Origin of the sequence: Enterobacter sp. MALB-1, assembly GCF_041021625.1 — a bacterium.
Taxonomy (GTDB): Bacteria; Pseudomonadota; Gammaproteobacteria; order Enterobacterales; family Enterobacteriaceae; genus Enterobacter; species Enterobacter oligotrophicus.
In genome coordinates, this window is sequence record NZ_JBDPJL010000001.1 from 2633535 (window position 1) to 2691205 (window position 57671).

General features: G+C 53.5%; 58 protein-coding genes (2 of these 58 cut by a window edge). 23 read left to right on the forward strand and 35 right to left on the reverse strand.

Going from position 1 to position 57671, the window contains the following annotated elements; genetic code table 11:
- Both ABGB15_RS12605 and ABGB15_RS12610 read right to left on the reverse strand, forming a co-directional pair.
- On the reverse strand, positions 1-194 hold the 5' portion of the coding sequence (locus ABGB15_RS12605; protein ID WP_152084251.1) for a hypothetical protein. It extends 112 nt beyond the left edge of the window; 194 of the gene's 306 nt are visible here — the first part of the coding sequence; its start codon is at positions 192-194; its stop codon lies beyond the left edge, outside the window.
- 80 nt (positions 195-274) lie between these two features.
- On the reverse strand, positions 275-526 hold the full coding sequence (locus ABGB15_RS12610; protein WP_152084250.1) for a DUF333 domain-containing protein: 252 nt from the start codon (positions 524-526) through the stop codon (positions 275-277).
- 310 nt (positions 527-836) lie between these two features.
- Between ABGB15_RS12610 and ABGB15_RS12615 the strand changes: the two genes are divergently transcribed.
- A complete protein-coding gene (locus tag ABGB15_RS12615) occupies positions 837-935 on the forward strand; it encodes a YoaK family small membrane protein (protein WP_152084249.1) in 99 nt (32 codons plus the stop codon).
- Positions 936-1010 carry a protein YoaJ gene (yoaJ, locus tag ABGB15_RS12620; protein WP_071785224.1) on the forward strand — a complete coding sequence of 25 codons (75 nt, stop codon included), beginning with the start codon at positions 936-938 and terminating at the stop codon, positions 1008-1010.
- 54 nt (positions 1011-1064) lie between these two features.
- Here yoaJ and ABGB15_RS12625 read toward each other — a convergent pair whose 3' ends face one another.
- Positions 1065-1313 (reverse strand): GlsB/YeaQ/YmgE family stress response membrane protein, encoded by a 249-nt coding sequence (locus ABGB15_RS12625; protein ID WP_028012758.1) that lies wholly within the window; start codon positions 1311-1313, stop codon positions 1065-1067.
- A 371-nt stretch (positions 1314-1684) separates the two neighbouring features.
- Here ABGB15_RS12625 and ABGB15_RS12630 point away from each other — a divergent pair, with 371 nt between their 5' ends.
- Positions 1685-3184 (forward strand): cyclic diguanylate phosphodiesterase, encoded by a 1500-nt coding sequence (locus ABGB15_RS12630; RefSeq protein ID WP_215722893.1) that lies wholly within the window; start codon positions 1685-1687, stop codon positions 3182-3184.
- Between the two features lie 89 nt (positions 3185-3273).
- Here ABGB15_RS12630 and icd read toward each other — a convergent pair whose 3' ends face one another.
- On the reverse strand, positions 3274-4524 hold the full coding sequence (icd, locus tag ABGB15_RS12635; protein ID WP_152084247.1) for an NADP-dependent isocitrate dehydrogenase: 1251 nt from the start codon (positions 4522-4524) through the stop codon (positions 3274-3276).
- Between the two features lie 117 nt (positions 4525-4641).
- Here icd and rluE point away from each other — a divergent pair, with 117 nt between their 5' ends.
- From rluE to ABGB15_RS12675, 8 genes are all read left to right on the forward strand, one after another.
- Complete coding sequence (gene rluE / locus ABGB15_RS12640) at positions 4642-5295, forward strand: 23S rRNA pseudouridine(2457) synthase RluE (RefSeq protein WP_215722894.1); 654 nt, start codon at positions 4642-4644, stop codon at positions 5293-5295.
- 9 nt (positions 5296-5304) lie between these two features.
- Positions 5305-5778, forward strand: a complete 474-nt coding sequence (locus tag ABGB15_RS12645) for an NUDIX hydrolase (protein ID WP_215722895.1) — start codon at positions 5305-5307, stop codon at positions 5776-5778.
- A gap of 40 nt (positions 5779-5818) precedes the next feature.
- Positions 5819-6931: a tRNA 2-thiouridine(34) synthase MnmA gene (mnmA, locus tag ABGB15_RS12650; protein ID WP_215722896.1), complete on the forward strand. Its 1113-nt coding sequence runs from the start codon at positions 5819-5821 to the stop codon at positions 6929-6931.
- A 27-nt stretch (positions 6932-6958) separates the two neighbouring features.
- Positions 6959-7588, forward strand: coding sequence for a high frequency lysogenization protein HflD (gene hflD, locus ABGB15_RS12655; protein WP_112009388.1), 630 nt, complete (start codon positions 6959-6961; stop codon positions 7586-7588).
- Positions 7589-7607: 19 nt separating this feature from the next.
- Positions 7608-8978 (forward strand): adenylosuccinate lyase, encoded by a 1371-nt coding sequence (gene purB / locus ABGB15_RS12660; RefSeq protein ID WP_215722897.1) that lies wholly within the window; start codon positions 7608-7610, stop codon positions 8976-8978.
- A 122-nt stretch (positions 8979-9100) separates the two neighbouring features.
- On the forward strand, positions 9101-9772 hold the full coding sequence (phoP, locus tag ABGB15_RS12665; RefSeq protein WP_152084494.1) for a two-component system response regulator PhoP: 672 nt from the start codon (positions 9101-9103) through the stop codon (positions 9770-9772).
- Positions 9773-11236, forward strand: a complete 1464-nt coding sequence (gene phoQ / locus ABGB15_RS12670) for a two-component system sensor histidine kinase PhoQ (RefSeq protein WP_369064189.1) — start codon at positions 9773-9775, stop codon at positions 11234-11236.
- Positions 11237-11327: 91 nt separating this feature from the next.
- Positions 11328-12449 carry a cupin domain-containing protein gene (locus tag ABGB15_RS12675; RefSeq protein ID WP_152084242.1) on the forward strand — a complete coding sequence of 374 codons (1122 nt, stop codon included), beginning with the start codon at positions 11328-11330 and terminating at the stop codon, positions 12447-12449.
- 89 nt (positions 12450-12538) lie between these two features.
- Here the strand turns inward: ABGB15_RS12675 and ABGB15_RS12680 are convergent, their stop codons facing one another.
- The gene (locus ABGB15_RS12680; protein ID WP_215722955.1) at positions 12539-13030 is read right to left on the reverse strand and encodes a transposase; all 492 of its coding nucleotides are present in this window, start codon (positions 13028-13030) and stop codon (positions 12539-12541) included.
- Positions 13031-13126: 96 nt separating this feature from the next.
- A complete protein-coding gene (gene pepT / locus ABGB15_RS12685) occupies positions 13127-14350 on the reverse strand; it encodes a peptidase T (RefSeq protein ID WP_152084240.1) in 1224 nt (407 codons plus the stop codon).
- 258 nt (positions 14351-14608) lie between these two features.
- Between pepT and potA the strand changes: the two genes are divergently transcribed.
- Genes potA through potD form a run of 4 tightly spaced genes read left to right on the forward strand, consistent with a single transcriptional unit; the run spans position 14609 to position 18396 of the window.
- On the forward strand, positions 14609-15736 hold the full coding sequence (gene potA / locus ABGB15_RS12690) for a spermidine/putrescine ABC transporter ATP-binding protein PotA (RefSeq protein WP_152084239.1): 1128 nt from the start codon (positions 14609-14611) through the stop codon (positions 15734-15736).
- On the forward strand, positions 15720-16577 hold the full coding sequence (potB, locus tag ABGB15_RS12695; RefSeq protein ID WP_152084238.1) for a spermidine/putrescine ABC transporter permease PotB: 858 nt from the start codon (positions 15720-15722) through the stop codon (positions 16575-16577). The genes potA and potB overlap by 17 nt, the downstream gene beginning before the upstream one ends.
- Positions 16574-17365: a spermidine/putrescine ABC transporter permease PotC gene (gene potC / locus ABGB15_RS12700; protein WP_152084237.1), complete on the forward strand. Its 792-nt coding sequence runs from the start codon at positions 16574-16576 to the stop codon at positions 17363-17365. The genes potB and potC overlap by 4 nt, the downstream gene beginning before the upstream one ends.
- The gene (gene potD, locus ABGB15_RS12705) at positions 17362-18396 is read left to right on the forward strand and encodes a spermidine/putrescine ABC transporter substrate-binding protein PotD (protein ID WP_152084236.1); all 1035 of its coding nucleotides are present in this window, start codon (positions 17362-17364) and stop codon (positions 18394-18396) included. The genes potC and potD overlap by 4 nt, the downstream gene beginning before the upstream one ends.
- Positions 18397-18434: 38 nt before the next feature.
- On the opposite strand, the gene cobB is transcribed toward potD, so the two are convergent.
- The 5 genes from cobB to lolC are packed head-to-tail and all read right to left on the reverse strand — an operon-like array spanning position 18435 to position 23374.
- The gene (gene cobB, locus ABGB15_RS12710) at positions 18435-19256 is read right to left on the reverse strand and encodes a Sir2 family NAD+-dependent deacetylase (protein ID WP_152084235.1); all 822 of its coding nucleotides are present in this window, start codon (positions 19254-19256) and stop codon (positions 18435-18437) included.
- A 14-nt stretch (positions 19257-19270) separates the two neighbouring features.
- Positions 19271-20182 carry an N-acetylglucosamine kinase gene (nagK, locus tag ABGB15_RS12715; protein WP_152084234.1) on the reverse strand — a complete coding sequence of 304 codons (912 nt, stop codon included), beginning with the start codon at positions 20180-20182 and terminating at the stop codon, positions 19271-19273.
- A 54-nt stretch (positions 20183-20236) separates the two neighbouring features.
- Positions 20237-21481, reverse strand: coding sequence for a lipoprotein-releasing ABC transporter permease subunit LolE (lolE, locus tag ABGB15_RS12720; RefSeq protein WP_215722956.1), 1245 nt, complete (start codon positions 21479-21481; stop codon positions 20237-20239).
- A complete protein-coding gene (lolD, locus tag ABGB15_RS12725; protein WP_215722957.1) occupies positions 21481-22182 on the reverse strand; it encodes a lipoprotein-releasing ABC transporter ATP-binding protein LolD in 702 nt (233 codons plus the stop codon). Before lolD ends, lolE begins: the two co-directional genes overlap by 1 nt.
- Positions 22175-23374, reverse strand: coding sequence for a lipoprotein-releasing ABC transporter permease subunit LolC (lolC, locus tag ABGB15_RS12730; protein WP_152084231.1), 1200 nt, complete (start codon positions 23372-23374; stop codon positions 22175-22177). The genes lolD and lolC overlap by 8 nt, the downstream gene beginning before the upstream one ends.
- 256 nt (positions 23375-23630) lie before the next feature.
- Between lolC and ABGB15_RS12735 the strand changes: the two genes are divergently transcribed.
- From ABGB15_RS12735 to ABGB15_RS12745, 3 genes are all read left to right on the forward strand, one after another.
- Positions 23631-24704, forward strand: a complete 1074-nt coding sequence (locus ABGB15_RS12735; RefSeq protein ID WP_152084230.1) for an acyltransferase family protein — start codon at positions 23631-23633, stop codon at positions 24702-24704.
- A 148-nt stretch (positions 24705-24852) separates the two neighbouring features.
- Entirely contained in the window at positions 24853-28299 is a 3447-nt protein-coding gene (gene mfd / locus ABGB15_RS12740) for a transcription-repair coupling factor (protein WP_215722958.1), read from the forward strand.
- Between the two features lie 144 nt (positions 28300-28443).
- On the forward strand, positions 28444-29409 hold the full coding sequence (locus ABGB15_RS12745) for a L,D-transpeptidase family protein (RefSeq protein WP_215722959.1): 966 nt from the start codon (positions 28444-28446) through the stop codon (positions 29407-29409).
- 72 nt (positions 29410-29481) lie between these two features.
- On the opposite strand, the gene bhsA is transcribed toward ABGB15_RS12745, so the two are convergent.
- Positions 29482-29739 carry a multiple stress resistance protein BhsA gene (bhsA, locus tag ABGB15_RS12750; RefSeq protein ID WP_215722960.1) on the reverse strand — a complete coding sequence of 86 codons (258 nt, stop codon included), beginning with the start codon at positions 29737-29739 and terminating at the stop codon, positions 29482-29484.
- Between the two features lie 244 nt (positions 29740-29983).
- Here bhsA and ABGB15_RS12755 point away from each other — a divergent pair, with 244 nt between their 5' ends.
- Positions 29984-30619, forward strand: a complete 636-nt coding sequence (locus ABGB15_RS12755; protein ID WP_215722961.1) for a TetR/AcrR family transcriptional regulator — start codon at positions 29984-29986, stop codon at positions 30617-30619.
- Positions 30620-30796: 177 nt separating this feature from the next.
- Positions 30797-32992 carry a TonB-dependent siderophore receptor gene (locus ABGB15_RS12760; protein ID WP_215722962.1) on the forward strand — a complete coding sequence of 732 codons (2196 nt, stop codon included), beginning with the start codon at positions 30797-30799 and terminating at the stop codon, positions 32990-32992.
- 59 nt (positions 32993-33051) lie between these two features.
- Here the strand turns inward: ABGB15_RS12760 and ABGB15_RS12765 are convergent, their stop codons facing one another.
- From ABGB15_RS12765 to hinT, 8 genes are all read right to left on the reverse strand, one after another.
- Positions 33052-33591, reverse strand: coding sequence for a glycine zipper 2TM domain-containing protein (locus ABGB15_RS12765; RefSeq protein WP_152084224.1), 540 nt, complete (start codon positions 33589-33591; stop codon positions 33052-33054).
- A gap of 194 nt (positions 33592-33785) precedes the next feature.
- Complete coding sequence (locus ABGB15_RS12770) at positions 33786-35090, reverse strand: NAD(P)/FAD-dependent oxidoreductase (protein WP_152084223.1); 1305 nt, start codon at positions 35088-35090, stop codon at positions 33786-33788.
- 238 nt (positions 35091-35328) lie between these two features.
- Positions 35329-35871 carry an alpha/beta hydrolase YcfP gene (ycfP, locus tag ABGB15_RS12775; RefSeq protein ID WP_152084222.1) on the reverse strand — a complete coding sequence of 181 codons (543 nt, stop codon included), beginning with the start codon at positions 35869-35871 and terminating at the stop codon, positions 35329-35331.
- Between the two features lie 34 nt (positions 35872-35905).
- Positions 35906-36931 carry a beta-N-acetylhexosaminidase gene (gene nagZ / locus ABGB15_RS12780; protein ID WP_152084221.1) on the reverse strand — a complete coding sequence of 342 codons (1026 nt, stop codon included), beginning with the start codon at positions 36929-36931 and terminating at the stop codon, positions 35906-35908.
- Positions 36932-36942: 11 nt separating this feature from the next.
- Entirely contained in the window at positions 36943-37767 is an 825-nt protein-coding gene (thiK, locus tag ABGB15_RS12785; RefSeq protein WP_215722963.1) for a thiamine kinase, read from the reverse strand.
- Positions 37748-38395, reverse strand: coding sequence for a penicillin-binding protein activator LpoB (lpoB, locus tag ABGB15_RS12790; RefSeq protein WP_215722964.1), 648 nt, complete (start codon positions 38393-38395; stop codon positions 37748-37750). The genes thiK and lpoB overlap by 20 nt, the downstream gene beginning before the upstream one ends.
- A gap of 10 nt (positions 38396-38405) precedes the next feature.
- The gene (locus ABGB15_RS12795) at positions 38406-38780 is read right to left on the reverse strand and encodes a YcfL family protein (protein WP_215722965.1); all 375 of its coding nucleotides are present in this window, start codon (positions 38778-38780) and stop codon (positions 38406-38408) included.
- A gap of 1 nt (position 38781) precedes the next feature.
- Positions 38782-39141, reverse strand: coding sequence for a purine nucleoside phosphoramidase (gene hinT / locus ABGB15_RS12800; RefSeq protein ID WP_006809243.1), 360 nt, complete (start codon positions 39139-39141; stop codon positions 38782-38784).
- Positions 39142-39494: 353 nt separating this feature from the next.
- Between hinT and fhuE the strand changes: the two genes are divergently transcribed.
- Entirely contained in the window at positions 39495-41711 is a 2217-nt protein-coding gene (fhuE, locus tag ABGB15_RS12805; protein ID WP_152084217.1) for a ferric-rhodotorulic acid/ferric-coprogen receptor FhuE, read from the forward strand.
- Positions 41712-41818: 107 nt separating this feature from the next.
- On the opposite strand, the gene ptsG is transcribed toward fhuE, so the two are convergent.
- From ptsG to yceD, 14 genes are all read right to left on the reverse strand, one after another.
- On the reverse strand, positions 41819-43252 hold the full coding sequence (gene ptsG / locus ABGB15_RS12810) for a PTS glucose transporter subunit IIBC (RefSeq protein WP_152084216.1): 1434 nt from the start codon (positions 43250-43252) through the stop codon (positions 41819-41821).
- 299 nt (positions 43253-43551) lie between these two features.
- Positions 43552-44346, reverse strand: a complete 795-nt coding sequence (locus ABGB15_RS12815; RefSeq protein WP_369064190.1) for a metal-dependent hydrolase — start codon at positions 44344-44346, stop codon at positions 43552-43554.
- Positions 44347-44356: 10 nt separating this feature from the next.
- Positions 44357-45361, reverse strand: a complete 1005-nt coding sequence (gene holB / locus ABGB15_RS12820; RefSeq protein ID WP_215722966.1) for a DNA polymerase III subunit delta' — start codon at positions 45359-45361, stop codon at positions 44357-44359.
- On the reverse strand, positions 45358-45999 hold the full coding sequence (gene tmk, locus ABGB15_RS12825) for a dTMP kinase (protein ID WP_152084213.1): 642 nt from the start codon (positions 45997-45999) through the stop codon (positions 45358-45360). Before tmk ends, holB begins: the two co-directional genes overlap by 4 nt.
- Positions 45989-47011, reverse strand: coding sequence for a cell division protein YceG (gene yceG / locus ABGB15_RS12830; protein ID WP_152084212.1), 1023 nt, complete (start codon positions 47009-47011; stop codon positions 45989-45991). Before yceG ends, tmk begins: the two co-directional genes overlap by 11 nt.
- 2 nt (positions 47012-47013) lie before the next feature.
- Positions 47014-47823 (reverse strand): aminodeoxychorismate lyase, encoded by an 810-nt coding sequence (gene pabC, locus ABGB15_RS12835; protein WP_215722967.1) that lies wholly within the window; start codon positions 47821-47823, stop codon positions 47014-47016.
- Between the two features lie 120 nt (positions 47824-47943).
- Positions 47944-49185, reverse strand: a complete 1242-nt coding sequence (gene fabF, locus ABGB15_RS12840; protein ID WP_152084210.1) for a beta-ketoacyl-ACP synthase II — start codon at positions 49183-49185, stop codon at positions 47944-47946.
- 91 nt (positions 49186-49276) lie between these two features.
- Entirely contained in the window at positions 49277-49513 is a 237-nt protein-coding gene (gene acpP / locus ABGB15_RS12845) for an acyl carrier protein (RefSeq protein WP_003857954.1), read from the reverse strand.
- A 154-nt stretch (positions 49514-49667) separates the two neighbouring features.
- Positions 49668-50402 carry a 3-oxoacyl-ACP reductase FabG gene (gene fabG / locus ABGB15_RS12850; protein ID WP_152084209.1) on the reverse strand — a complete coding sequence of 245 codons (735 nt, stop codon included), beginning with the start codon at positions 50400-50402 and terminating at the stop codon, positions 49668-49670.
- Positions 50403-50414: 12 nt separating this feature from the next.
- Positions 50415-51344, reverse strand: coding sequence for an ACP S-malonyltransferase (gene fabD, locus ABGB15_RS12855; protein ID WP_152084208.1), 930 nt, complete (start codon positions 51342-51344; stop codon positions 50415-50417).
- 15 nt (positions 51345-51359) lie between these two features.
- Positions 51360-52313 (reverse strand): beta-ketoacyl-ACP synthase III, encoded by a 954-nt coding sequence (locus tag ABGB15_RS12860; RefSeq protein ID WP_152084207.1) that lies wholly within the window; start codon positions 52311-52313, stop codon positions 51360-51362.
- A gap of 6 nt (positions 52314-52319) precedes the next feature.
- Positions 52320-53354: a phosphate acyltransferase PlsX gene (plsX, locus tag ABGB15_RS12865; RefSeq protein WP_152084206.1), complete on the reverse strand. Its 1035-nt coding sequence runs from the start codon at positions 53352-53354 to the stop codon at positions 52320-52322.
- Positions 53355-53434: 80 nt separating this feature from the next.
- Positions 53435-53608: a 50S ribosomal protein L32 gene (gene rpmF / locus ABGB15_RS12870; protein WP_003857964.1), complete on the reverse strand. Its 174-nt coding sequence runs from the start codon at positions 53606-53608 to the stop codon at positions 53435-53437.
- 16 nt (positions 53609-53624) lie between these two features.
- Positions 53625-54146 (reverse strand): 23S rRNA accumulation protein YceD, encoded by a 522-nt coding sequence (yceD, locus tag ABGB15_RS12875; RefSeq protein WP_014883375.1) that lies wholly within the window; start codon positions 54144-54146, stop codon positions 53625-53627.
- A 140-nt stretch (positions 54147-54286) separates the two neighbouring features.
- On the opposite strand from yceD, the gene ABGB15_RS12880 reads away from it, so the two are divergent.
- Complete coding sequence (locus tag ABGB15_RS12880; RefSeq protein WP_215722968.1) at positions 54287-54871, forward strand: nucleoside triphosphate pyrophosphatase; 585 nt, start codon at positions 54287-54289, stop codon at positions 54869-54871.
- A 76-nt stretch (positions 54872-54947) separates the two neighbouring features.
- Here ABGB15_RS12880 and rluC read toward each other — a convergent pair whose 3' ends face one another.
- A complete protein-coding gene (gene rluC, locus ABGB15_RS12885) occupies positions 54948-55895 on the reverse strand; it encodes a 23S rRNA pseudouridine(955/2504/2580) synthase RluC (RefSeq protein WP_369064191.1) in 948 nt (315 codons plus the stop codon).
- Positions 55896-56466: 571 nt separating this feature from the next.
- Here rluC and rne point away from each other — a divergent pair.
- Positions 56467-57671: the start of a ribonuclease E gene (rne, locus tag ABGB15_RS12890; protein ID WP_215722970.1), read on the forward strand. Its footprint extends 1888 nt past the window's final position; the window shows 1205 of its 3093 coding nt (coding positions 1-1205); the start codon lies at positions 56467-56469; its stop codon lies off the right edge, out of view.

Here is a 57671-nt window from a genome sequence, read left to right on the forward strand (position 1 = left end):
TCCCCTGTTACCAGCCACAGCGCACGATCTGCCGTGACGGGCAACTGAGTCATTACGCCATTCACCGGGTTAACAAAACGCAGGCCAGGCTGGCAAAGACCAAACAACTCTACAGATTTACCGATGTTACGACGGCCTGCCGTCGTGCGGGCACCAATGATCATTGCCAGGCTGCCCGGTTTTAACTGAAACATACTTCTCTCGCGGTAAGTAACGCCAGAAACTGGCTAAGAATAATCCTAAAGAGAAGTGTATCGCAGTCTCTGTATCGCTGTCACCTGGCAGGTTGTGGATGATCGCGGCGATAGAGATCCCATTCATCAATCACTTCACCACCGGGCAATTTGCACTCAGTGCGAACACCCTGCGGGCTTTGAATGGGGATTTGCTCTCCCCCTTTCTCAAGGCAATAGACCGATGCAGGGTTTGCCATACCGAGCTGTGGGGGCGCTGGCGCATCGGGTGGTGTTTTCGTTGTTGTGCATGCGGCAAGCGGTAGTGCCAGCACGAGTAACAGATATCTCATTGCGTTGCTCCTTTAAAAATCCTGTAACCCTTAGGGTAACGGCTCATCAGTGCTTTCTCCATGTTTTCTCCATTAATCCTGCACTTTTCAACACTATAGTGTGCTTGTTCTCGATTTGACCAGAGAACATCATTCCGTAATCAAGATGTTTTTGCCCCGTCTCAACAACGGGGCTTTTTTTGCTTCTCTGCCAGCCCCCTGCAGGCAGCGCTATATAGCGGGCAAAAAAGGAAAAATCAAAACACGCTTTCTCACGGCGGATTAACCCCGTACACTTTACGACATTACGTAAACCGAAACAGGTGATGGCATGAGAACAGGAATCCTCTTCCCGGTCGTTATTTTTATAACGGCACTGGTTTTTTTGGCATGGTTTTTCATTGGCGGTTACGCCGCGCCAGGGGCATAAATGAGAAAAACAACCCTCATTATGTTGATAGTGGCTATCGTGGCTGTTGCCGGTACACAGCTGGGCTGGTGGTAATACCCCAATGTAAAAAGGCTGCCTTCAGGCAGCCTTTTTCAATGCATATCAGGTTTAGCTTTTGATTTTTCTGTAGATAAACAGAACGACCAGGGCACCGATCACTGCGACAGCAAAGCTGCCAAAGTTGAAGCCATCGACTTTGCCAAATCCGAACAAGGTACTGATCCAACCGCCGACAACGGCACCGACAATCCCCAGAATGATGGTTACGATAAATCCGCCACCGTCTTTACCTGGCATAATCCACTTCGCCAGAATCCCCGCAATCAGCCCAAAGATAATCCAGGATAAAATTCCCATAGCTTTCCTCTCCGTATGGTTTTTGTCATTAAATCAACGACACAGAAAAGGATAGCACAGGATCACAGAAAGGAAATTCGTGATGAAGATCACGTCACTGACTTGCTCACTTTTAAAACAAAAAAAATCACGTTCCACAATAAATGTAGGGTTGCATCTTTTATTGAGAAAGATTATCTTTCTCAATACTGAATAGTTGAGCAAAATACTCAGGTATTCAGTACGACATTGCTCACATTGCTTCCAGTATTTCTTGCCCACTTTTTAGTGGGCTTTTTTTTGGAGGTTACTCCCCCATTATGGTCAGGGTTGTACCTTCAACAGCCTGTGGTAAGATCCGTGAGGTTCAAGGAGCAGACAGGAACCAGGAAATGAAAAAGAATGTTGCTGTTGCAGTTATTTCATCCTTCCTTGTTATCCTTTCTCTTTATGCGGTTAATGCCATCATTATTGAGCAACAAAAGAATAAGCAGCTCGAGATATCCACCACACTTTTGCATTATTCAGAAAACTTATCGCTCAGTTTGGCGACAGCCCTCAAAGAGATGACTGCTCAGGGATGTAGTAACACCAGCCTGAATCACTACAGAACGTTAAAGCGCGACAATCTCTATTTTGATGACATCGGCTTCATTGAAAACGGGAAAATAGCCTGTACGGCCTTTTGGGGCAAACTGGCAACACCCGTCGCCCTTCCTTCTGAATTACATAAAACGCCACAGGGATTTATTTTAGCGCAGTTCCCCCCATACGGTTTTTTCACCGGCAATGCGGCTATATATAATAATGTCATAATCTTCACGTCCCGCTATGCATATGACAAATTTACACCAGTCACGGAAAACTACTCACTCAGTTCAACAACGAAAGATCATGGCAGAACGTTTTTTTCTGTCTCCCCTGCTCCGGATAAACACAACTGGCGGCATTCAACCTTATTTACGTTAACTATCACGCAGTGCAGCTCAAGATGGGATTTATGCGTTATAGTGAAACACTATGGCGCGGGTCTCGCATCCTTATCCTCTGTGGTCTTTATTGTGCTGTCAGCCATTCTGGCTCTCATCGGAACAGCGCTCGCGCTTTTTTCCATCAGACTCTACGAAGACCGTTTTTCGCTGGAGCGAACGTTGGTCAGGGCGGTCAAAAGCAATACGATCGGCATAAATTATCAGCCCGTTATTCGCATTGCTGATAAAAAAATTGTCGGTGTTGAAGTCCTGTCGAGATGGCGTGATGCGAACCATATGAATGTCTCCCCTGAACTTTTCATCCCTCTCATTAAGAAAATTGGGCTCTATAAAACGTATTACGTTAACGTCATTAAAAAATCCCTTGCTGAAATAGCCCCGCTGACAATTAAGCATCAATTGATGGTGTCGTTAAATGTTGGCAGAACAGAGATTGAGGACGGGCAATTTATCAATCTTTTACGCCGGGAATGTTTACTGAACAATATTCCTCTGTCACTGATAAAAATTGAATTATCTGAAAACGCTGTCGCCAGCGCAGGTATCCTCGAAGAGTTTTGTCAGGAGTTAACGCTCATTGGCGTTAAGGTGTCGATAGATGATTTTGGTGTACAAAATTCAAACCTGGCGAGGCTAACCAACCTCGAATACGATGAAATTAAAATAGACAAATCTCTGGTTGATGGCATCAGCGAGCACTATAAACAGGATATCTTTGTCATCTTTTGTGATGCCCTGGCGAAGATGAACAAAACGCTTGTTTTTGAGGGTGTCGAGAATGAAACGCAGTATAACTTTATCGCCGAAAGGTATCCTGACGCCCTGATTCAGGGTTGGTATTTCTCAAAATCACTGAGCCGCAGCGACCTCGCTAAAATGCTTGCGGGTTTAGTGCATTGACTCCCGTTAGTATCATCACGTTTCCCCGGTTCATCTCATAAAAAACGGGAGCCTTCTGGCTCCCGTTGTCACTTAACCCGTAATCTGGATTACATGTTCGCGATAATCGCGTCGCCAAACTCTGAGCATTTCAGCAGCTTAGCGCCTTCCATCAGACGTTCAAAGTCATAGGTCACGGTCTTGTTGTTGATCGCGCCTTCCATCCCTTTCACGATCAGGTCTGCGGCTTCGAACCATTCCATATGACGGAGCATCATCTCTGCGGAGAGGATGATAGAGCCAGGGTTCACTTTGTCCTGACCTGCGTATTTCGGTGCAGTACCGTGGGTCGCTTCGAACAGCGCGCACTCATCACCGATGTTCGCACCAGGGGCGATACCAATACCACCAACCTGTGCTGCCAGGGCATCAGAAATGTAGTCACCGTTCAGGTTCATACAGGCAATGACGTCGTATTCAGCAGGACGCAGCAGGATCTGCTGCAGGAACGCATCGGCGATCACATCTTTAATGATGATCTCTTTACCGGTGTTCGGGTTCTTAATCTTCTGCCATGGGCCACCGTCGATCAGCTCACCACCGAACTCTTCCGCCGCCAGCTGGTAGCCCCAGTCCTTGAACGCGCCTTCGGTGAACTTCATGATGTTGCCTTTATGAACCAGCGTCACAGAGTCACGGTCGTTGGTGATCGCGTACTCGATGGCCGCACGCACCAGACGCTTGGTGCCTTCTTCGGAGCATGGCTTAATGCCGATACCGCAATGTTCCGGGAAGCGAATTTTCTTCACGCCCATCTCTTCGCGAAGGAATTTAATCACTTTTTCTGCGTCAGCAGAGTCCGCTTTCCATTCGATACCTGCATAGATGTCTTCTGAGTTTTCGCGGAAGATAACCATGTCAGTCAGTTCAGGGTGCTTAACCGGGCTTGGGGTGCCCTGGTAGTAACGAACCGGACGCAGACACACGTACAGGTCCAGCTCCTGACGCAGTGCCACGTTCAGGGAACGGATACCGCCGCCAACTGGCGTCGTCAGTGGGCCTTTAATAGCAACGCGGTAGTCGCGGATCAGGTCCAGCGTTTCAGCTGGCAGCCAGACGTCCTGGCCATAAACTTGCGTAGATTTTTCACCGGTGTAAATTTCCATCCAGGAAATTTTACGCTCGCCTTTGTAGGCTTTCTCAACAGCGGCATCAACCACTTTCAGCATTGCCGGGGTAACGTCTACACCGATACCGTCGCCTTCGATGAACGGAATAATCGGGTTGTGAGGAACGTTAATCTTGCCGTTTTGCAGGGTGATCTTTTTACCTTCCGCCGGAACAACTACTTTGCTTTCCATTAACCTCTCCTTCGAGCGCTTCTGGTTGTTACTGATCTTATGTTAATAAATTGTAATGAGCCTCCCGATAGTACCTGATTGTCCGGCACCATGAAAGGTCTTCGTTATTGGGCTATAATGCGGCAATTGATAAAGTCTGAAAATACCATGAAGAAAACTTCTTTTAGAAATCACCGGGTTGAGCGATTCAGCTCGCGACAAGCCGCCAGAAAACCGCAAGAAACCCAGCCAAAGCGGGTCATATTGTTCAATAAACCCTACGATGTATTGCCGCAGTTTACCGACGAGGCCGGGCGCAGCACGCTGAAGGATTACATTCCCGTTCAGGGCGTCTATGCCGCCGGGCGGCTGGACCGGGACAGCGAAGGCCTTCTGGTGTTAACCAATGATGGCGCGCTACAGGCGAAACTCACTCAGCCGGGCAAACGCACCGGTAAAATTTACTTCGTCCAGGTTGAAGGTGAGCCGGATGAAGCAGCGCTGGCGACATTACGCAACGGCGTCACGTTGAACGATGGCACGACCTTGCCTGCAGGCATTGAGCGGGTTAGCGAGCCTGAATGGCTGTGGCCGCGTAATCCCCCCATTCGCGAGCGCAAATCCATTCCGACAAGCTGGCTCAAAATTACCCTATATGAAGGCCGCAACCGTCAGGTGCGCCGGATGACTGCGCATGTCGGTTTCCCTACCCTGCGCCTGATTCGCTACGCCATGGGCAATTACACGCTGGAAACACTGGCAAACGGTGAGTGGCGCGACGTTGCCCCTTAAGGAGACACTATGTTCAAACCGCATGTCACCGTTGCCTGCGTCGTTCACGCGCAGGGGAAATTTTTGGTCGTGGAAGAGAGCATCAACGGTAAAGCACTGTGGAACCAGCCTGCCGGACATCTCGAAGCGAACGAAACGCTATTGCAGGCCGCCAGGCGCGAGCTGTGGGAAGAGACCGGTATCCGCGCCGAACCTCAGTATTTTATTCGCATGCATCAGTGGATCGCGCCTGACCATACGCCTTTCCTGCGCTTTTTATTCGCCATTGAGCTTAGCGAAACGTGCGCCACTGAACCGCACGATGACGATATCGATCGCTGCCTGTGGGTGACCGCAGACGAGATCCTGAGCGCATCAAACCTGCGTTCACCGCTGGTTGCCGAAAGTATCCGCTGCTGGCAGTCAGGCGCACGCTTGCCGCTGGATGTCATCGGAGAATTTAACTGGCCGTTTACAGAGGGTGTCAATGGTGGGGGGGCGTGATAGAATACGCCGCCTTGAAGTTCAATGTCGTGAGTATTCCATGTCAGATAACAGCCAGAAAAAAGTGATCGTCGGCATGTCCGGCGGTGTCGATTCCTCCGTTTCCGCCTACCTGTTACAGCAACAGGGCTATAAGGTGGAGGGCCTGTTCATGAAGAACTGGGAGGAAGACGATGGCGAGGAATACTGCACTGCCGCTGCGGATCTCGCCGATGCGCAGGCCGTGTGCGACAAGCTCGGCATTGAACTGCACACCGTTAACTTTGCCGCAGAATACTGGGACAACGTCTTCGAACTCTTCCTTGAAGAGTACAAAGCGGGCCGTACCCCGAACCCGGACATTCTGTGCAACAAAGAGATCAAATTTAAAGCCTTCCTGGAATTCGCCGCAGAAGATCTGGGCGCAGACTACATTGCGACCGGTCACTACGTGCGTCGCGCAGACGTGAATGGCAAAAGCCAACTGCTGCGCGGTCTGGACGGCAATAAAGATCAGAGCTATTTCCTCTATACGCTGAGCCACGAACAGATTGCCCAAAGCCTGTTCCCGGTCGGCGAACTGGAAAAGCCGGAAGTGCGTAAAATCGCCGAAGCGCTGGACCTGATCACCGCGAAGAAAAAAGACTCCACCGGTATCTGCTTTATCGGCGAGCGTAAATTCCGCGACTTCCTGGGACGTTACCTGCCAGCACAGCCGGGCAAAATTATCACCGTTGATGGCGATGAAATTGGTCAGCATCAGGGGCTGATGTATCACACGCTCGGCCAGCGTAAAGGGCTGGGCATCGGCGGTACCAAAGACGGTAGCGAAGATCCGTGGTATGTGGTCGACAAAGATGTCGAAAACAATATTCTGATTGTGGCCCAGGGCCATGACCATCCGCGTCTGATGTCCGTTGGCCTGATTGCGCAGCAATTGCACTGGGTTGATCGCGAGCCGCTTAAAGGCACACTGCGCTGCACGGTGAAAACGCGCTACCGTCAGACCGATATTCCATGCACCGTTACCGCGCTGGACGACGATCGTATTGAAGTCCGTTTCGACGAACCGGTTTCCGCCGTTACCCCTGGTCAGTCTGCCGTCTTCTACAGCGGCGAAATTTGCCTGGGCGGTGGGATCATTGAACAGCGCCTGCCGCTGCCTGCTGTTTAACACGATTGCACACATAAAGGAGAGCGTGTGGCGAAGAACTATTACGACATCACCCTGGCGCTGGCGGGAATTTGCCAGTCTGCCCGTCTGGTGCAACAGCTGGCGCATCAGGGTCATTGCGACGCTGACGCCCTGCACGTTTCACTCAACAGCGTTATCGATCTTAACCCCGGCTCCACGCTGGGTGTGTTCGGTGGCAGTGAAACCAATCTTCGTCTCGGTCTTGAAACGTTGCTCGGCGTGCTCAACGCCAGCAACCGTCAGGGATTAAACGCAGAACTGACCCGCTACACGTTAAGCCTGATGGTGCTGGAGCGTAAGCTGAGCGCAGCGAAAGGTGCGCTGGATACGCTTGGCGATCGCATCGCCGGCCTTCAGCGTCAGCTTGACCATTTTGACCTGCAGTCCGAAACGCTGCTGAGTGCGATGGCCGGTATTTATGTCGACGTGATAAGCCCGCTGGGTCCGCGTATCCAGGTCACCGGCTCCCCTGCCGTGCTGCAAAGTCCACAGGTTCAGGCGAAGGTTCGCGCCTCGCTGCTGGCAGGCATTCGCGCCGCCGTGCTGTGGCACCAGGTTGGCGGTGGCCGCCTGCAGTTAATGTTTTCTCGTAATCGCCTGACGACTCAGGCAAAACAAATTCTTGCTCATTGTTAACCTCCCGGAGTTGCGAATTATGGAATTATCCTCACTGACCGCCGTATCCCCTGTCGACGGACGCTACGGCGATAAAGTCAGCGCGCTGCGCGGGATCTTCAGCGAATATGGCCTGCTGAAGTTCCGTGTTCAGGTTGAAGTACGCTGGCTGCAAAAGCTGGCCGCCCAGGCAGCAATCAAGGAAGTTCCTGCTTTTGACGAAAAGGCAAACGATTACCTTGATAAAATCGTTGCTGAGTTTAGCGAAGACGATGCAGCGCGCATTAAGACCATCGAACGCACCACTAACCACGACGTGAAAGCGGTTGAGTATTTCCTGAAAGAGAAAGTCGAAAGCGTCCCTGCCCTGCACGCGGTCTCTGAATTTATTCACTTCGCCTGTACCTCTGAAGACATTAACAACCTGTCTCACGCGCTGATGCTCTCCACCGCGCGTAAAGAAGTGGTGCTGCCTTACTGGCGTAAAATTATCGATGCGGTTAAAGCCCTGTCTGTGGAATACCGCGACATTCCGCTGCTTTCCCGTACTCACGGCCAACCTGCTACGCCATCCACGATGGGTAAAGAGATGGCGAACGTGGCGTACCGCATGGAGCGTCAGTATCGTCAACTGGAGCAGGTTGAGATCCTCGGTAAAATCAATGGTGCAGTCGGTAACTACAACGCCCACATCGCCGCTTACCCGGAAGTGGACTGGCACCAGTTCAGCGAAGAGTTTGTGACCTCGCTGGGCATTCAGTGGAACCCGTACACCACCCAGATTGAGCCGCACGACTATATTGCCGAGCTGTTTGACTGCATCGCGCGCTTCAACACCATTCTGATCGACTTCGACCGTGACGTGTGGGGCTATATCGCCCTGAACCACTTCAAGCAGAAAACCATCGCCGGTGAAATCGGTTCTTCCACCATGCCGCATAAAGTGAACCCGATCGACTTCGAAAACTCCGAAGGCAACCTGGGCCTGGCAAACGCCGTACTGCAGCATATGGCGAGCAAACTGCCGGTTTCCCGCTGGCAGCGTGACCTGACCGACTCCACCGTTCTGCGTAACCTGGGCGTGGGCATTGGCTACGCGCTGATCGCGTATCAGTCCACCCTGAAAGGCGTGAGCAAGCTGGAAGTGAACCGTGACCGTCTGCTGGACGAGCTGGATCACAACTGGGAAGTGCTGGCAGAGCCGATCCAGACCGTAATGCGTCGCTACGGCATCGAAAAACCGTACGAAAAACTGAAAGAGCTGACCCGCGGCAAACGCGTTGACGCCGAAGGTATGAAACAGTTTATCGACGGTCTGGAACTGCCAGAAGAAGAGAAAACGCGCCTGAAAGCGATGACCCCGGCAAACTATATTGGCCGCGCCATCACTATGGTTGACGAGCTAAAGTAATCGCCCTCTCCCCCTTTCCGCCCGGAAAGGGGTTGCTTTCCCCTAGTTTACTCAATGTTTATACCCACAACAACATAATCAGCGTTAAACTATTCATACCATTTATTTAGGGAGAAGAGATGATGCGCGTATTGGTTGTTGAGGATAACGCATTGCTACGCCATCACCTGAAGGTGCAGCTTCAGGAGATGGGACATCAGGTGGACGATGCCGAAGATGCAAAAGAAGCCGATTATTATCTCAATGAACACTTACCGGATATCGCCATCGTCGATTTAGGATTGCCGGATGAAGACGGGTTGTCGCTGATCCGTCGCTGGCGCAGTCATGACGTTTCCCTGCCCGTTCTGGTCCTCACCGCCCGCGAAGGCTGGCAGGACAAAGTTGAAGTGCTGAGCGCAGGTGCAGATGACTATGTCACCAAGCCGTTTCATATTGAAGAGGTCGCCGCCCGTATGCAGGCGCTATTGCGCCGTAACAGCGGGCTGGCCTCACAGGTCATCTCCATTCCGCCTTTCCAGGTAGATCTCTCGCGTCGTGAATTTTCCATTAACGATGAAGTGATCAAGCTGACCGCGTTCGAATATACCATTATGGAAACGCTGATCCGCAACAGCGGTAAAGTCGTGAGTAAAGATTCCCTTATGCTCCAGCTTTATCCGGATGCTGAGCTGCGCGAAAGTCACACCATTGATGTGTTGATGGGACGCCTGCGCAAAAAAATCCAGGCGCAGTATCCGCAGGACGTGATCACGACCGTGCGTGGCCAGGGCTACCTGTTTGAATTACGCTAGATGAAACGGATTTTGCGCCACATTCTGCCGCTCTCGTTACGGGTCCGCTTCCTGCAGGCAACCGCTGCCGTGGTGCTGGTGCTGTCGCTCTCCTACGGGATGGTAGCACTGGTCGGGTATAGCGTGAGCTTTGATAAAACCACCTTCCGCCTGTTACGCGGCGAAAGTAACCTGTTTTATACCCTGGCGAAGTGGGAAGATAATCGCATCAGCGTGGAAATGCCGGAAAACCTGAACCAGCAAAGCCCAACTCTGGCGCTGATTTACAACGAGAAAGGTCAGTTGCTGTGGGCGCAGCGTGACGTGCCGTGGCTGGTAAAACGCATCCGCCCGGAATGGCTCAAAACCAATGGTTTCCATGAGATAGAGGCCGATCTCAACTCAACCAGTGCATTACTGCGTGACGATCGTTCTCTCCAGCAAAAGCTGAATGAGATCCGCGAGGAAGATGATGACACGGAAATGACCCACTCCGTCGCCATTAATCTCTATCCTGCCACGATGACTATGCCGCAGTTGACTATTGTGGTGATCGACACAATTCCGGTTGAGCTTAAACGCTCCTATATGGTCTGGAGCTGGTTCGTGTACGTTCTGGCCGCTAACCTGTTGCTGGTTATTCCGCTGCTGTGGGTTGCAGCCTGGTGGAGCCTGCGTCCGATCGAATCGCTTGCCAAAGAGGTGCGCGAACTGGAAGAGCACCATCGTGAGAAGCTCAACCCGGAAACCACGCGCGAGCTGACCAGCCTGGTGCGAAATCTTAACCGTCTACTGAAAAGCGAGCGTGAACGTTACGACAAGTACCGCACCACGCTCACCGATCTTACACACAGCCTGAAGACGCCGCTGGCGGTAATGCAAAGTACGCTGCGTTCAATGCGCAGCTCAAAACTGAGCGTCGACGATGCCGAGCCGGTTATGCTGGAACAAATCAGCCGTATTTCGCAGCAAATCGGCTACTACCTGCACCGTGCCAGTATGCGTTCCGGTAGCGCGTTATTAAGCCGGGAATTGCACCCGGTTGCACCGTTACTGGATAACCTGACCTCCGCGCTGAATAAGGTTTACCAGCGCAAAGGCGTGAATATCAGTCTTGATATCTCACCGGAAATCAGCTTTGTCGGTGAGAAAAATGACTTTATGGAAGTGATGGGCAATCTGCTCGACAACGCCTGTAAATATTGTCTGGAATTTGTGGAAGTGTCAGCGCGCCAGACGGATAACGAACTGCATATTATCGTTGAGGATGATGGCCCCGGCATTCCGCGCAATAAACGCGACCTTGTTTTCGACCGGGGCCAACGCGCCGATACGCTACGTCCGGGCCAGGGCGTGGGATTATCCGTGGCACGTGAGATTGTTGATCAGTACGATGGCAAAATTGAAACCGGCGAGAGTTTACTCGGCGGAGCCAGAATGGAAGTTATTTTTGGCCGTCAGCAGCCCACATCGAGCGATAGTTAAGCCGTTATGCGAAAAATGCGAGGTTCTCGCCCCCAGGCTCCTGAGCTTCCGTTATAATCCGTCTCAGTAAGAGCCTGCGGAATAAAAAAATATGGATTATCACTTAACGCTTAACTGGCCCGATTTTATTGAACGCTACTGGCAAAAACGCCCGGTCGTTCTGAAACGCGGGATCAGCAATTTTGTCGACCCTATCTCCCCTGACGAGCTGGCCGGTCTGGCGATGGAAAATGAAGTGGACAGCCGCCTGGTGAGCCACCAGGACGGGAAGTGGCAGGTCAGCCACGGTCCTTTCGAAAGCTACGATCACCTGGGGGAAAACAACTGGTCTTTACTGGTTCAGGCGGTTAACCACTGGCACGAGCCTACCGCAGCCTTAATGCGTCCGTTCCGCGCCCTGCCCGACTGGCGGATGGACGATCTGATGATCTCCTTCTCCGTGCCGGGTGGTGGCGTTGGCCCACATCTGGATCAATACGACGTGTTTATCATTCAGGGCACCGGCCGTCGTCGCTGGCGTGTGGGCGAGAAAGTGCCGATGAAACAGCACTGCCCACACCCTGATCTGCTCCAGGTCGATCCGTTTGAAGGGATCATTGATGAGGAGCTGGAACCGGGAGATATTCTTTATATCCCGCCAGGATTCCCGCATGAAGGTTACTCGCTGGAAAATTCACTGAACTATTCAGTCGGTTTCCGCGCACCCAGCGGTCGCGAGATGATCAGCGGTTTTGCTGATTACGTTCTGCAGCGTGAACTGGGAAGCTACCGCTACAGCGACCCGGATGTCCCTGCACGTGAACATCCTGCCGACATTCTGCCGGAGGAGCTGGATAAACTGCGCGGCATGATGCTTGAGCTGATCAACGAGCCTGAGCATTTCAGACACTGGTTTGGCGAGTTTATCAGCCAGTCGCGTCACGAGCTGGACGTTGCGCCGCCGGAGCCACCTTATCAGGCTGACGAAATTTATGATGCACTACAGCAGGGTGACAAGCTGGCTCGTCTCGGCGGGTTACGCGTACTGCGCATTGGTGAAGATGTTTTCGTTAACGGCGAGAAGCTGGATTCCCCACACCGCCCGGCTCTGGAAGCCATCGCCAGCCATCTGGTGCTGACGGCAGATACCTTTGGTGACGCGCTGGAAGATCCGTCCTTCCTCGCTATGCTTGCCGCGCTGGTGAACAGCGGGTATTGGTTCTTTGAGGACTGAGTCGCTTTAATGCCCGGTGGCGCTTCGCTTACCGGGCCTACAAAACCCACGAATGTAGGCCGGGTAAGGCGTAGCCGCCACCCGGCTTTTTACTTCCGCTCCCCCGCCACAAAATCCTCGATCTCCCCCGCCCAATCCGCCGGATACAACCCTTCACGCACGTCCCGATGAAACGTTGAAAACGGCCAGTCGATGACCTGGCTGACATAGCCGTGCTTTACCGGATTAATGTAGATGTAATCCATGTGCCGCCGGTAATCCTCTTCATGACGAATAGTGTGCTCCCAGAAACGCGGCTGCCAGACATGGCGCATCTCAATATTGCGGCTGAACGTTTTTTTGATATCCCGCCAGCGGGCGGAGAAGTCACTGTCGCCTTCCGGTAACGTCCAGATACAGTGCATATGTTCGGGTAAAATAACCCAGGCATTAATGATGAAGGGCTTTGAGCGTTTTACGGTTGCGGTGGCAGCACGCAAGCTGTCGATATGGCGGGTAAGCAAATCGCTCTGACGATTTTGCAGGTTGACGGTGAAGAACCAGGTCCCTCCGGGGACGTAATGGCGACGGTAATTTGACATTGGCACTCCTTGCCTGAATGCCGGGTGGCGGCTTCGCCTTACCCGGCCTACATTCTGATCGTAGGCCCGGTAAGCGAAGCGCCACCGGGCGAGTTCTCAACGTTTCGCCGTCAACTCCGCAATCCGCACAATCACTTTAACCGCTTTCTCCATCCCTTCCAGCGTCACGAACTCATGTTTTCCGTGGTAGTTGTAGCCACCGGTAAACAGGTTCGGGCACGGTAGTCCCATGAAGGAAAGCTGCGAGCCGTCAGTGCCGCCGCGAATCGGCTTTAACTGCGGTTCAATATCGCAATCACGCATCGCCTGTTGAGCAATATCCAGAATGTGCGGATGCGCCATGACCTTTTCACGCATATTGTAATAGCTGTCCTCAATGATCAGCTCAATATAGCAATCCGGATGCAGCCCCTTGCCGACCTTCTTCGCAATTTCCATCATCTTACGCTTGCGCGCTTCAAAGGCTTTACGGTCGAAATCGCGGACAATGTAGTGCATTTGCGCACTGTCCACGGTACCTTTGATGCTGGTGAGGTGATAAAAACCTTCGTACCCTTCCGTCATCTCCGGGCTCTCTTCAGCCGGCACTTCGGCATGAATGCGGGATGCCAGCGACAGCGCGTTCACCATCACGCCTTTAGCAGAGCCAGGATGGACGTTGTTACCCACGATTTTGATGGTAATTGACGCCGCATTGAAGTTTTCATACTCCAGCTCGCCCACGCCACCGCCGTCAACGGTATAAGCCCACTGCGCATTAAAGGCGTCGACGTCGAAGTGTTTCGCGCCTTTGCCCACCTCTTCATCTGGCGTAAAGGCCACACGAATATCGCCATGCGGAATATTTTTACCTTTCAGTACCGCTAGCGCCGTCATAATTTCGGCGATGCCCGCTTTATCATCGGCCCCCAGCAGCGTTTTACCGTCGGTGGTGATCAGCGTCTGTCCCAGCAGTTGATGCAGCACCGGGAACATCACCGGAGACAGCACTTCGTCGCCAATGCCCAGCGCAATATCGCCGCCGCGGTAGTTTTCAACAATCTGCGGATTCACATGCTTACCGCTGAAATCCGGTGAGGTATCAACATGGGAGATAAAGCCAATCGCCGGAATATCTCCGTCGACATTCGCAGGCAGCGTTCCCATCACAGTGCCTTTATCGCTTAACGTGACATTGACCAGCCCCAGGGCTTCAAGCTGCTCTTTCAGCAGGTTTAATAATTTCCACTGGCCTTCGGTGCTCGGCACCTGTCGGACACCCGGTTTAGATTGGGTATCCAGCGAAACGTACTGTAAAAAACGCTCAAGTAATTTATCCATGCAGTCACCCTCACTTTTTGTGACAACATTATCAGTAAGCATCAAAACGCAAATATTGCGTCAGGTCACTTTTATCCCGCAAACGAGAATATTTTCCGTTTATGTCGTTATGCGTTAATAAATGTAGCTTATGAATCAGTGACAAGGATTGGCGATTCAACGGGTTTGCCGTAGAATGTCCGCCCTCATTACGAGTCACCAAGGTGGTTACACACAAACCCCGCTTCGGTCTGCGGCCTGAAGCGTCTATATGGGACAGTGCAAAAATTGAATACACAATCCCGTTCCCTTTCACCGCTGGTGCAACTGGAACGAATTCGTAAAAGTTTTGATGGCAAAGATGTCATTTCCGACCTGAATCTGACCATCAACGACGGTGAGTTTCTCACGCTGCTTGGCCCTTCTGGCTGCGGCAAAACAACCGTACTGCGCCTTATCGCCGGGCTGGAAAGCGTCGATAACGGCCACATCCATCTTGAGAACCAGGACATTACCCAGGTTCCTGCCGAAGATCGCCACGTCAATACCGTCTTTCAGAGCTACGCCCTGTTCCCGCACATGACGGTATTTGAGAACGTGGCGTTTGGCCTGCGGATGCAAAAAACGCCGGCAAATGAGATCCCGCCGCGCGTCACCGAAGCCCTGAGAATGGTGCAACTGGAAGAATTTGCCCAGCGAAAACCTCACCAGCTTTCCGGCGGCCAGCAGCAGCGTGTTGCCATCGCGCGTGCGGTGGTCAATAAACCGCGTCTGCTTCTGCTGGATGAATCCCTCTCTGCGCTGGATTACAAACTGCGTAAGCAGATGCAGAACGAGCTGAAAGCGCTGCAGCGTAAGCTCGGCATTACCTTTGTCTTCGTCACTCACGATCAGGAAGAGGCCCTGACCATGTCCGATCGCATTGTGGTCATGCGCGACGGCAAAATCGAGCAGGATGGCACCCCGCGTGAAATCTACGAAGAGCCGAAAAACCTGTTTGTCGCCAGCTTCATTGGCGAAATCAATATCTTCAACGCCACGGTGATCGAACGCCTGGACGAACAGCGGGTTCGCGCTAATGTTGAAGGACGCGAATGCAATATTTACGTCAATTTTGCCGTCGAGAGAGGACAAAAGCTCAACGTCCTGCTGCGTCCGGAAGATCTCCGGGTCGATGAGATCCACGACAGTCGCGAAGCCGAAGGGCTGATTGGCTATATCCGCGAGCGCAACTACAAAGGGATGACGCTTGAATCCGTCGTTGAACTCGAAAACGGCAAGATGGTGATGGTCAGTGAGTTCTTTAACGAAGACGATCCTGATTTCGACCACTCGCTGGATCAGAAAATGGTTATCAACTGGGTAGAAAGCTGGGAGGTTGTACTGGCTGATGAAGAACACAAGTAAATTCCAGAATGTGGTGATTACCACGATCGTCGGTTGGCTTGTGTTGTTTGTCTTTTTACCCAACCTGATGATCATTGCCACCAGCTTCCTGACCCGCGACGACGCAAACTTCGTCAAGCTGGTCTTTACACTGGACAACTACTCGCGCCTGCTCGATCCGCTCTATTTTGACGTGCTGCTGCACTCGCTCAATATGGCGCTGATCGCAACTATCGCCTGCCTGGTGCTGGGGTATCCTTTCGCGTGGTTCCTTGCCCGCCTGCCGCAGAAGGTGCGCCCGCTGCTGCTGTTTTTACTGATTGTGCCGTTCTGGACCAACTCTTTAATCCGCATCTACGGGCTGAAAATCTTCCTCAGCACAAAGGGCTATCTCAACGAGTTTTTGCTCTGGCTGGGTGTGATTGATACGCCAGTACGCATCATGTTCACGCCGGGCGCGGTGATCATCGGTCTGGTTTATATCCTGTTGCCGTTTATGGTCATGCCGCTCTACTCCAGCATTGAAAAGCTCGATAAACCGCTGCTGGAAGCGGCGAAAGATCTGGGTGCCAGTAAGCTGCAAACCTTTGTCCGCATTATCATTCCGCTGACCATGCCCGGCATTATCGCGGGCTGTTTGCTGGTGATGCTGCCCGCGATGGGGCTGTTTTACGTCTCCGATCTGATGGGTGGTGCGAAAAATCTGCTGATCGGAAACGTGATTAAGAGCCAGTTCCTGAACATTCGCGACTGGCCGTTTGGCGCGGCCACCAGCATCACGCTGACCGTGGTGATGGGGCTAATGCTGCTGGTTTACTGGCGTGCTTCGCGCCTGCTGAATAAGACGGTGGAACTCGAATGATCGGTCGACTGCTTCGCGGCGGTTTTATGACCGCCATTTATGCTTATCTTTATATTCCGATCATCATTTTGATCGTGAACTCGTTTAACAGCTCCCGCTTCGGGATTAACTGGCAAGGCTTTACGACCAACTGGTATAGCCTGCTGATGAACAATGACAGCCTGCTGCAGGCCGCTCAGCACTCGTTGACGATGGCGATCTTCTCTGCCACCTTCGCCACGCTGATCGGCTCGCTGACTGCCGTGGCGCTCTACCGCTACCGTTTTCGCGGTAAACCGTTCGTCAGCGGGATGCTGTTTGTGGTGATGATGTCGCCGGATATCGTCATGGCCATTTCGCTTCTGGTGCTGTTTATGCTGCTGGGCATCCAGCTTGGCTTCTGGTCGCTGCTGTTTTCTCATATCACCTTCTGCCTGCCGTTTGTGGTGGTCACTGTGTATGCACGCCTGAAAGGGTTCGATGTACGCATGCTGGAGGCGGCGAAAGACCTGGGTGCCAGCGAGATGACGATCCTGCGCAAAATCATCCTGCCGCTGGCGATGCCTGCGGTCGCGGCAGGCTGGCTGCTCAGCTTCACCCTGTCGATGGATGACGTGGTGGTTTCCTCTTTCGTGACCGGGCCGAGTTATGAAATTCTGCCGTTGAAGATCTATTCGATGGTAAAAGTTGGCGTTTCACCAGAGGTGAACGCGCTGGCGACCATTCTGTTGGTGTTGTCGCTGGTTCTGGTAATTGCCAGCCAGGTTATTGCTCGTGATAAAACAAAATCTCAGGGGACAATGAAATGAAAAAAATGCTTGCCGCTGCGGCACTGGTGTTCGGAATGAGCGCCGCGCACGCTGATGACAGCAAAACGCTCTATTTCTATAACTGGACAGAGTATGTGCCGCCAGGCCTGCTGGAGCAGTTCACTAAAGAGACGGGCATCAAGGTTATCTATTCCACCTATGAGTCGAATGAAACCATGTATGCCAAGCTCAAAACGTACAAAGACGGCGCTTACGATCTGGTTGTTCCCTCGACCTATTTCGTCGATAAGATGCGCAAAGAGGGCATGATCCAGAAGATCGACAAAACAAAGCTAACCAATTTTTCAAACCTCGACCCGGAGATGCTTAACAAGCCGTTCGACCCGAATAACGACTATTCGATTCCTTACATCTGGGGCGCGACGGCTATTGGGGTTAACAGCGATGCCATCGATCCAAAAAGCGTGACCAGCTGGGCCGACCTGTGGAAACCGGAATACAAAAGCAGCCTGCTGTTAACCGACGACGCGCGTGAAGTGTTCCAGATCGCGCTGCGCAAACTGGGCTATTCCGGCAATACGACCGATCCGAAAGAGATTGAAGCGGCGTATAACGAGCTGAAAAAACTGATGCCAAACGTGGCGGCATTCAACTCTGATAACCCTGCGAATCCGTATATGGAAGGCGAAGTGAATCTCGGGATGGTGTGGAACGGCTCGGCGTTTGTTGCGCGTCAGGCCGGGACACCACTGGAGGTGGTCTGGCCGAAAGAAGGCGGGATTTTCTGGATGGACAGCCTCTCTATTCCAGCAAATGCGAAAAACGTAGACGGTGCGCTAAAGCTGATTAACTTCCTGCTGCGCCCGGATATCGCAAAACAGGTTGCGGAAACCATCGGCTACCCGACGCCCAACCTGGCGGCGCGTAAGCTGCTAAGCCCGGAAGTCGCGAACGACAAGTCGCTCTACCCGGATGCCGAAACCATAAGCAAGGGTGAATGGCAGAATGACGTTGGTGACGCGAGTCGCCTCTACGAAGAGTATTACCAGAAATTAAAAGCAGGCCGTTAAGTTTACAATACCGGGCGGCACCACACCGCCCGGTATTATTACAATCCCTTCAGCAGCTTATCCACAAATGCTGGCACCACTTCACTGGCTAAGCCGTAATGTTTCTCTTCAAACTCACTTCCGACCTGGCTCGGTTCCAGATTTAACTCTACCGTGTGCGCGCCATGCAGTCGTGCTTCGTGAACAAATCCCGCCGCCGGATAGACATGCCCCGACGTACCGATGGCGATAAACACATCTGCCATCGCCAGTGCGCTGTATATCTCATCCATGCCCAGCGGCATTTCACCGAACCATACCACATGCGGGCGCAGCCGTGACGGGAACTGACAGCAGTGACACTTATCTTCCGGCAGCACGTCATCCTTCCAGTCCAGCACCTGACCACTCCAGTCACAGCGTACCTTCAGCAGTTCACCGTGCATGTGGATGATGTTCTTATTACCGGCCCTCTCATGCAGATTATCGATATTCTGCGTGACCAGCAGAAACCGGTCGCCAAGCGCCTCTTCCAGCTTCGCCAGCGCCAGATGCGCCGCATTTGGCGCAATCTCCGGCTGCTGAAGCTGACGACGGCGGGCGTTATAAAACGCCTGCACCAGATCCGGGTCACGGGCGAAGCCTTCCGGCGTCGCCACATCTTCCACATGGTGTTCTTCCCATAAACCGTCCGCAGCACGGAAGGTACGAATCCCGGACTCGGCGGAAATCCCCGCCCCGGTCAGCACGACGACTCTGGGTTTATCCATCGCTTCTGGCATCATCCTGTCTCTGAAAAAGATCCGCTGGCGCAAGCGCTCACGTAAGCGGCGTTTATTTTTGCGAAAACGGCTGAGTCGACCTAAGCGACGCGACAGCATAGTAACCTCATAAACTAATCGGTGAGATGAAGGAATGCGGCTCCGCGCATACCTCCTGCGTCCCCGTGCCGCGCACGCTCAATGCGTGGCACGCGGGCGACCGGCAATAAATGTCGGGGCAAACGCCCGGACAACTGTTCCGTGATCGCAGTAAAGTTTGACAGCCCGCCACCAATCACCAGCAGATCCGGATCGACGATAGTCAGGATATTCCCCAGACACACCGCCAGCAGATCGAGGTAGCGTTCAACGTGCTCACGCGCCTGTGCATCCCCTTGCTCCCACAAGGTAATGATTTGGGGGGCCTCAAGTTTCTGATGATAGAAGTGTTCATATAGCCATGCAAACCCACGACCTGAAAGATAGTTCTCAATACAGCCATGCTGGCCGCAGCCGCAGCGTGTGAGCGGGAAATCACGCCCTACAACCTCAAGGGCATCTACCGGCAGACGAATATGGCCAAATTCGCCGGTGATATAACTGCGTCCGGTAATCGGTTTACCGTGAGTAATGATACCGCCCCCCACACCTGTACCGAGGATCAGCCCCATGACCAGCGGGTAATCGCGGAATTCATCGTCCCAGGCTTCCGAGAGAGCAAAACAGTTGGCATCGTTATCTAAACGCACGTCGCGTTCAAGGAGGGCGGAGAGATCGGCGCGAAGCGGTTTACCGCTGGCAGCTGGGACATTAGCGGCATACAGCGTGCCGTCGTCGGTTTCGGGCATGCCCGGAATACCAATGCCGACGCTGCCTTTTGCGCCAAAGCGTTCATCCGCTTGCGCCACCAGCGCGGCAATGGCGGTTAAAAAGTCATCATAGCTTTCGCGTGGCGTGGGAACACGGGTTTCCCACTGGAGTTTGAGGTTTTCATCAAACACGCCGAGCGCAATTTTGGTGCCGCCAATATCAAATCCGTAATACATAGTGCATTCCTCTCTTTGATCCAGCGGCCAAAAGACCGCTAAACCATGACGTAATTACTGGCCACTTAGTACCCTCGCCGGATCAATTCGGCTTGCGCGACGCGCCGGATACCAGCTTGCCAGCAGACTCAGTAAAAGTGCTGTAACCAGCACATAAATAACGTCCAGCCAGTGCAATTCAGACGGCAGGAAGTCAATAAAATAGATATCGCCCGACAGGAACTGATGGCCGATCAGCTTTTCAATGCCGTTAATGATCGGCGTCAGCTGCAGGGAAACGACCACGCCGATCGCCACGCCGCAAAGACTGCCAAACAGCCCTGCCAGCAAACCGTACCAGACGAAGATGGCGCGAATAAGACCGTCTTTTGCCCCTAAAGTACGCAGCACAGCGATGTCGCCGCTCTTGTCTTTCACCGCCATCACCAGCGTCGAAACGATATTAAAGCACGCCACACCGATCACCAGCACCATCGCCAGATACATAATGGCGCGGATCATCTGGATATCACGGTACATATACCCGTAAGTGCCGATCCAGCTTTTGATGTAGACATAGTTATTGGTCACACCGCCTGCATCTCGCACCAGTTTATTGGCGTTGAAAACATCGTTAACCTTGATGGCGATGCCCGTCACGCTGTCGCCCATGTCCAGATACTGGCGCGCATCTTCCAGCGGCACCATCGCAAAGCTGTGATCGAGCTGGCCGCTCAACTGAAGAATACCGGTGACGTGCAGGCGCACGCGCTTAGGCTGTTGCAGTTTATGGTCTGAGCTGGCGTTCGGGATCATGATCGACACCCAGTCGCCCTGCTTCACCTTGAGTGCATCGGCCACGCCTTTGCCCATGATGATCTGCTGCTCACCGGCCTTAAAGTTGGCCCACGCATTGTTCTGTACATAGTGTGGCAACGCGCTGAGGCGTTCTTCCTGGGCGGGATTCACCCCTTTCACCTGAATGGCGCGCAGGTTAACGCCGCTTTCCACCAGCCCGGTAAAGTTGATGTAAGGGGCGGCGGCGGCAATGCCCGGTACTTTTTCCACTTTAGTGAGCGCATCGCGCCAGTCGGCCCACGGTTGGTTGACCGGCTCGATTTCACCGTGCGGCACCACCGCCAGAATGCGGTTGTTCAGCTCACGCTCGAAACCGTTCATGGCGCTTAAGCCGACGATCAGCACCGCCACGCCCAGCGCAATACCGATGGTGGAGATGACCGAGATCAGCGATACCATGCCGCTGCGACGACGGCCGCGGCTAAAGCGTAACCCGATGAGTAACGATAACGGTGAAGCCATTACTCCACTCCCATCAGGGTCAGTTCGGCATTCAGATGACCGTCGCGCATCTCAAGCTGGCGTCCCATGCGTTTTGCCAGCTGCAGATCGTGAGTCACCACCAGAAACGCGGTGCCCTGCGAAGCATTCAGTTCACCCAGAAGCTGGAAGATACTGTCGGCATTGCGCGCATCCAGGTTACCGGTCGGTTCATCTGCCAGCACCAGACGTGGGTTATTTACCAGCGCACGGGCAATCGCCACGCGCTGACGCTCGCCGCCGGAAAGTTCAGACGGACGGTGGTTCCCACGGTGCCCAAGCCCTACCGCCTTCAGCATGTCGCTGGCGCGGGCGTTAATTTCTGCCGGTTTCTTTTTGCCAATCAGCAGCGGCATCGCCACGTTTTCCAGCGCCGTGAAGTCCGGCAGCAGGTGGTGGAACTGATAGATAAAGCCCAGTTCGCGGTTACGCAATTCCGCTTTCGCCGCAGAGGACATCTTGCTCATTGGTTGACCAGAGAAGATCACGTCACCTTCAGTTGGCGTATCCAGCCCGCCCAGCAGGTGCAGCAAGGTACTTTTGCCGGAGCCTGAGCTACCGACAATCGCCATCATCTCGCCCTCGCCCACGCTAAAGCTCACATTGTACAGCACGTCAGTCTGCACATTGCCTTCCTGATAGCGTTTGGACAGGTTGTCGCATTGCAACAGGATCTTATTCATAACGTAAAGCCTCAGCGGGTTGAGTGGCGGCAGCGCGCCAGGAAGGATAAAGCGTAGAAAGCAGCGCAATGGCCATCGCGGCCAGCGCAATTCCGACCACCTGCAGCGGTTCGATGGCGACCGGCAGCGCCGCGCCATCCAGCAGTGCACCGATGATCGGCATGAGATTATTCAACTGACTGGCAAGCAGTGCGCCAAGCACGGCACCAAGCAATGCGCCGATTATCCCGGCGCTCGCGCCTTGTACCATAAACACGGCCATAATCTGGCGCGGCGTCAGCCCCTGGGTTTGCAGAATGGCGACTTCGCCCTGCTTTTCCATCACCATCAGGCCCAGCGAGGTGATAATGTTAAACGCGGCGACAGCCACGATCAGGCTCAGCAGCAGCCCCATCATGTTTTTTTCCATGCGCACGGCCTGGAACAGCTCGCCTTTACGGTCGCGCCAGTCCTGCCATTTGGTGCCTTCCGGCAGGGTTTGCTGGCTGAGGGTGTCCACCTTAAGCGGCTGATCGAGCCACAAGCGCCAGCCAGTGATATTCCCTGCCGGATAGCGCATCAGGCGCGAAGCGTCCTGAATGTTGACCAGCATCTGATAGCCGTCGACTTCGCTGTTGGCGGCAAAGGTACCGACGACGTTAAACAGACGCTGGCTGGGCAAACGCCCCATCGGCGTAAACTGGCTGGCAGACGGCACCATGACGCGCAGTTGGTCACCACGGTTGACGCCAAGCTGCCCGGCAAGCTGTTCACCGAGGATGACGTTGTATTTACCCGCTTGCAGATCGGTCTGTTTGACATTGACCAGATACGGCGTCAGCGGATCGTTTTGTGTCGGATCAATCCCCAGCATGACGCCCACCGCCACGCTGCGTGCGCTTTGCAGCACCACGTCACCGGTGGTTAACGGCGCAACACGCGTGACACCCTGTAACTTCACCGCGCTTTCCGGCAGTTGTTGCGGGTTTACGGAACCGTTGGTTGAAGAGAGAACGGCCTGCGGCATCAGCCCCAGAATGTTGTTTTGCAGCTCGCGCTCGAAGCCATTCATGACGGAAAGCACCGTCACCAGAGCCATCACGCCAAGCGTAATGCCAATAGTCGAAAGCCAGGAGACAAAGCGACCGAAGCGGTCCGCGGCGCGCCCACGCATGTAACGTAAGCCTATGAAGAGTGCGACAGGTTGATACATGAAATCCGTCTGTTTGCTGATAGCAGACCCACGAGTATATAAGCGAATCCGCTAAGCGTAAATGACTGAAACCGTAAGCGTTGGTAATCTTTTTTCCGAAAAATTCAGATAAATCATCATGCTACTGACGTAACGACCGCCTCTTAGCCTCCACTTTTTCCGAAAATCGTCCTGATACAGACTGTTACCCGTTACATCCCTGCCGCGTTTTAGAACAATGATCCGTTCGTTTATGGCAAAAAGGGTGTCGCGAACAATGAAACAAAAAGCATTATGGATTAACCAGATAAAAGGGCTTTGCATCTGCCTGGTGGTAATTTACCACTCGGTAATCACCTTTTATCCCCATCTGAGTGGGCTTCAACACCCGCTTTCTGGCCTCCTCGCCAAATGCTGGGTCTATTTTAACCTTTACCTCGCCCCCTTCCGCATGCCGGTATTTTTCTTTATTTCCGGTTATCTGATTCGTCGTTACATTGATGAAGTGGACTGGCGCACCAGCCTCGATAAGCGCATCTGGAGTATTGTCTGGGTACTGGCGCTGTGGGGTCTTTTACAATGGCAGGCGCTAAGCCACTTGAATGCCTGGCTGGCACCAGAGCGTGAATTAGCCACCTCCTCGAACGCCGCGTATGCCGATTCATTCACAGGCTTTATTCGCGGCATGCTCACCGCCAGCACCAGCCTGTGGTATCTGTATGCCCTGGTGGTCTATTTCACGCTGTGTAAACTGCTCAGCCGTTGGAAGTTACCGGTGCTGGGTCTGCTGGCGCTGGCGAGCATCGCGATTAACTTCCTGCCGCTGCCGTGGTGGGGGATGAACAGCGTGGTGCGCAACATGATCTACTACAGCCTGGGTGCATGGTACGGCGCACAGCTGATGACGTGGATGAAAGGGCTGCAAATGCGTCGCGTCTGGCTGGCGGTGGTCGCGTTCGGCATGGTCTCCGTCGTGTTGTGGTTTGCAAACGTCCCGTTACCGCTCTCCCTGCTGTCGATAGTATTGATCATGAAGCTCTTCTACAGCCTTGAACAACGTTATGCCGTTCATCCCAGCAATCTTCTCAATGTAGTGGGTTCAAACACCATCGCGATTTACACCACTCATCGCATCTTAATAGAAGCCTTTAGCCTGATTCTGATTGGTGAAATGAACGCTGCGTACTGGCCCGTATGGGCGGAGCTAACGCTCATCCTCGTCTATCCGTTTGCCAGCCTGCTGATCTGTACGCTTTTCGGTCTTGGTGCCCGCAAACTCTCCACTGCACTGTTTGGCGATCTTTTCTTCTCCCCTCCTGCTCGCCTGTCTCCGGCCCCTGCCACCCGCTAACGGGCTCTCGCCTCCTTTTTGGGGGCGAGTTTTCCTGCTGTGCGCTTACGATTTGCTAATGTAAAACGATCGAGGATAATAAAGACATTGCGTATCAGTGATATGCCCCAATACTGTTGGTATATCCATAAGAGACTCTGACATAGCCATGCCTGAACACGATCGTTATTCCTTGCCTGTCAAAGCGGGCGACCAACGCCAGCTGGGCGAACTCACGGGCGCGGCATGCGCCACGCTGGTGGCTGAGATTACGGAGCGCCACCCTGGCCCGGTGGTGCTGGTTGCCCCGGACATGCAAAACGCCCTGCGCCTGCACGACGAAATTCGTCAGTTTACCGATAGTCTGGTGTTCAGCCTGGCCGACTGGGAAACGCTGCCGTATGACAGTTTCTCCCCGCACCAGGAGATCATCTCCTCACGTCTGTCCACGCTATACCAACTGCCAACCATGCAGCGCGGCGTGCTGATTGTACCGGTGAACACCCTGATGCAGCGCGTCTGCCCGCATAGCTACCTGCACGGCCATGCGCTGGTGATGAAAAAAGGCCAGCGTCTCTCCCGCGACGCCCTGCGTTCACAGCTCGACAGCGCCGGTTATCGCCACGTCGATCAGGTGATGGAGCACGGGGAATATGCCACGCGCGGCGCGCTGCTCGACCTTTACCCGATGGGCAGCGATCGGCCTTATCGTCTGGATTTCTTTGATGATGAAATCGACAGCCTGCGCGTGTTCGACGCCGACACGCAGCGCACGCTGGAAGAAGTGGAATCCATTAATTTACTGCCTGCGCACGAATTTCCGACGGACAAAACCGCGATCGAACTGTTCCGCAGCCAGTGGCGAGATAAGTTCGACGTGAAGCGCGATGCGGAACACATTTATCAGCAGGTGAGCAAAGGCACGCTGCCTGCGGGGATCGAATACTGGCAACCGCTGTTCTTTAACGAGCCGCTGCCTGCGCTATTCAGCTACTTCCCGGCGAATACGCTGATTGTGAATACCGGTGATATCGACGCCAGCGCCAGTCGTTTCGAAAGTGAAACCCGCGCTCGCTTCGAGAACCGTGGCGTGGACCCGATGCGTCCCCTGCTGCCACCGGAAACGCTGTGGCTGCGTACCGATGAGCTGAACGCTGAGCTTAAGCGCTGGCCGCGCATGCAGCTTAAAACCGAAACGCTGGCGAGCAAAGCGGCCAATACTAACCTGGCATACCAGAAGCTGCCGGACCTGTCCGTCCAGGCGCAGCAAAAATCACCGCTGGATAACCTGCGTAAATTCCTTGAATCCTTTACCGGACCGGTTGTTTTCTCCGTTGAAAGCGAGGGCCGCCGTGAGGCATTAGGTGAACTGCTTGGCCGCATTAAGATTGCGCCAAAACGTATCCTGCGCCTGGACGACGCCACCGGAACGGGACGCTATCTGATGATTGGTGCCGCCGAACATGGGTTTATTGATACGCTCAATAACCTCGCCCTTGTTTGTGAAAGCGACCTGTTGGGCGAACGCGTGGCGCGCCGCCGTCAGGACAGTCGTCGCACCATCAACCCGGACACGCTGATCCGCAACCTGGCCGAGCTGCATCCGGGCCAGCCGATTGTTCACCTGGAACACGGCGTCGGGCGGTATCAGGGGATGACGACTCTTGAAGCTGGCGGTATTAAAGGTGAGTACCTGATGCTGACCTACGCCAACGACGCCAAACTGTATGTGCCGGTCTCATCTCTGCATCTGATTAGCCGCTACGCCGGTGGTGCCGAAGACAATGCGCCGCTGCATAAACTGGGCGGCGACGCCTGGGCGCGGGCGCGTCAGAAAGCGGCGGAAAAAGTCCGCGATGTAGCGGCTGAGCTACTGGATATCTACGCCCAGCGTGCGGCCAAAGAAGGTTACGCCTTTAAGCACGATAAAGAGCAGTATCAGCTGTTCTGCGACAGTTTCCCGTTTGAAACCACGCCGGATCAGGCGCAGGCTATCAATGCCGTATTGAGCGATATGTGTCAGCCGCTGGCGATGGACAGGCTGGTATGCGGCGATGTTGGCTTCGGGAAAACCGAAGTGGCGATGCGCGCCGCCTTCCTGGCCGTGGAGAACAACAAGCAGGTGGCCGTGCTGGTGCCAACCACCCTTCTCGCCCAGCAGCATTTCGATAACTTCCGCGACCGCTTCGCCAACTGGCCGGTACGCATCGAGATGTTGTCACGTTTTCGCAGTGCCAAAGAACAGACGCACATTCTGGAACAGGCCAGTGAGGGCAAAATTGATATCCTCATCGGCACCCACAAGCTGCTGCAAAGCGACGTGAAGTGGAAAGACCTGGGGCTGTTGATTGTCGATGAGGAGCACCGCTTCGGGGTACGCCATAAGGAGCGTATTAAAGCGATGCGGGCGGATGTCGATATTCTTACCCTCACCGCGACGCCAATTCCGCGCACGCTGAATATGGCGATGAGCGGGATGCGCGACCTGTCAATTATCGCCACGCCACCTGCGCGTCGTCTGGCAGTGAAAACCTTTGTACGTGAATACGATAACCTGGTGGTACGCGAAGCGATTCTGCGTGAAGTGCTGCGCGGCGGCCAGGTGTATTACCTTTACAACGACGTGGAAAATATCCAGAAAGCCGCCGACAGGCTGGCAGAACTGGTGCCGGAAGCACGCATCGCCATTGGTCACGGGCAGATGCGCGAGCGCGAGCTGGAACGGGTGATGAACGATTTCCACCACCAGCGCTTTAACGTGCTGGTGTGTACCACCATCATTGAGACCGGTATCGATATTCCAACGGCGAATACCATTATCATTGAACGTGCAGATCACTTTGGTCTGGCTCAGCTTCACCAGTTGCGTGGACGCGTCGGGCGTTCACACCATCAGGCTTACGCCTGGCTGCTGACGCCACACCCGAAAGCGATGACCACCGATGCGCAAAAGCGTCTGGAAGCCATTGCCTCGCTGGAAGACCTGGGCGCGGGCTTTGCGCTGGCCACGCACGATCTTGAGATCCGCGGTGCCGGTGAACTGCTGGGCGAAGACCAGAGCGGCTCCATGGAAACCATCGGCTTCTCGTTGTATATGGAACTGCTGGAAAATGCCGTCGACGCGCTGAAAGCCGGACGTGAACCGTCACTGGAAGATCTGACCAGCCAGCAGACCGAGGTGGAACTTCGCATGCCTTCCCTGCTGCCGGATGATTTTATTCCGGATGTGAATACACGCCTGTCGTTCTATAAACGCATTGCCAGCGCGAAAAATGAGAGCGATCTCGAAGAGATCAAAGTCGAGTTGATTGACCGCTTTGGACTTTTGCCGGATGCTGCCCGAAACCTGCTGGATATCGCCCGACTGCGTCAGCAGGCGCAGAAACTGGGCATTCGCAAGCTGGAAGGGAATGAAAAAGGCGGTGTGATTGAGTTTGCAGAGAAAAACCATGTCGACCCGATGTGGCTGATCGGTTTACTGCAAAAACAGCCGCAGCATTTCCGTCTGGATGGCCCGACGCGTCTGCGTTTCACGCAGGAACTGGCCGAGCGAAAAACCCGTATGGACTGGGTGCGTAACTTTATGCGTCAGCTTGAAGAGAACGCCATTGCATAACCCTTCCCCCCGTTAGCACCACGTTAACGGGGGACATTTACAAACTCTTTGCACTTTGCCTGCACTTCCCAACACACTCATTCGCCATAATTATCCTTAACGCCTTATAAAACAATAACCTTATAATTTATATGGATTATAGTGATGATGACCTCTTCGCGTTTTACTCGCTGGTTAACGTTATTTGCGCTGGCTGCGACGGTGGCGGTTACGCTTCCTGCTCGCGCAAACACCTGGCCTCTCCCGCCTGCTGGCAGCCGTGTCGTGGGAGAAAACCGCTTTCATGTCGTTGAAAACAATGGTGGTTCGCTGGAAGCCATTGCCAAAAAATATAACGTTGGGTTCCTGGCACTGCTGCAGGCTAACCCAGGCGTTGATCCTTACGTACCGCGAGCAGGCAGTGTGCTGACCATTCCGCTGCAGACTATTTTGCCGGACGCGCCGCGCGAGGGGATTGTGATTAACCTCGCCGAACTTCGCCTTTACTATTATCCACCGGGTAAAAATGAAGTGACCGTCTACCCTATCGGCATCGGCCAGTTGGGGGGTGATACGCTCACGCCGACGATGGTGACCACCGTGTCGGATAAACGTGCCAACCCGACCTGGACGCCAACGGCTAACATTCGTGCACGTTATAAAGCACAGGGAATAGAACTGCCCGCGGTTGTACCGGCCGGGCCAGATAACCCGATGGGACATCATGCGATTCGCCTGGCGGCGTATGGCGGTGTTTATCTGCTGCACGGAACGAATGCGGATTTCGGTATCGGGATGCGCGTCAGCTCTGGTTGTATTCGCCTGCGGGATGATGATATCAAGACCCTTTACAAGGTGATTACGCCTGGCACCAAAGTGAACATTATCAATACGCCGATTAAAGTCTCTGAAGAGCCCGGAGGAGTGAGACTGGTCGAAGTCCACCAACCATTATCGAAAAATATTGATGATGATCCGCAAACCCTGCCGATTAACCTGAATGCGGCTATGGTGAGCTTCAAAACGAACATCAATACTGACGGACTGGTTATGGCGCGTGCGATGGAAGTGCGCTCCGGGATACCGACCGATGTCACGCGGCATCATGACGTGACGCAACAGTCGATGTAAGACACAACGAAAAACGCCCTGCTCATGCAGGGCGTTTTTTTAGCAGTGGCAAAAATGAGGGTTTATGCCGGCTTATTTGTAGATGACAGCAGTACCGTGCAGGGTGTTCGGACCGGTCACAGAGGTGATACGGAAGGATTTTGCACCCATCGCGTCAGCTTTTTGTGCCAGCTGATCTTCCAGAGAACCCAGGTTAGTCCCCGCGCTTGCGGAGATGGTGCCGACTTTATGCTGGTCAACCGGAGTTGATTGCACTTCAACAGCAGCAAAACTTGCGAAAGAGAGTGAACTCAGTACAGCGGCAGCGATCAGGGTTTTTACGTTTTTCATGATTTTTACCTTTAGGCAGATGAATTGTAGGTCGCTAGTTATTTACTTAACGATCGATAGTTAAATGATAGATGTGATCTGCGTCACACGTCAATATCTTTTTATAACGACCGTTAAATTAATTTTAATTTCGTTTATTTTCATACCCATATGATTAATTTATTTTTAAGCAATGAGCGCTGGTCGCGGCTGTGGATTATTTTTATAATGATCATTCAACAAACCAACAGAGGACCAACGGCAAATGACAACCGATGTCACGAGTTGCGCGAAGAAAAGCCGTGGCCGACCAAAAGTGTTCGACAGGGATGCGGCGCTCGATAAGGCCATGACACTCTTCTGGCAACATGGGTATGAAGCGACTTCACTTTCCAATCTGGTGGAGGCTACCGGTGCCAAAGCACCGACGCTGTACGCGGAATTCACCAATAAAGAAGGGCTTTTCAGAGCCGTGCTGGACAGATACATCACCCGTTTCGCGGCCAAACACGAAGCCCAGCTGTTCTGTGAAGAGAAAACGGTTGAACAGGCGCTACGGGACTACTTCACGGCCGTCGCAACCTGTTTTACCAGCAAAGACACACCGGCGGGCTGCTTTATGATCAATACCTCCGCCACCCTCGCGGCCTCGTCTAAAGAGATCGCTAATACGGTGAAATCGCGTCACGCTATGCAGGAGGAGACGCTGAGCACGTTTCTGGCCCAGCGCCAGCAGCGTGGTGAAATACCGGCGCAGTGTCGTCCACAGGAGCTGGCGCAATACCTGAGCTGTATTTTACAGGGCATGTCGATCAGCGCCCGTGAAGGAGCGAGCCTGGAGAAACTGCAGGGTATTACGCAGACGACCCTGCGTCTGTGGCCCGAACTGCTTAAATTCTGATCGTCCGGGCGGTTCGCCGCCCTTCCTCACTGCTCCCCCACCTCTCTTTTCATCATTACCCTTTTATTTTCTCAGGTTGATAATGATTTTTATTATCGGCAGTATTCGCATTTGCATTTTTTATTTGTTAGACAATGACCTGCCAATAAAAGAGCGAATGCTCAATAAGGAATGATGATGAAGAAAAACCTCTGGGTGCTCAACCCAATATTGCTGTCTATCGCAATGCCGCTGTATGCCGAACAAACCAATGAAGAGAGCCTGGTCGTCAGCGCCAACCGTAGCCACCGCACGGTGGCCGAAATGGCACAGACCACCTGGATAATAGAAGGCCAGGAGATTGAACAGCAGGTTCAGGGCGGCAAAGAGTTTAAGGATATTCTCGGGCAGTTGATCCCAGGGATGGATGTCAGCAGCCAGGGGCGTACCAATTACGGGATGAATATGCGCGGTCGCGCCATCGTGGTGCTGGTGGATGGTGTACGCCTGAACTCGTCGCGCACCGACAGCCGTCAGCTCGATTCTATTGACCCCTTTAACGTCGATCACATCGAAGTCATCTCCGGCTCAACTGCACTTTATGGTGGTGGCAGTACGGGTGGCCTGATCAATATCGTGACTAAAAAAGGTCAACCGGAGACGGAAGTCGATCTGGAACTGGGCAGCAAAACGGGGTTCAACAATAGCAACGACCACGACGAACGTGTGGCGACCGCCGTCAGCGGAGGGAACGACCATGCATCCGGTCGTCTTTCCATTGCATATCAGCGTTTTGGCGGCTGGTATGACGGGAACGGCGATGCCCTTACCTTTGATAACACTCAGACAGGGTTACAGCACTCTGACCGCCTCGACGTGATGGGAACCGGCACCATTGAGATTGACGAGACGCGGCAGTTGCAGGTGGTGACCCAGTACTATAAAAGCCAGGGTGACGATGATTACGGGCTATATCTCGATAAAAACATGAGCGCCGTCACCGGGAATGGAACAGCCCGCACCCGCAGCGGTTTTAGCTCCGACCGCATTCCGGGGACCGAGCGTCACCTGATCAGCCTGCAATACTCGGATGCCGATTTCTGGGGGCAGGAGCTGGTCGGGCAAATTTACTATCGCGACGAATCCCTGCGTTTCTACCCCTTCCCTACCCTGGATAAGGACAAGAACGTCACCAGTTTCGCGGCCTCAGAGCAGAACACCGATCAGTACGGCGCAAAACTGACGTTGAACAGCACGCCGCTTGATGGCTGGCAGATCACCTGGGGTATTGATGCGGATCACGAAACCTTTGATTCCAACCAGATGTTCTTTGACCTGGCAAACTCGGTTCCGTCCGGTGGAATGAACAACACGTCTGTTTACACGACCGGCCGCTATCCGGGATATAGCATCACAAACGTTGCGCCGTTCCTGCAAAACAGCTACGACATTAACGATATCTTCACCCTGAGCGGCGGCGTTCGTTATCAGTGGACTGAAAACCGCGTAGACGACTTTATCGGCTATTCACAGCAACAGGCGATTGCCAATGGCAACGCGACATCGGCTGACGCGATCCCTGGCGGTAAAACCGATTACGACAATGTGCTGTTTAACGCCGGGCTTCTTGCGCATCTTACGGAGCGTCAGCAGGTCTGGTTTAACTTCTCCCAGGGCGTGGAACTGCCCGATCCGGGAAAATACTACGGTAACGGTTCTTATGCAAAAGCCGATGCCCAGGGCCATCTCGCGCTGCTGAAAAGCGTGAACCCGAATGATGCCAAACTCGAAGGCATCAAGGTCGATTCTTATGAGCTGGGCTGGCGCTACACCGGCAATAACCTGCGCACCCAGATCGCGGCTTATTACTCTCTGTCTGACAAATCTATCGACATCAATCGCAGCGACATGACCATTGACGTGAATTCACTGAAGCGCCGTATCTATGGCGTGGAAGGCGCAGTGGATTACTTTATCCCTGACAGCACCTGGAGCGTAGGGGGTAACATCAACGTGGTGAAATCAGAAATCAAAACTGACGGATCGTGGGAAAAATGGGATGTCACTCAGGCGTCACCGTCGAAAGCCACAGCCTACGTTGGCTGGGCACCGGAGCCATGGTCGCTGCGCCTTCAGACACAACAAACCTTTGATCTTACCGATGCAGCCGGGAATAAAATCGATGGCTACAACACGGTTGATTTACTGAGCAGCTACCAGCTTCCGGTGGGCAAATTGTCGTTTAGCATCGAAAATCTGCTGGATAAACAGTACACCACCGTCTGGGGCCAGCGTGCGCCACTACTCTATAGCCCAACCTATGGCAACGCCGCGTTATATGAGTATAAAGGACGCGGGCGTACCTTTGGTCTCAACTACGCGCTGACTTTCTGAGCAAAAAAAAGCTCCTCAGCCTGAGCGCCTGAGGAGCTAAGTTCAGAGAACCGCTTTTTTTACACGTTGTTATTCAGTACCAGCTGGCCATTGCCGTCCAGCGGGATCTGTGTGCCAGGGTCCTTATCCATACGAATTTTTCCCTGCTGGTCACCAATTTTGTATGTGACATCGTAACCCAGCATTTTTTCCGACTTGTCATAGACCGTTTTACAGCGCTGCTGAGTCGTCGTGTAAGTGTCGTTATTCTGCATTGCGCCCTGCACCTGGTTACCGGCATAACCGCCACCCAGTGCGCCAACCACGGTCGCCACATCTTTACCACGACCACCGCCAAACTGGTGACCGATTACGCCACCTGCTACCGCCCCCAGAACAGACCCGGCGATGCGGTTTTCATCCTGTACCGGACGACGATGAGTGACAGAAACATTACGGCACTCCTGGCGAGGCGTTTTTACCGTCTCTTTAATTGGTGTGGCAGAAACAACCTGTGCGTACTGCGGGCCGCGATCAAGCACATTGAGACTGGCAACCGCAGCCACACCTAACGCAGCAGCTACGCCAATCCCTATACCCGCCAACATTGATTTATTCACGGGACTTCCTCCTTTGTTGCTATTGGTAACAATTTTGCAATGAAGGAGAGTCGTCGCCAATCAGATAAAGGATCAAAAAAAGGGCGTACAAGGGGGGATATATCGTATTTAAGAGAACTCTTAAGCACCCAATCGAAGATGAGCAGCACGATATGCTAAAAAAACCCTCCGGAGGGCCCGGAGGGAGTCAAAGATTAGTGCAGTTTGAGGCGCGGACGGATCACGCGGTTGATTCTGCCAACCAGCATCATCAGGCCGGTTTTAAAGTATCCGTGCAGCGCAATCTGGTGCATACGGTACAGCGAGATGTACACAAAGCGCGCGATGCGCCCTTCTACCATCATGGAGCCGCGCATCAGGTTACCCATCAGGCTGCCCACGGTGGAGAAGTTAGAGAGCGAGACCAGTGAACCATGGTCTTTATAGACATACGCTTTCATCGGCTTGCCTTTGATCTGCGCCAGAATGTTATGCAGTACAAGGCTTGCCATCTGGTGAGCGGCCTGAGCACGTGGCGGGACAAATCCGCCTTCCGGACGGGCACAGGATGCACAGTCGCCGATTGCGTAAATTTCCGGATCACGCGTGGTTTGCAGCGTCGGCTCGGTCACCAGCTGGTTAATGCGGTTGGTTTCCAGCCCGCCGATGTCTTTCATGAAATCAGGGGCTTTGATTCCCGCCGCCCAGACCATCAGGTCCGCTTCAATGTACTCGCCATCTTTGGTGTGCAGGCCGCCTTCGTCCGCGCTGGTCACCATGGTTTGCGTCAACACGCGTACACCCAGTTTGGTCAGCTCGCTGTGCGCTGCACCAGAAATACGCGGAGGAAGCGCAGGCAGAATACGTTCGCCCGCTTCTACCAGCGTGACGTTCAGCGCGTCGTTCGTCAGCCCTTTGTAACCGTAGCTGTGCAGTTGTTTCACTGCGTTATGCAGCTCAGCAGACAGCTCAACGCCCGTCGCACCACCGCCCACAATGGCGATGTTTACTTTGCCGTTCGCACCCATATTACTGGTGTATTTCAGAAACAGGTTTAGCATTTCCTGATGGAAACGACGCGCCTGATGCGGATTATCGAGGAAGATGCAGTGCTCTTTCACGCCCGGCGTATTGAAATCGTTTGAGGTGCTGCCCAGCGCCATCACCAGCGTGTCGTACGGCAGTTTACGCTCAGGCACCAGCAGTTCGCCTTTGTCGTCACGCAGCTCAGCAAGCGTAATGGTTTTGCTTTCGCGATTGATGTCCACCACTGAACCCAACTGGAACTGGAAATGGTGATTGCGTGCATGCGCCAGATAGCTCAACGCGTCCACACCTTCATCCAGCGACCCCGTCGCCACTTCATGCAGTAACGGTTTCCACAGGTGACTATGGTTGCGATCCACCAGCGTAATTTTGGCCTTCTTGCCGCGACCCAGCTTTTTACCCAGCTGTGTCGCCAGCTCCAGCCCGCCAGCACCACCGCCTACAATCACTATCTTTTTCAATGGCGTAGTCAACGTGACCCCCTCAAATTATTAACCAATTGTTAATTAAAAGTTATAAAAATAACCCTTAATTAACAACAGGTTACAGCACTGAAACCATTCAGGTGCATTGAGAATAACACGTCAGGCGCATTGGTCATACCAAAATTGATATGCATCAAGTTTTGATGGCTTAAAAGTAGACAAATCTGACGAAAAAGAAAGCCCGGCACGCGTTCGCGGCCGGGCCTGAGGAAAGATGAGACGTTTGTTAGCCCAGCGTTTTAAAGGCTTTGATGCGCTGCAGGTGCGGAGAGATATTCTTGAATTTGTGGGTCTGCTCTTCATCCCAGACAATTTCATAAAAATGGTGCAGCAAATCCGCCGCGCGCGTGCTGCTGAGCGCTTCGTCGTTACGGGAGAGGATCACCAGACAGCGATCGCGATTTTTTTCACGGAAGTTACTGACGCATTTTGTCGCGATGTCGGCATACTCCTCCGGGCGGTCAATCTTGCCTTCCATGTTCTCATTCGGGAACAGGTTCGGGTTGAAAATCACCTGACGAATATCGCACAGGAACCCGATGCGCTCAGCCCAGTATCCCCCCAGCCCCACGCCGCAAATTAGCGGGCGATCGTCGACGTTAAGCTGCAGCATTTTGTCCACTTCTTTCAGCAAATGCTGCATATCATGTTTCGGATGGCGCGTGCTGTAGCTGATCAGCCGAACATCCGGATCGATAAACTGCAGTTGCAGCACCTTCTCATGATTACCAGGACTGTTTGAATCAAAACCGTGTAAATAGATGATCATTGTCTTCTCACCACGCTACGCCTTCCGGGAGGGATCACAGGCTGGCTTTATGTGCCTGCCAGCGCTCGTTTAGCGCCTCCAGCTGGGCATTGATCGTTTTCCACCGCGCCGAGCCGATCAGCTCCTGACGGCTAAATGAACCTTTATGATACAATTGTGTAACACGTTCAGCATTGATCGGCGACAGGTTATCCAGCACGCTGACCGCTCCCTTACGATTATTACAGACCAGGATCATATCGCAACCTGCATCCAGCGACGCCTGACCACGCTCCGCATAGCTGCCCATAATCGCCGCCCCTTCCATCGACAAATCATCAGAAAAAATGACGCCGTTAAAACCCAACTCCTGACGAAGCACGGTTTTCAGCCAATGCGGGGAACCGCTGGCCGGACGCGGATCGACATCGCTGTAGATCACGTGCGCGGGCATAATGGCGTCCAGCTTGTTATCCGTGATGAGGGAACGGAACACCGACATATCTTTAGCGCGGATCTCTGCCTCAGGGCGCGGATCGCGCGGTGTCTCTTTGTGGGAATCTGCGGTCACTGCACCGTGTCCCGGAAAGTGTTTTCCGGTAGTTTTCATTCCTGCATCGTGCATACCGTCAATGAAGCGTGTCGCCATCGCCAGCGCAATTTGCGGATCTTCATGGTATGAGCGTTCACCAATCGCGGCACTGATATGACCGACATCCAGTACTGGCGCGAAGCTGATGTCGATATCCATCGCAATCATCTCGCTTGCCATCAGCCAGCCCGCATCCTGCGCCAGTCTGCCGCCCTCTTCGGTGCCCAGCAGTGCTGCAAAAGATTGGGCTGCGGGTAAGCGGGTAAAACCGTCGCGGAAACGCTGGACGCGTCCGCCTTCCTGGTCAACCGCCACCACCAGGTGGTTGCGTGAAGCCGCGCGGATCTGGCGAACCAGTTCACGCAGTTGCTCCGGATCGTGATAGTTGCGGGTAAACAGAATCAGACCACCAACCAGCGGGTGCGCCAGAATTTCACGCTCTTCCGCATCCAGCTCATACCCTTCCACATCCAACATAACTGGACCCACACGAACCTCTCTTATCCTTTCGTTTGTAACTGACGCCAGACGTCATCTGCCAGCGCGATAAATTGTTTGTCTTTTGACTGTTGAAAGCGCATTTCAAACCAGCCCGCCATCAGCATTAGTACCCACGGACGCCAGCGCCGGACCTGGCGCGAAAGCGTTAACGCATCCATTTGCGCACGGCGTGCGTAGTCCCTGATCAGGCGCGCGCGCGAGGTGTCATCGGGCATCCACACCGCCGCAAGCTCAAGCGCCACATCTCCGTCTCCGGCATATTCCCAGTCAATGAGTTTCTCGCCCGTCGGGGTGTGAACGACATTACCGGCATGAACGTCCATATGCAGCGGTGCTAACCGCAACGGCTGCGGCTCACCGGCTTTGCGTAACTGCTTCAGTTGCGCCAGCCAGTAAGGCGTTCGTCTGCGAGGTGATGATTGCTGCCAGTACTGTTCCAGTAAAGGCAGCAGCACAATGCGCCAGCCCAGACGCCGTTGACGATGCAGATGATACAGCATGGCAGCAAGCGTTGGGGTATCCGGTAACACGCTTTTGATCTCGCCCGCAAGATACTCCACGGCCATCCAGTCCCGTATAAAAAAACAGGGCTGTGGCACGAGATCCGCCGGAAGACGCCTCAGCGCACGGAACTGGCGGCGAAAATGGGAAGCGGGTGCCGTGGCATCGTGATGCTGGCGTAACACCAGACGATGCCCGCCCCGCTCAATAATGCAACTCGCGCCGCCAAGCCCGGAATGGGCCTGCGGCGCGACAAGACGGTACTGAGGAAAATAACGCGTCAGAACATCGTCACGCGTGTGGTTATTGTTGCGTAACGGCACCTTTACCTGACCAGATAATCTCGCCTGTCTGAACCAGCATCAACTGCATCTGCAGCGCCGGGGTATTCACGTTGCCGGTGGCGTTAGAGTAAAGCACATACTGCGCGCCAACGTTACGGGCAATACCGATCGCTTTGCTGCGAGAGCCGAGGCTATCCTGTGGCGACAAGCCCAGCTGTTGTTTAGCCACCGCCAGCTGCTGCGCAGAAACCAGCGTAAATTTACCGTTATTTGCCAGCGCATTACGCAGGGTTTCCGTTGCTTCAGCCGCATTCAGCGAACCGTTTGTGCGGTTATTTACGCTATCCACCAGCAACACGCTGCCCGGTGTAACGCCTTGTGCCTGTAGCATTTTACCCACCATCGGTTGCATTGCGCCGTTCCAGTCATAGTGGCGCACGCGCGGCGTGGGTTGCGCCGTTTCATCCTGATGCTCAATCGGACCAGGCTGCGCCGGAATGGCTGGAACAGAGGGCACCGTTGGCACAGGTTGTGTCGGCTGTGTCGGTTGTTCCGTCCCCGGTTTCGCCTCTTCCACCGGAGCAGGCTGTTCCGTTCGCGTCACACACCCTGCAAGGAAGAGTGCAAACGCACTCAGGAGCGCATAGCGGCTCATATTTTTAATCAAGATTCACTCCTTACAGATAAAGATAAAGTCTTACCTTATGAGCACCCAGGAAGTTGGCGCTGCCATAGAGCGTGACCGACGATCTCGCCGGTATCGTTACGCTGCGCGGCGCTTCAAGCGGGTGCATTTCAAGACCTCTTACGTCGTACCAGTAGAAACGGTAATGTACCGTAACGGGCTCATGTCTTTCGTTATAGAGCGTAGAGGAGGCAGAAGGCTGGATTTCGCTGATCGTCAGCGAAGGTTGCTCTGCCGTGATGCCAGCCGCAAGCACGGAGGACTCCATCACCAGCGTCTGTTCATCGCTGACCGGGATCGCAGGACGCGTACTGCACCCCACCATCACCAGCGTCATCATCAACGCCGCAATACGCCCTCTTAACATGTCAAAGACCTTTATGTGCAAGCATCGGTCCCAGCGGACGCCCGCCCAGCAGATGCATATGAATATGGTAAACTTCCTGACCGCCATGACGGTTGCAGTTCATAATCAGACGATAACCGTCTTCAGCAATGCCTTCCTGCTCAGCGATTTTCGCTGCCACCGTAAGCATACGGCCTAATGCCACTTCATGCTCGGTTTTCACATCATTTACGGTAGGAATCAGAATATTGGGAATGATAAGGATGTGCGTCGGTGCCTGCGGTGAAATGTCCCGGAAAGCCGTCACCAGCTCATCCTGATAGACGATATCCGACGGAATTTCGCGGCGGATAATTTTACTGAAAATGGTTTCTTCAGCCATGGCCTTTTCCTTTTATGTTTAATCTGGCGTGGTGCGTTCGCGACTAGCACACATCGTCTGTATTGCTGTGTGACGCAATTCAAGAGTATGAGCGACTTTCTCCTGTCCTTTCAACCTTCTCCCGCGATTTCTTTCCTGTTTGTACACCGGCTGGCTGGAGAGTAACCACCGACACATGCTTACACACTGAAACCTTATTTCAAAACCGTCTGAAACATCTGTTTACAGCGCTAATCACAATGCGTATATTTCGCATTTGCATTTACATGCGCATTTTTAACATAGAAAACGACCTCAGCCCGTGCTAGCGGGACTGACGCACACAACTTTCACCATTCATTAAGGGTTTGATGATGTCTTTCATTAATCATACCAGGGATGGGCAACGTCAGCCTGTCGCAACACCTTCGTTGCTGGCAGCCTGCATTGCTATGGCATTGACGCCTACTATAAGTTTTGCCGCTTCTGAGACAGAAGATACTGTCGTTGTTGATGGCGGTTTTGATAACGCGCAGGACCCAACAACCAGCCAGGATCAGGACTACAGCGTCAAAACCACCACCACCGGCACCAAATTGCTGCTCGTGCCGCGCGATATTCCGCAGTCCGTCAGCGTGATTAGCCAACAGCGTATGCAGGACCAGGAGCTGAACACCATCGGGCAGGTTCTGGATAACACAACTGGCGTCAGCGCCTCCCGCATTGATACCAGCCGTACTAACTTTTACGCACGTGGTTTCTTCATAAGCAACTTTGCCTATGAAGATATGCCAACATTCCTCGATAACCGCTGGAACTTTGGCGATACCGCGGGCGATACGGCAATCTACGATAAAATCGAAGTGGTACGTGGCGCAGCGGGATTGATGAGCGGTACGGGTAACCCTTCCGCTTATGTCAACATGGTGCGTAAACATGCCGACAGTAAAGCGTTTAAGGGGTCGGTATCCGCCACCTATGGCAGCTGGGACAAACAGCGCTACGTGCTGGATCTGCAGGCTCCGCTGACTGAATCAGGCAATGTGCGTGGCCGCGTCATCACGGGTTATCAGGATAATGATTCCTGGGTTGAGCGTAACCACTATCGCAAGAAGTTTATTTATGGTGTTGTTGATGCCGACCTGACTGACTCGACTACGCTCTCCGTGGGTTATGACTACCAGGAAAGTGAAGAAGATAGCCCAACCTGGGGCGGCTTCCCTTCCCTGTTTAGCGATGGCAGCAAGACACATTTCCGTCGCGGCTTTAACACCGCAGCCGACTGGACGTATTCCAATAAGGACTCAACGAAAGTCTTTGCCAACCTGACTCAACGTTTTGATAACGGCTGGGAAGCGAAGATTAACGCCATGCATGCTGAAACGAACTTCGACAGCAAGCTGATGTACATTGATGGTTACCCGGACAAAACGACCGGCCTGTACGATGCCTCCCTCTATCAGGGCGCATGGGGCGGCTGGAACCGCGGTGAGCGTAAACAGGACTCGGTGGATGCATTCGTTCGTGGTGGATACGATCTGCTGGGGCGTCAGCATGAGCTGATGCTGGGCGGTAGCTATAGTCGTCAGCGTAATAACTATGACAACTCTTATCCGGTCAATGACAATTACGGTCTGATGGATGTGGGCAGCATCTACGATTATAACGGTAAACTGGCCGATCCCGCCTGGTCTGATTTTGCGCTTTACCAGCGTGACGTGATTCGTCAGAAATCAGTGTATGCCGCCACGCGCCTTTCCCTGGCCGACCCGCTTCACCTGATCCTGGGCGCACGTTATACCGAGTGGAGCGCCAAGTACAATCTGGAGCGTAAGCCGGACGAGATCCGCAACGCGAAGTTTGATGACGTTACCCCTTACGCCGGGCTGATTTACGATATTGACGATACGTGGTCGGTCTACACGAGCTATACCTCCATCTTCCAGCCTTCCGGCCAGCGCGATATCAACAGCAAGTTTATCGATCCAACGACCGGGAAAAGCTATGAAGCTGGCGTGAAAGGTGACTGGTTCAACACCCGACTGACCGCCTCCCTCTCCGTCTTCCGCATCGAACAGGACAATGTTGCGGTGAATACTGGCGTCACTATCCCTGGCTCCGGCGGACAAAGCGCATATAAATCGATAGATGGTACGGTGAGCAAAGGCGTAGAGTTTGAGCTGAACGGCGCATTGACCGACAACTGGCAGTTGACCTTCGGCGGCAGCCGCTACATTGCGGAAGATGAAGACGGCAATGCGGTTAACCCGCAGCAGCCTCGCACGACGCTTAAGCTGTTCACCCGTTACCAGCTTCCAATGCTGCCTGAGCTGACGGTTGGCGGTGGTGCCCGCTGGCAGAATAAAACCTGGTATGACTTCGAAACGCCGGGTCCCAATGGCGTTAAGAAGATCACTCAGGATGGTTATACCGTCGTGGATCTGTTTACCCGCTACCAGGTCACCAAAAACTTTGCGATACAGGGCAACCTGAACAACGTCTTCGACAAAGAATATTATGACTATCTGGGAACCTACGGCGTCTATGGGGCACCGCGTAACTTCTCCGTAAGCGGAAGCTACAGTTTCTAAGTTATCAGCAACGACAAAGGGAGCCTGCAGGCTCCCTTTTTTATATGAAGATTAACACCCGTAAAAAAGGCAGCCATTCGGCTGCCTTAGTCTCCCCAGGTCACAACTTAGTTGTTGCGGATGTACTCATCCATTTCTGTTTTCAGGTTATCGGATTTCGTACCGAAGATAGCCTGAACACCAGAACCTGCAACAACAACGCCCGCTGCACCCAGTTTTTTCAGGCCAGGCTGGTCAACTTTTGCCACGTCAGCAACGCTCACACGCAGACGAGTGATACACGCGTCCAGGTTAGTGATGTTTTCTTTACCGCCGAACGCTGCAACCAGAGCCGGAGCCATTTCGCTGGTCGCGCCAGCTTTAGTGTCTTCAGACGCATCTTCACGGCCTGGGGTTTTCAGGTCCAGTGCTTTAATCAGCACGCGGAAGATGGTGTAGTACACAACGGCGTAGCACGCACCCACGATTGGGAACAGCCACAGTTTGCTGCTGTTACCGGACAGAACGATAAAGTCGATCAGACCGTGAGAGAAGGACGTACCGTCACGCATACCCAGCAGGATACAGATTGGGAACGCCAGACCCGCCAGAATCGCGTGAATGATGTACAGAATCGGCGCAACGAACATGAAGGAGAACTCGATCGGCTCGGTGATACCGGTCAGGAACGAGGTCAACGCTGCGGAGATCATGATACCGCCCACTTTTGCACGGTTCTCTGGTTTAGCAGAGTGCCAGATTGCAATCGCCGCGGCTGGCAGGCCGTACATTTTGAACAGGAAGCCACCAGACAGTTTACCTGCAGTTGGGTCGCCCGCCATGTAACGTGGGATATCACCGTGGAATACCTGACCTGCTGCGTTGGTGAATTCACCAATCTGCATCTGGAATGGAACGTTCCAGATGTGGTGCAGACCAAATGGCACCAGGCAACGCTCGATGAAGCCGTAGATACCAAACGCCACAACCGGGTTCTGGTAAGCAGCCCACTGAGAGAAGGTCTGGATAGCGGAACCGATTGGTGGCCAGATGAAGGACAGGATCACGCCAGTGAAAATCGCGGCCAGACCAGAGATGATCGGAACGAAACGCTTGCCCGCGAAGAAGCCCAGATACTCAGGCAGCTTGATGCGATAGAAGCGGTTGAACATATACGCTGCAATCGCACCGGAGATGATACCGCCGAGAACACCGGTATCAGCCAGGTGTTTCGCTGCGATCTCTTCAGCAGGTAAATGCAGAACCAGCGGCGCAACCACAGCCATGGTTTTCACCATGATGCCGTAAGCGACAACGGCGGCCAGAGCGGATACACCGTCGTTATTGGTAAAGCCCAGAGCAACACCGATCGCGAAGATCAGCGGCATGTTAGCAAAAACAGAACCGCCTGCTTCGGCCATCACATGGGAAACTACGGCTGGCAGCCAGCTGAAGTTAGCAGAACCGACACCCAGCAGGATACCTGCGATAGGCAGTACGGATACTGGCAGCATCAGCGATTTACCGACCTTTTGCAGGTTAGCAAATGCATTCTTAAACATAATTGAGAGTGCTCCTGAGTATTTGTGCTTTTTTTTACGCTTTTCACGCATTGGCACGGGGGGAGTACCGTGCCGTGGACAGGACATCTAAGCGCCCTTTATTTATTACACAGAGTAAAATAAATCCCTCTGAGTTTGTTTGACGGCTATCACGTTTCAGCTTAAGACGGCCAAAAAACTTTCAGTTATTTACAAAAAGCATGTCTGGATGTGTCTAAAAACACCATCACCGCCCCAAATGAGGCGGTGAACTTTACTCGCTTTGTTTATTAATTACGAGCCTAAAAAAAACAGGTGTATCAGACAGATTGCAGGCGGGCGGGGTCAATGTGGAACAGGCTGGCGAAGTTTTCCGTCGTGGCGCGGGCAAGCTCATCAATGCTAACGCCCTTCAGGACAGCCATATATTCAGCCACATCTCTCGTCATGGCTGGCTGATTTTCTTTACCGCGGTGCGGCACCGGAGCCAGATACGGAGAGTCTGTTTCCACCAGAATGCGATCGAGCGGGACATAACGTGCAGCATCACGCAGTTGTTCAGCGTTACGGAATGTCACGATCCCCGAAAACGAGATATAAAACCCTAAATCAAGCAGCTTACCCGCCGTTTCTCTGTCTTCTGTGAAACAGTGTAGTACGCCCCCGCAATCCGTCACCTTTTCTTCCCGGAGGATATCAAGGGTGTCGGCACGCGCATCACGGGTATGCACCATGACAGGTTTGTTCAGCTCGCGGCCAATGCGGATATGGTTGCGGAAGGATTCCTGCTGACGCGGTTTAGTTTCCGGCGTGTAAAAATAGTCCAGCCCGGTTTCACCCATCGCGACCACGCCCTCTTCTGCCGCCAGGCGACGTAAATCGTCTACGTTGTACTCTTCATCCTGATTCAGCGGATGCACGCCACAGGAGAAGACGACGTTATCACGCACGCCTACCAGCTCACGCATGGAACGATATCCGGGCAGCGTGGTAGCGACGGCAAGGCAAAATTTCACATCGCGGGCGGCAGCTTTTGCCAGCACGTCATCGACGTTTTTATGCAGGGATTGATAATCCAGGCCATCAAGATGGCAGTGTGAGTCGACTAAAAACATAATGTCTCTCTCAGAGATGGGAAACAGGCGGTATCACGCCTGGTTGCAGGTAATGTTCAATACGCAGTAACCGATCGGTCAGTAAAAGCTCGCGATTAAGACCGACCACTGTCAAAAGTTGTTCGCGACTGTGGCAGACATCATGAAGGATAGCGCGCAAAGCCGTTCCCGACAGGCGATTTGCCAGGGTATTCAGCAAAGGCCAGACGTCGAGGTTTGTCAGTAGCGTCGCTCCTTGCTGGAGTTTAAGCGCATCCAGAAGTAAGGCCGCCAGCCAGTGTAAGCGTTCGGCCGCCTGATCGCTGTTCAGCGCAGGCAGTAAACTCAGCCAGTCACGGCTGTCCAGGGCCGATTCAACCGCGCGACAGAGCGTCTCGCGCTGTGTCCAGATGTCAGGTTGCAGCAATGCCAGCGCAGCTGCAGGTGCGCCGCTGCACAAGCGCAGAGCGGTCAACACCGCATCTTGTGACATTGTCACTTCTCGTTCAAGCCAGGCCAGCGCCCATGCTTCCTGGGGTACAGCAAGGTGGTGAAGCCGGCAACGGCTGCGCAATGTAGCCAGTAATCTTCCCGGTTCGCGGCATGACAGGAAGAACCAGGTTTTTTCCGGCGGTTCTTCAAGCGTTTTCAACAGCGCATTGGCTGCGGCTTCTGTCAGCAGTGCGGCATCTTTCAGCCAGACCACTTTTGCGCCGCCCAGACGCGCGTGCTCGTACAGTTTTTCACTGACCTCACGCACCGCATCAATGCCGAGCGTACTTTTGCCTTTCTCAGGCTCCAGCGTGTAATAGTCCGGATGCGTGCCCGCCTGCATCAGTTGGCAGCCGCGGCATTTGCCACAGCTTTTGTGCCCTTCCGGCTGCTGGCACATCAAAAAACGGGTGATGGCGTAGATCAACGCCTCATCGCCCATTCCCGGCAATGCCTGAATCAGTAACGCATGATGCCCCCGCCCCGCCTGATAGCTGTTGATCAGCTGTTCAAAGTGCGGGCGCAACCATGGATACCATTTCATGCCTGCTGCTCCTGTAACCACTGTGTGACCGTTGCCTGAATGTCACGCGTAACATCGTCCAGAGATTGCGTCGCATCAATGGTGCGAATCGAACGATCCTGTCCGGCCAGTTCAAGATAGCGCGCGCGGGTGCGATTAAAGAAATCGAAGGATTCCTGCTCGATGCGGTCCAGCTCTCCGCGCGCGCGGGCGCGCTTCAACCCTACTTCCGGCGTCACGTCGAGATAAAGCGTCAGGTCTGGACGGAAATCGCCCAGCACTGCGTCGCGCAATGTCGCGAGCATCGTCTGGTCAATACCACGACCACCGCCCTGATACGCCTGCGTCGACAGGTCGTGACGGTCGCCAATCACCCATTTGCCTTCCGCCAGCGCAGGCTTGATGACCGTCTCCACCAGTTGTACACGCGCCGCGTAGAACATCAGCACTTCGGCTTTGTCAGTAATCACCTCGTCGCCAACGGATTTGATATCCAGCACCAGGCTGCGCAGTTTTTCAGCCAGCTGCGTGCCACCCGGCTCTCGGGTGAAAACCATCTCCGCGACACCGAGCGATTTCAGCGTATCAACCACCACATTGCGGGCCGTGGTTTTACCCGCCCCTTCGAGTCCCTCAATGACAATGTATTTACTGCGCATTTTTTTCCTTAAGTGCCTTCAGATAGTCCTGAACAGAACGATTATGGCTGGCAAGGTTGGTGTTAAAGGTATGCCCCCCTTTTCCGTCAGCCACAAAATAGAGATACGGTGTTTTTGCCGGGTGTGCAGCGGCTCGCAATGAGGCTTCACCTGGTGTCGCAATCGGACCTGGCGGCAGGCCGTTAATCACGTAGGTATTATACGCCGTTGGCGTCTCCAGATCTTTTCTGGAAATTTTGCCGCTATAACGCTCGCCCATCCCGTAGATTACCGTTGGGTCGGTTTGCAGACGCATGCCAATGCGCAGGCGGTTGATAAACACGGAGGCAACCTGGTCACGCTCGGCGGCAACCGCCGTCTCTTTTTCGATGATGGAGGCCATCGTGACAAACTGGTTTTGATCTTTATACGGCAAGCCATCTGCCCGACCTTCCCACGCTGACGCTACCGCTGCGACCATTTTTTTATGCGCACGCTTGAGAATAGCCACATCCGTGGTACCTGCCGTGTACATCCAGGTATCAGGCCAGAACCAGCCCTCCACCCACTCAGGATGTTCAAATTTCAGTACCTCGGCCACCGTCTCGTAGCGATCATCTTTCAGCGTGTGTTTGATATAAGGCGCATCACGCAACTGTTTGAGATAATCGCTCAGGCGCATACCTTCAACAAAACGCAGCGGGAACTGAGCCTCTTTACCGCTCTCCAGCAATTGCAGCATTTCTCTGACGGTCATGCCAGGCGTAAAGCGATAGGTTCCGGCCTTAAAGTGCGACAAATCAGGCTCAATACGCAGCAACCACTGGAATACCCGCGGGCGGTTAATAATCTTGTCACCATAAAGCTGTTCGCCAAGCGCCTGACGCCCGGTGCCTGCTTTAAGAGTAAAAATCGTCTCGTCTTTAATCAGGATCTTACTGTCCGCCAGCTGGCGAACCTTCCACACTCCCGCTCCGCCAGCGATACCCAGCACAACAATAAGGAGGAGGACAAAGCGCAACATTTTCTTCATGACTATCTGGTTTGCTCACATAACGGGGCTAAAAACTGAAACAGTTCGCGGGATGACCAGCACAGGCGATCATAAGCGCGAACGGGCACCACGGGCATCAGCGCATTGCAAATAACAACTTCATCCGCTGACAGGAGCGCCTCTTCCCTTGCGCTCACTTCGACAACGTGAAAGCCAGAGTGTGCCAGCTGTTGCAAACAAAATTGACGCATAATGCCGTTTACACCGGCCTGTTTCAGCGAAGGCGTGAAGACATCACGTCCTTTACGCCAGAGTAAATTAGCCGCACAGCATTCCGTAATGAACCCTTCGCTGTCAAGGACCAGAGCCTCGTCAGCGTCCGTCTGCTCAAGATGAGTACGAATAAGCACCTGTTCAAGCCGGTTGAGGTGTTTTAATCCTGCAAGCATCGGATTTCTTCCCAGGCGTACCGGGCTTAACGCCAGCGTAATGCCATCATGTCGCCAGCGGGCATAGTGGGCCGGGTAATCAGAAACAGAGAGAATTCTCGTCGGATGTTGGCAACTGGCACTGCTGTAGCCCCGGCCACCGCTCCCGCGACTGATAATCACTTTTAACACACCGCTGACTTTAGTTGACGCAAGCTGGCGCATTTCACGCTGAAGCGTCTCCCACTGAATGAAGGGGATCAGCAATTTTTCGCAGGTATGTTGCAGACGCAGAATATGGGCATCTGGCAGGCATACCTCTCCGTTGAGGATGCGGGCCGTTGTGAAGCAGCCATCGCCAAACTGAATCGCCCTGTCGCTTGCAGGCAGAAAATCGTGCTCAAGGCCATTGATTAAAAACATGATGTCTCCCGATGCGTGGGGTTCAGTCTGGCAGGATGTCTTTGACCGGACAAGGGGATTACGCTTAATAAAAAAGGCCCGACATGCGGACCTTTTTTAATCGCTATCGTGCAGTCAGGCTCAGACCTTTTTGAAGATCAGAGAGCCGTTCGTGCCACCGAAGCCGAAGGAGTTACACAGGGTGTACTCCATACCGCTAACCTGGCGTGCTTCGTGTGGAACGAAGTCCAGATCGCAACCTTCATCCGGGTTATCCAGATTGATGGTTGGCGGAACAGCCTGATCGCGCAGCGCAAGGATAGAGTAGATAGACTCTACCGCACCCGCTGCACCCAACAGGTGACCGGTCATGGATTTCGTCGAGCTCACCATTACGCGGCTGGCAGATTCACCGAAGATAGACTTAACAGCCTGCGCTTCTGCTTTATCGCCTGCCGGAGTAGACGTACCGTGCGCATTGACGTAGCCAATCTGAGCGGGTGTGATACCCGCATCGCGAATGGCATTCGCCATTGCCAGCGCAGCACCCGCACCGTTTTCCGGTGGTGACGTCATGTGGTAAGCATCGCTACTCATACCGAAACCAACGATTTCAGCATAAATTTTCGCACCGCGTTTTTTAGCGTGTTCGTACTCTTCCAGTACGATCATGCCCGCACCATCGCCCAGCACAAAACCATCTCGGTCTTTATCCCACGGACGGCTCGCCGCCTGAGGGTTATCGTTGCGGGTAGAGAGCGCACGCGCTGCACCGAAGCCACCGACACCCAGTGGGGTACTGGCTTTTTCAGCACCGCCCGCCACCATAGCATCTGCATCGCCGTACGCGATCATACGCGCGGCCTGGCCGATGTTATGTACGCCAGACGTACAGGCTGTTGCGATGGAAATGCTTGGACCACGCAGGCCATACATGATGGTCAGGTGACCTGCCACCATGTTAACAATCGTGGACGGAACAAAGAACGGGCTGATCTTACGCGGGCCGCCATTCATCAGCGATGTATGGTTTTCCTCGATCAGACCAAGACCGCCAATCCCGGAGCCGATAGCAGCGCCGATACGGGTTGCGTTCTCTTCCGTAATTTCAAGGCCAGAATCCTGCATGGCCTGAACGCCAGCGACAATTCCATATTGAATGAAGGCATCCATCTTGCGCTGTTCTTTGCGCGAGATGATCTCTTCACAGTTAAAATCCTTTACTAAGCCAGCAAATTTCGTTGCATAGGCGCTAGTATCGAAATGGTCGATTAGGCTGATGCCGCTCTGACCGGCAAGGAGAGCTTTCCAGGTGGACTCTACGGTATTGCCGACAGGAGACAACATGCCAAGTCCGGTCACAACTACACGACGCTTAGACACGTTTGTCCTCCAGGGAGGGATAAAAAAAGAGATTCGTGGGACTAAAAAAGATAAAACTCAGGCGGTCGAATGACCGCCTGGAGATGTTCACTTACGCCTGGTGACCGTTGATGTAATCAATGGCAGCCTGAACGGTGGTGATTTTCTCAGCTTCTTCGTCCGGAATCTCAGTATCAAACTCTTCTTCCAGAGCCATTACCAGCTCAACGGTGTCAAGAGAATCTGCGCCCAGGTCTTCAACGAAGGAAGCGGAGTTCACAACTTCTTCCTGCTTAACGCCCAGCTGTTCGCCGATAATTTTCTTAACGCGTTCTTCGATAGTGCTCATACTCTTAAATTTCCTATCAAAACTCGCTTTCGCGATGGTTTTCGTAGTGTATAAAATGTTGAAAAATTTGCAACTAAATCCCGGCAGGTCTTACCACGATTTTACGTTATTTTGAGGCCAACCCCTACAATAACGCAAATATTTTTCATCGTGGTTAAACCATGTACATCCCGCCGTTGACGTGGAGGGTCTCACCAGTGATGTAACCCGCTTCGTCAGAGGCTAAAAATGCAACCGCGCTGGCGATTTCTTTAGGGTCACCAAGACGACCCGCCGGAACTGCCGCCAGCGTACCCGCACGCTGATCTTCAGTCAGCGCACGCGTCATGTCCGTTTCAATAAAGCCCGGAGCAACAACGTTTACAGTAATCCCGCGGGACGCGACTTCACGCGCCAGCGATTTACTGAAACCAATCAGACCTGCTTTCGCCGCAGCGTAGTTAGCCTGACCAGCATTTCCCATGGTACCAACCACAGAACCAACAGTGATAATGCGACCATGACGCTTCTTCATCATAGCGCGCATTACCGCTTTTGACAGACGGAATACAGATGACAGGTTGGTTTCGATAATATCGTTCCACTCATCATCTTTCATTCGCATCAGCAGGTTGTCGCGAGTGATCCCGGCATTATTGACCAGAATATCCACTTCGCCAAACTCTGCGCGAATATTTTCCAGAACAGATTCGATAGATGCAGGTTCGGTCACATTCAGTACCAGACCTTTGCCGTTCGCACCCAGATACTCGCTGATGGCCTGAGCGCCCTTCTCGCTGGTTGCTGTACCGATCACTTTCGCGCCGCGCGCAACCAGTGTTTCAGCAATTGCACGCCCGATACCACGGCTTGCGCCGGTGACCAGTGCGATTTTTCCTTCAAAACTCATGGTATTCCTCTTTTATTGCGAGAGTGCCGCTGACAGTGCTTCCGGCTCGTTAATCGCCGAAGCCGTCAGGGTGTCAACAATACGTTTTGTCAGACCGGTGAGGACCTTACCAGGGCCGACTTCATACAGATGCTCAACGCCCTGTGAGGCCATAAACTCAACGGTTTTGGTCCACTGTACCGGGCTGTAGAGCTGGCGAACCAGTGCATTACGGATAGCCTCTGGCGCAGTTTCGCATTTCACATCGACGTTGTTTACAACGGAAATCGTCGGTGCGTTGAAGGTGATTTTTTCCAGTTCAACCGCCAGTTTATCAGCAGCGGGCTTCATCAGCGCACAGTGCGAAGGTACGCTCACTGGCAGCGGCAGAGCACGTTTCGCACCCGCGGCTTTACAGGCAGCCCCCGCACGTTCAACCGCTTCTTTATGACCGGCGATAACCACCTGGCCTGGCGAGTTGAAGTTCACCGGCGAGACGACCTGACCTTCGGCGGATTCTTCACACGCTTTTGCAATAGCGGCATCATCAAGGCCGATAATGGCAGACATGCCACCCGTTCCTTCCGGCACCGCTTCCTGCATGAATTTACCGCGCAGCTCAACCAGACGTACCGCGTCCGCAAACGCGATCACGCCTGCACATACCAGCGCAGAGTATTCACCCAGACTATGGCCCGCGAGCAACGCTGGCGCTTTGCCGCCCTGCTGCTGCCAGACACGCCACAGCGCAACGGAGGCGGTCAGCAACGCTGGCTGAGTCTGCCAGGTTTTGTTCAGCTCTTCGGCCGGGCCCTGCTGAGCCAACGCCCACAGATCATAACCCAGCGCGTCGGACGCTTCACGGAAAGTCTCTTCGATTACCGGATAATTTGCTGCCATTTCAGACAACATCCCAACGGTTTGAGATCCCTGACCGGGAAACACAAAAGCAAATTGCGTCATCTTTTAGTCCTTATACTAGAAACGAACCAGCGCGGAACCCCAGGTGAAACCACCACCGAAGGCTTCAAGCAAGACCAGTTGGCCCCGTTTGATTCGTCCATCGCGTACCGCTTCATCAAATGCGCACGGTACAGACGCCGCAGAGGTGTTGCCGTGACGATCGAGGGTCACAACAACGTTGTCCATTGACATGCCCAGTTTTTTAGCCGTCGCGCTGATGATGCGCAGGTTCGCCTGATGCGGCACCAACCAGTCGAGCGCGGTGCGTTCAAGGTTATTCGCTTCCAGCGTTTCGTCAACGATGTGCGCCAGCTCGGTCACGGCCACTTTGAACACTTCGTTACCTGCCATTGTCAGGTAAATTGAGCTGTCCGGATTAACGCGATCGGCGTTCGGCAGCGTTAACAGTTCGCCATAGCGACCGTCAGCATGCAGATGCGTGGAGATGATGCCCGGCTCTTCGGACTGCCCCAGCAGTACCGCACCCGCGCCATCACCAAAAATAATGATCGTACCGCGATCGGTTGGGTCACAGGTACGTGCCAGCACGTCGGCACCAATGACCAGTGCATACTTCACGGAACCGGATTTAACATACTGATCGGCAATGCTCAGCGCGTAGGTAAAACCTGCGCAGGCAGCGGCAACGTCAAACGCCGGGCAGCCTTTAATACCCAGCATGTTTTGCACCTGGCACGCCGCGCTTGGAAACGCATGCGTGGCAGACGTCGTGGCGACCACGATCAAACCAATCTCTTCTTTATCGATCCCAGCCATCTCAAGCGCGCGCTGTGCGGCTTCGTAACCCATGGTGGAAACCGTTTCGTCTGGCGCGGCGATACGACGTTCACGGATACCTGTGCGCGTGACAATCCACTCGTCAGACGTATCTACCATTTTTTCCAGATCGGCGTTGGTTCGCACCTGTTTTGGCAGATAGCTGCCGGTACCAATAATCTTCGTATACATGTACGCTCAGTCACTTTTAGCTAATACAGATTCCAGGCGAGCGGCAATCCGCTGAGGGACTTGTCGCTGCACCGCCTGCACTGCCTGTTCAATCGCGACGGAAAATGCTCGCTGATTGGCAGCACCGTGACTCTTAATCACAATGCCGCGCAATCCTAACAGACAGGCGCCATTATACTGGTCGGGGTTGAGGTGACTGAATCGCCGCGTCAGGCTTTTTTGTAACCAACGCTTTAATAAAATCAGCCACCAGGACCTTTTTTTCCCCTCTCCCTGCGATTTCAGCAGAGAAAGAAACATTCTCACCACCCCTTCCATGGTCTTCAACGTTACGTTTCCGGTGAAGCCATCGCAGACCAGGACATCCGTTTTGCCCGTCAGCAACTCATTAGCTTCGAGATAACCAATATAGTTGATGGAGGGCACCTGTTTGAGTATTTCCGCAGCATCGCGAATACTGTCCAGGCCTTTCGTCTCTTCTTCACCAATATTCAGTAATGCAACGCGGGGGGAGTTGATCCCGACCACTTCTTCTGCCAGCACCGACCCCATAACGGCAAACTGAGCCAGCATTGTACTATCACAATCAACGTTAGCACCCAAATCGAGCACCACCGTTTTGCCCTTTTGTTGATGCGGTAATACCGTCACCAGCGCCGGACGCTCAATACCCTCAATGGGCCTGAGCAGTAATTTCGACAGCCCCATCAGCGCGCCGGTATTCCCCGCACTGACGCAAGCCTGCGCTCGCCCTTCTTTCACCAGCTCCAGCGCGATGCGCATAGAACTGCCGCGGCTATTGCGAATAGCCTGCGAGGGGCGCGCATCACTGGCAATAACTGACTGCGCAGGAATAATCTGCAGACGTGAACGTTGTTCGAAGTCAGCTTTTGCAAGTAATGGCGTGATTGTGTCGGGATTGCCGACTAAAAGAAGTGTGAGTTGCGAATTAGAATCCAGTGCCTGCAATGCTGCAGGCACTGTCACGGAAGGGCCAAAATCTCCCCCCATGACATCTAACGCCAGGGTTAGACGTGTCAAGGTATCGTCGCAGCCTGGTTCGGTAAATTCCCCGTTTGCACGGGGAGTTCCTCACTAAGCCTAATCACGCTGACGCGTGATTACTTAGTGATAACCTTGCGGCCGCGGTAGAAACCGTCAGCAGTGATGTGGTGACGCAGGTGTTTCTCACCAGAAGTCTTGTCTACAGACAGGCTGGTAACTGCAGTCAGCGCGTCATGGGAACGACGCATGCCACGTTTGGAACGGGTTGGTTTATTCTGTTGTACGGCCATGGACCTTACTCCTCAATTACTTACGCTTTAAGCTGGCTAATACGGCAAATGGGTTTGGTTTTTGCGCTTCATCAGGCAGTTCCCCAAAGACCATGTCCGCCTCGGACACTTCACAGTGTTCAGAATCATGCACCGGAACCACTGGCAAGGTGAGGATGATTTCATCTTCAACCAGCGCCAGCAGATCGATTTCACCGAATTCGTTAACCTCAATCGGCTCATACGCTTCCGGGAGTGCTTCAGCCTGTTCGTCAGAACGAACCGGACTGAAACAATACGTTGTGTGAACATGCTGTACAAACGGTTTCCCGCAACGCTGACACTCGAGCGTTACCGTCACCTTTGCATCACCGGTTAAAACGGCGAGGCGCTGGTTATCGATAGCGAACGACATGGAGCATTCGACATCACTGTCCACACTGACTACAGATTCGGCAATACGCTCTGCCTGATCGGAAGTATAGATACCTTCATAATCGAGGCGTTTTTGAGCCGTACGAACCGGATCAAGAGTCAGGGGTAATTTTACCTTTTGCATAGGGCGCGCATATTAACTTTGTAACGTCATAGAGTCAAAGAAAAAGGCAACCTGGGCTGCCTTTTGCCAATTATTCGCACACATTGCGGCCTGTAGTTTAAAATGGCTGGCATCGATACGCTATATCTGGTGATAAAAATATGCCAAATCTCGTTCTTGCTTCCACATCACCCTACCGCCGAATGCTGCTGGAAAAACTCGGGATTCCGTTTGAATGTGCCGCGCCAGAGATTGATGAAACGCCGCATCCGGGAGAATCACCTCGTCATCTGGTCACCCGTCTCGCACAAGAGAAGGCACAGGCGCTTGCCGCCCGCTATCCCGCTCATTTGATTATAGGCTCCGATCAGGTTTGCGTGCTGGACGGAGAGATCACCGGCAAGCCCCATACCGAAGAGAACGCCTGCCAGCAGTTGATGCGAGCACGTGGCACTATCGTGACCTTTTATACGGGTCTTGCGCTCTACAACGCCGCCTCAGGCCATCTGCAAACGGAATGTGAACCCTTCGACGTGCACTTTCGTCACCTCAGCGATCAGGAGATTACCGACTACGTGCGTCGGGAACGTCCGCTGAACTGTGCGGGGAGCTTTAAAAGTGAAGGACTGGGGATTGCGTTGTTCGACAAGCTGGACGGCCGTGACCCAAATACGCTGGTTGGATTGCCGCTGATTGCGCTGTGCCAGATGTTAAGGCGAGAAGAGTGTAATCCGCTGACGATGTGACCTTCGCCGGGTGGCGCTGCGCTGACCCGGCCTACAAAACCGTAGGTCCGTGCAAGCGCAGCGCCGCCGGGCAAAATCAGCCGCGCAGGACCTTAAGACAGCGTTTCAACTGCTCATCCAGCGGCGCTTCAATACGGATAGTTTCGCCGGTATTCGGATGGGTAAACTTCAGTGCCGCCGCATGCAGGAACAGACGCGACAGCCCCGTCCCTGCCAGCTGTTTGTCGAATTCACGGTCGCCATAGCGATCGTCAAACGCAATCGGATGCCCGGCAAACTGCGTATGCACGCGGATCTGGTGAGTACGGCCCGTCACCGGGCTACAGCGCACCAGCGTGGCAAACTCATACCGCTCTTCTACTTTAAAGCGCGTCTCAGACGGTTTACCTTCCTGATTCACACGCACGATGCGCTCGCCGCTCTGCAAAATATTTTTCAGCAGCGGTGCCTGCACTACCTTAACGTGGGATTGCCACTGACCGCGAACCAGTGCCAGATAATCCTTCTGCATCCCTTTTTCACGCAGTTGCTCATGGAGCGAACGCAGCGCAGAACGTTTTTTCGCCACCAGCAGCACGCCGGAGGTGTCCCGGTCCAGACGATGCACCAGTTCCAGGAAACGGGCTTCCGGGCGCAGCGCGCGCAACCCTTCAATCACGCCGAAGCTCAGCCCACTGCCGCCGTGTACGGCTGTCCCAGACGGCTTGTTCAGCACAAGAATATAGTCATCCTCATAAAGGATAACATCACTCAGCGCAGCCACTTTTTGCAGCTTAGGCGAAACCACTTCTTCTTCACGTTCAGCCACGCGCACCGGCGGGATACGCACTTCATCACCGGCTTCGAGCTTGTACTCGGGCTTCACGCGTTTTTTGTTCACCCGCACCTCGCCCTTACGCAAGATGCGATAAATCATACTTTTTGGCACACCTTTCAGTTGGTTGCGCAAAAAGTTATCGATGCGTTGCCCCGCTTCATCATCCGCGATGGCAACCATTTTTACGGCTGGAGTCTCTGTTTTCATGGTTGGCGATTCTAAATATCGTCAGGCATTAGCGCCACTCATTTTTCTATGCTTATATTTACTTTTATCCGGCCTGCTCCTTCTTTTGCGCAATCGATTTGGTGGTTATTAAACCAATCGTCGCGTTGAAGTGAAGAAACTGTGAGTAACCGGGTGATAATTGGTAAAAGTCATCTTGCTATAACCCGGCGAGCAGTGGAATAATGAGGCTGTTTTCCGCGTTAAATCCGGGTTTTGTAAGGATATCGACGGAATGACCAATTTTGTCTGACCGATCATCCACGCAGCAATGGCGTAAGACGTATTGATCTTTCAGGCAGTTAGCGGGCTGCGGGTTGCAGTACTTCCCGGTATAAGGATTGTTCTCTGGAGAGTTTTCCCAGGCAATTCCCCTGATAATTGCGCTGTGTTTCCGTATGAAATACAGGCAACCGACACTCTGCGCCTCTTAAGCGAGCGACAACCGTGAGGTTGGCGACGTGAACAGACACGAGGCCATCGGTTCATACCCCGGAAAGCGTCACCTTGCCCGCAGCTTTGTCGTCAATGTAAGAATAATGAGTAAGTTACGATGAAAAGAATGTTAATCAACGCAACTCAGCAAGAAGAGTTGCGTGTCGCCCTTGTGGATGGGCAGCGCCTGTACGATCTGGATATCGAAAGTCCTGGACACGAACAGAAAAAAGCGAACATTTACAAAGGTAAGATCACCCGCATTGAACCAAGCCTTGAAGCTGCATTTGTCGATTACGGTGCTGAGCGTCACGGTTTCCTCCCTCTTAAAGAAATCGCCCGCGAATATTTCCCTGCAAACTACAACTCCCATGGCCGCCCAAACATTAAAGATGTTCTGCGTGAAGGTCAGGAAGTTATCGTCCAGATTGATAAAGAAGAGCGTGGCAACAAAGGTGCCGCACTGACCACCTTTATCAGCCTGGCGGGGAGCTATCTGGTTCTGATGCCGAACAACCCGCGTGCGGGTGGTATCTCTCGCCGTATCGAAGGTGATGACCGTACCGAGCTGAAAGAAGCGCTGGCGAGTCTTGAACTGCCGGATGGCATGGGGCTTATCGTTCGTACCGCAGGTGTGGGCAAATCTGCCGAAGCGCTGCAGTGGGACCTGAGCTTCCGTCTGAAGCACTGGGAAGCCATCCAGAAAGCGGCAGAAAGCCGCCCTGCTCCGTTCCTGATCCACCAGGAAAGCAACGTTATCGTGCGTGCCTTCCGTGACTACCTGCGTCAGGATATCGGCGAAATTCTGATTGATAACCCGAAAGTGCTTGAGCTGGCTCGCCAGCACATCGCTGCGCTGGGTCGTCCGGATTTCACCAGCAAAATCAAACTGTACACCGGTGAAATCCCGCTGTTCAGCCACTATCAGATTGAATCCCAGATCGAGTCCGCCTTCCAGCGTGAAGTGCGTCTGCCGTCCGGCGGTTCTATCGTTATCGATACGACCGAAGCGCTGACCGCTATCGACATCAACTCCGCACGTGCAACCCGCGGCGGTGATATCGAAGAGACAGCCTTCAATACCAACCTTGAAGCCGCTGATGAAATCGCCCGCCAGCTCCGCCTGCGCGACCTGGGTGGTCTGATTGTTATCGACTTCATCGATATGACGCCTGTTCGTCACCAGCGCGCGGTTGAAAACCGTCTGCGTGAAGCGGTGCGTCAGGATCGTGCGCGTATCCAGATTAGCCATATCTCGCGCTTTGGCCTGCTGGAGATGTCCCGTCAGCGTCTCAGCCCGTCACTGGGTGAGTCCAGCCATCA

Bases quoted from the DNA above. Each gene is read 5' to 3' on its own strand.
- ABGB15_RS12610 (WP_152084250.1), bottom strand. From the start codon at position 526: ATGAGATATCTGTTACTCGTGCTGGCACTACCGCTTGCCGCATGCACA.
- ABGB15_RS12615 (WP_152084249.1), top strand. From the start codon at position 837: ATGAGAACAGGAATCCTCTTCCCGGTCGTTATTTTTATAACGGCACTG.
- ABGB15_RS12625 (WP_028012758.1), bottom strand. From the start codon at position 1,313: ATGGGAATTTTATCCTGGATTATCTTTGGGCTGATTGCGGGGATTCTG.
- ABGB15_RS12630 (WP_215722893.1), top strand. From the start codon at position 1,685: ATGAAAAAGAATGTTGCTGTTGCAGTTATTTCATCCTTCCTTGTTATC.
- icd (WP_152084247.1), bottom strand. From the start codon at position 4,524: ATGGAAAGCAAAGTAGTTGTTCCGGCGGAAGGTAAAAAGATCACCCTG.
- rluE (WP_215722894.1), top strand. From the start codon at position 4,642: ATGCGGCAATTGATAAAGTCTGAAAATACCATGAAGAAAACTTCTTTT.
- ABGB15_RS12645 (WP_215722895.1), top strand. From the start codon at position 5,305: ATGTTCAAACCGCATGTCACCGTTGCCTGCGTCGTTCACGCGCAGGGG.
- mnmA (WP_215722896.1), top strand. From the start codon at position 5,819: ATGTCAGATAACAGCCAGAAAAAAGTGATCGTCGGCATGTCCGGCGGT.
- purB (WP_215722897.1), top strand. From the start codon at position 7,608: ATGGAATTATCCTCACTGACCGCCGTATCCCCTGTCGACGGACGCTAC.
- phoP (WP_152084494.1), top strand. From the start codon at position 9,101: ATGCGCGTATTGGTTGTTGAGGATAACGCATTGCTACGCCATCACCTG.
- phoQ (WP_369064189.1), top strand. From the start codon at position 9,773: ATGAAACGGATTTTGCGCCACATTCTGCCGCTCTCGTTACGGGTCCGC.
- ABGB15_RS12675 (WP_152084242.1), top strand. From the start codon at position 11,328: ATGGATTATCACTTAACGCTTAACTGGCCCGATTTTATTGAACGCTAC.
- ABGB15_RS12680 (WP_215722955.1), bottom strand. From the start codon at position 13,030: ATGTCAAATTACCGTCGCCATTACGTCCCCGGAGGGACCTGGTTCTTC.
- pepT (WP_152084240.1), bottom strand. From the start codon at position 14,350: ATGGATAAATTACTTGAGCGTTTTTTACAGTACGTTTCGCTGGATACC.
- potB (WP_152084238.1), top strand. From the start codon at position 15,720: ATGAAGAACACAAGTAAATTCCAGAATGTGGTGATTACCACGATCGTC.
- potC (WP_152084237.1), top strand. From the start codon at position 16,574: ATGATCGGTCGACTGCTTCGCGGCGGTTTTATGACCGCCATTTATGCT.
- potD (WP_152084236.1), top strand. From the start codon at position 17,362: ATGAAAAAAATGCTTGCCGCTGCGGCACTGGTGTTCGGAATGAGCGCC.
- cobB (WP_152084235.1), bottom strand. From the start codon at position 19,256: ATGCTGTCGCGTCGCTTAGGTCGACTCAGCCGTTTTCGCAAAAATAAA.
- nagK (WP_152084234.1), bottom strand. From the start codon at position 20,182: ATGTATTACGGATTTGATATTGGCGGCACCAAAATTGCGCTCGGCGTG.
- lolE (WP_215722956.1), bottom strand. From the start codon at position 21,481: ATGGCTTCACCGTTATCGTTACTCATCGGGTTACGCTTTAGCCGCGGC.
- lolD (WP_215722957.1), bottom strand. From the start codon at position 22,182: ATGAATAAGATCCTGTTGCAATGCGACAACCTGTCCAAACGCTATCAG.
- lolC (WP_152084231.1), bottom strand. From the start codon at position 23,374: ATGTATCAACCTGTCGCACTCTTCATAGGCTTACGTTACATGCGTGGG.
- ABGB15_RS12735 (WP_152084230.1), top strand. From the start codon at position 23,631: ATGAAACAAAAAGCATTATGGATTAACCAGATAAAAGGGCTTTGCATC.
- mfd (WP_215722958.1), top strand. From the start codon at position 24,853: ATGCCTGAACACGATCGTTATTCCTTGCCTGTCAAAGCGGGCGACCAA.
- ABGB15_RS12745 (WP_215722959.1), top strand. From the start codon at position 28,444: ATGATGACCTCTTCGCGTTTTACTCGCTGGTTAACGTTATTTGCGCTG.
- bhsA (WP_215722960.1), bottom strand. From the start codon at position 29,739: ATGAAAAACGTAAAAACCCTGATCGCTGCCGCTGTACTGAGTTCACTC.
- ABGB15_RS12755 (WP_215722961.1), top strand. From the start codon at position 29,984: ATGACAACCGATGTCACGAGTTGCGCGAAGAAAAGCCGTGGCCGACCA.
- ABGB15_RS12760 (WP_215722962.1), top strand. From the start codon at position 30,797: ATGAAGAAAAACCTCTGGGTGCTCAACCCAATATTGCTGTCTATCGCA.
- ycfP (WP_152084222.1), bottom strand. From the start codon at position 35,871: ATGATCATCTATTTACACGGTTTTGATTCAAACAGTCCTGGTAATCAT.
- ABGB15_RS12795 (WP_215722965.1), bottom strand. From the start codon at position 38,780: ATGTTAAGAGGGCGTATTGCGGCGTTGATGATGACGCTGGTGATGGTG.
- hinT (WP_006809243.1), bottom strand. From the start codon at position 39,141: ATGGCTGAAGAAACCATTTTCAGTAAAATTATCCGCCGCGAAATTCCG.
- fhuE (WP_152084217.1), top strand. From the start codon at position 39,495: ATGTCTTTCATTAATCATACCAGGGATGGGCAACGTCAGCCTGTCGCA.
- ptsG (WP_152084216.1), bottom strand. From the start codon at position 43,252: ATGTTTAAGAATGCATTTGCTAACCTGCAAAAGGTCGGTAAATCGCTG.
- ABGB15_RS12815 (WP_369064190.1), bottom strand. From the start codon at position 44,346: ATGTTTTTAGTCGACTCACACTGCCATCTTGATGGCCTGGATTATCAA.
- holB (WP_215722966.1), bottom strand. From the start codon at position 45,361: ATGAAATGGTATCCATGGTTGCGCCCGCACTTTGAACAGCTGATCAAC.
- tmk (WP_152084213.1), bottom strand. From the start codon at position 45,999: ATGCGCAGTAAATACATTGTCATTGAGGGACTCGAAGGGGCGGGTAAA.
- yceG (WP_152084212.1), bottom strand. From the start codon at position 47,011: ATGAAGAAAATGTTGCGCTTTGTCCTCCTCCTTATTGTTGTGCTGGGT.
- pabC (WP_215722967.1), bottom strand. From the start codon at position 47,823: ATGTTTTTAATCAATGGCCTTGAGCACGATTTTCTGCCTGCAAGCGAC.
- acpP (WP_003857954.1), bottom strand. From the start codon at position 49,513: ATGAGCACTATCGAAGAACGCGTTAAGAAAATTATCGGCGAACAGCTG.
- fabG (WP_152084209.1), bottom strand. From the start codon at position 50,402: ATGAGTTTTGAAGGAAAAATCGCACTGGTCACCGGCGCAAGCCGTGGT.
- fabD (WP_152084208.1), bottom strand. From the start codon at position 51,344: ATGACGCAATTTGCTTTTGTGTTTCCCGGTCAGGGATCTCAAACCGTT.
- ABGB15_RS12860 (WP_152084207.1), bottom strand. From the start codon at position 52,313: ATGTATACGAAGATTATTGGTACCGGCAGCTATCTGCCAAAACAGGTG.
- rpmF (WP_003857964.1), bottom strand. From the start codon at position 53,608: ATGGCCGTACAACAGAATAAACCAACCCGTTCCAAACGTGGCATGCGT.
- yceD (WP_014883375.1), bottom strand. From the start codon at position 54,146: ATGCAAAAGGTAAAATTACCCCTGACTCTTGATCCGGTTCGTACGGCT.
- ABGB15_RS12880 (WP_215722968.1), top strand. From the start codon at position 54,287: ATGCCAAATCTCGTTCTTGCTTCCACATCACCCTACCGCCGAATGCTG.
- rluC (WP_369064191.1), bottom strand. From the start codon at position 55,895: ATGAAAACAGAGACTCCAGCCGTAAAAATGGTTGCCATCGCGGATGAT.